This window comes from Pseudomonas sp. CFBP 13711, from assembly GCF_014842265.1.
In the GTDB taxonomy this organism is placed as follows: Bacteria; Pseudomonadota; Gammaproteobacteria; order Pseudomonadales; family Pseudomonadaceae; genus Aquipseudomonas.
The window spans coordinates 1-57,671 of the sequence record NZ_JACYVI010000016.1; the positions used below are offsets into that span (position 1 = coordinate 1).

General features: G+C 55.3%; 46 protein-coding genes and 7 pseudogenes (1 of these 53 running past the window's edge). 19 read left to right on the top strand and 34 right to left on the bottom strand.

Annotated features, from left to right (window positions below; all coding sequences use genetic code 11):
• The 3 genes and pseudogenes from IFT47_RS23515 to IFT47_RS23520 all read left to right on the top strand — a co-directional run.
• Window positions 1-1,362 (top strand): annotated as a pseudogene (locus IFT47_RS23515) (TonB-dependent receptor); the annotation flags it as partial.
• Between the two features lies 1 nt (window position 1,363).
• Window positions 1,364-1,803: pseudogene (locus tag IFT47_RS27730) on the top strand (TonB-dependent receptor domain-containing protein); the annotation flags it as partial.
• A 206-nt stretch (window positions 1,804-2,009) separates the two neighbouring features.
• Window positions 2,010-3,578, top strand: a complete 1,569-nt coding sequence (locus tag IFT47_RS23520) for a sensor domain-containing diguanylate cyclase (protein WP_100073631.1) — start codon at window positions 2,010-2,012, stop codon at window positions 3,576-3,578.
• Window positions 3,579-3,807: 229 nt separating this feature from the next.
• Here the strand turns inward: IFT47_RS23520 and IFT47_RS23525 are convergent, their stop codons facing one another.
• The 5 genes and pseudogenes from IFT47_RS23525 to IFT47_RS23540 all read right to left on the bottom strand — a co-directional run bounded on the left by IFT47_RS23525 (window position 3,808) and on the right by IFT47_RS23540 (window position 7,914).
• Window positions 3,808-4,032, bottom strand: a complete 225-nt coding sequence (locus IFT47_RS23525; protein ID WP_122396755.1) for a hypothetical protein — start codon at window positions 4,030-4,032, stop codon at window positions 3,808-3,810.
• Window positions 4,033-4,101: 69 nt separating this feature from the next.
• Window positions 4,102-4,611 (bottom strand): methyl-accepting chemotaxis protein, encoded by a 510-nt coding sequence (locus IFT47_RS28310; protein WP_407073259.1) that lies wholly within the window; start codon window positions 4,609-4,611, stop codon window positions 4,102-4,104.
• Between the two features lie 30 nt (window positions 4,612-4,641).
• A pseudogene (locus tag IFT47_RS28315) lies at window positions 4,642-5,439 on the bottom strand (PAS domain-containing protein); the annotation flags it as partial.
• Between the two features lie 326 nt (window positions 5,440-5,765).
• Window positions 5,766-6,077, bottom strand: a complete 312-nt coding sequence (locus IFT47_RS23535) for a hypothetical protein (protein WP_141695077.1) — start codon at window positions 6,075-6,077, stop codon at window positions 5,766-5,768.
• Between the two features lie 217 nt (window positions 6,078-6,294).
• The gene (locus IFT47_RS23540) at window positions 6,295-7,914 is read right to left on the bottom strand and encodes a methyl-accepting chemotaxis protein (protein WP_192174363.1); all 1,620 of its coding nucleotides are present in this window, start codon (window positions 7,912-7,914) and stop codon (window positions 6,295-6,297) included.
• A 345-nt stretch (window positions 7,915-8,259) separates the two neighbouring features.
• On the opposite strand from IFT47_RS23540, the gene IFT47_RS23545 reads away from it, so the two are divergent.
• Window positions 8,260-9,498, top strand: coding sequence for a cation:proton antiporter (locus IFT47_RS23545; protein ID WP_192174364.1), 1,239 nt, complete (start codon window positions 8,260-8,262; stop codon window positions 9,496-9,498).
• 28 nt (window positions 9,499-9,526) lie between these two features.
• On the opposite strand, the gene IFT47_RS23550 is transcribed toward IFT47_RS23545, so the two are convergent.
• Together IFT47_RS23550 and nhaA are read right to left on the bottom strand one after the other, a co-directional pair.
• Window positions 9,527-10,795, bottom strand: a complete 1,269-nt coding sequence (locus tag IFT47_RS23550; RefSeq protein WP_192174365.1) for a DUF2254 domain-containing protein — start codon at window positions 10,793-10,795, stop codon at window positions 9,527-9,529.
• 50 nt (window positions 10,796-10,845) lie between these two features.
• Window positions 10,846-12,195, bottom strand: coding sequence for a Na+/H+ antiporter NhaA (gene nhaA / locus IFT47_RS23555; protein WP_342345390.1), 1,350 nt, complete (start codon window positions 12,193-12,195; stop codon window positions 10,846-10,848).
• Window positions 12,196-12,397: 202 nt separating this feature from the next.
• Between nhaA and IFT47_RS23560 the strand changes: the two genes are divergently transcribed.
• The 6 genes and pseudogenes from IFT47_RS23560 to IFT47_RS28325 all read left to right on the top strand — a co-directional run.
• Window positions 12,398-13,603: an ATP-binding protein gene (locus tag IFT47_RS23560; RefSeq protein ID WP_244656039.1), complete on the top strand. Its 1,206-nt coding sequence runs from the start codon at window positions 12,398-12,400 to the stop codon at window positions 13,601-13,603.
• A gap of 188 nt (window positions 13,604-13,791) precedes the next feature.
• Window positions 13,792-14,754: pseudogene (locus IFT47_RS23565) on the top strand (tyrosine-type recombinase/integrase).
• A 256-nt stretch (window positions 14,755-15,010) separates the two neighbouring features.
• A complete protein-coding gene (locus IFT47_RS27995; RefSeq protein WP_192174368.1) occupies window positions 15,011-15,964 on the top strand; it encodes a helix-turn-helix domain-containing protein in 954 nt (317 codons plus the stop codon).
• 314 nt (window positions 15,965-16,278) lie between these two features.
• The gene (locus tag IFT47_RS23575; protein WP_192174369.1) at window positions 16,279-16,800 is read left to right on the top strand and encodes a hypothetical protein; all 522 of its coding nucleotides are present in this window, start codon (window positions 16,279-16,281) and stop codon (window positions 16,798-16,800) included.
• A gap of 526 nt (window positions 16,801-17,326) precedes the next feature.
• Window positions 17,327-18,199 (top strand): annotated as a pseudogene (locus IFT47_RS28320) (cache domain-containing protein); the annotation flags it as partial.
• Window positions 18,200-18,514: 315 nt separating this feature from the next.
• A pseudogene (locus IFT47_RS28325) lies at window positions 18,515-19,057 on the top strand (methyl-accepting chemotaxis protein); the annotation flags it as partial.
• A 511-nt stretch (window positions 19,058-19,568) separates the two neighbouring features.
• Here the strand turns inward: IFT47_RS28325 and IFT47_RS23585 are convergent.
• Both IFT47_RS23585 and IFT47_RS23590 read right to left on the bottom strand, forming a co-directional pair.
• Window positions 19,569-20,915: a dicarboxylate/amino acid:cation symporter gene (locus tag IFT47_RS23585; protein WP_192174473.1), complete on the bottom strand. Its 1,347-nt coding sequence runs from the start codon at window positions 20,913-20,915 to the stop codon at window positions 19,569-19,571.
• Window positions 20,916-21,029: 114 nt separating this feature from the next.
• Window positions 21,030-22,085 (bottom strand): tartrate dehydrogenase, encoded by a 1,056-nt coding sequence (locus IFT47_RS23590; protein WP_192174371.1) that lies wholly within the window; start codon window positions 22,083-22,085, stop codon window positions 21,030-21,032.
• 136 nt (window positions 22,086-22,221) lie between these two features.
• Here IFT47_RS23590 and IFT47_RS23595 point away from each other — a divergent pair, with 136 nt between their 5' ends.
• The 7 genes and pseudogenes from IFT47_RS23595 to IFT47_RS23625 all read left to right on the top strand — a co-directional run bounded on the left by IFT47_RS23595 (window position 22,222) and on the right by IFT47_RS23625 (window position 28,751).
• The gene (locus IFT47_RS23595) at window positions 22,222-23,145 is read left to right on the top strand and encodes a LysR family transcriptional regulator (protein WP_192174372.1); all 924 of its coding nucleotides are present in this window, start codon (window positions 22,222-22,224) and stop codon (window positions 23,143-23,145) included.
• A gap of 784 nt (window positions 23,146-23,929) precedes the next feature.
• A complete protein-coding gene (locus IFT47_RS23600) occupies window positions 23,930-25,120 on the top strand; it encodes a sensor histidine kinase (RefSeq protein WP_192174373.1) in 1,191 nt (396 codons plus the stop codon).
• A gap of 102 nt (window positions 25,121-25,222) precedes the next feature.
• Window positions 25,223-25,600, top strand: a complete 378-nt coding sequence (locus IFT47_RS23605; protein ID WP_192174374.1) for a response regulator — start codon at window positions 25,223-25,225, stop codon at window positions 25,598-25,600.
• Between the two features lie 45 nt (window positions 25,601-25,645).
• Window positions 25,646-27,244, top strand: a complete 1,599-nt coding sequence (locus IFT47_RS23610; protein WP_192176545.1) for a histidine kinase famiy protein — start codon at window positions 25,646-25,648, stop codon at window positions 27,242-27,244.
• Window positions 27,245-27,503: 259 nt separating this feature from the next.
• The gene (locus IFT47_RS23615) at window positions 27,504-27,779 is read left to right on the top strand and encodes a hypothetical protein (protein ID WP_192174376.1); all 276 of its coding nucleotides are present in this window, start codon (window positions 27,504-27,506) and stop codon (window positions 27,777-27,779) included.
• Between the two features lie 40 nt (window positions 27,780-27,819).
• Window positions 27,820-28,338: pseudogene (locus IFT47_RS23620) on the top strand (tyrosine-type recombinase/integrase); the annotation flags it as partial.
• Between the two features lie 143 nt (window positions 28,339-28,481).
• Entirely contained in the window at window positions 28,482-28,751 is a 270-nt protein-coding gene (locus IFT47_RS23625) for a hypothetical protein (RefSeq protein WP_192174377.1), read from the top strand.
• 4 nt (window positions 28,752-28,755) lie between these two features.
• On the opposite strand, the gene IFT47_RS23630 is transcribed toward IFT47_RS23625, so the two are convergent.
• The gene (locus IFT47_RS23630; protein ID WP_244656040.1) at window positions 28,756-29,043 is read right to left on the bottom strand and encodes a hypothetical protein; all 288 of its coding nucleotides are present in this window, start codon (window positions 29,041-29,043) and stop codon (window positions 28,756-28,758) included.
• Window positions 29,044-29,593: 550 nt separating this feature from the next.
• Window positions 29,594-31,864, bottom strand: a complete 2,271-nt coding sequence (gene tynA, locus IFT47_RS23635; protein WP_192174378.1) for a primary-amine oxidase — start codon at window positions 31,862-31,864, stop codon at window positions 29,594-29,596.
• A 367-nt stretch (window positions 31,865-32,231) separates the two neighbouring features.
• Here tynA and IFT47_RS23640 point away from each other — a divergent pair, with 367 nt between their 5' ends.
• Window positions 32,232-33,185, top strand: a complete 954-nt coding sequence (locus IFT47_RS23640; protein ID WP_192174379.1) for a helix-turn-helix domain-containing protein — start codon at window positions 32,232-32,234, stop codon at window positions 33,183-33,185.
• Between the two features lie 1,049 nt (window positions 33,186-34,234).
• Here IFT47_RS23640 and IFT47_RS23645 read toward each other — a convergent pair.
• The 23 genes from IFT47_RS23645 to rpmH all read right to left on the bottom strand — a co-directional run bounded on the left by IFT47_RS23645 (window position 34,235) and on the right by rpmH (window position 56,198).
• Entirely contained in the window at window positions 34,235-34,549 is a 315-nt protein-coding gene (locus IFT47_RS23645; protein ID WP_192174380.1) for a hypothetical protein, read from the bottom strand.
• A 746-nt stretch (window positions 34,550-35,295) separates the two neighbouring features.
• Window positions 35,296-35,607, bottom strand: coding sequence for a hypothetical protein (locus IFT47_RS23650; protein ID WP_192174381.1), 312 nt, complete (start codon window positions 35,605-35,607; stop codon window positions 35,296-35,298).
• Between the two features lie 363 nt (window positions 35,608-35,970).
• The gene (gene glmS / locus IFT47_RS23655; protein ID WP_192174382.1) at window positions 35,971-37,806 is read right to left on the bottom strand and encodes a glutamine--fructose-6-phosphate transaminase (isomerizing); all 1,836 of its coding nucleotides are present in this window, start codon (window positions 37,804-37,806) and stop codon (window positions 35,971-35,973) included.
• Window positions 37,807-37,816: 10 nt separating this feature from the next.
• Window positions 37,817-38,587 carry a DeoR/GlpR family DNA-binding transcription regulator gene (locus IFT47_RS23660; RefSeq protein WP_192174475.1) on the bottom strand — a complete coding sequence of 257 codons (771 nt, stop codon included), beginning with the start codon at window positions 38,585-38,587 and terminating at the stop codon, window positions 37,817-37,819.
• Between the two features lie 178 nt (window positions 38,588-38,765).
• Entirely contained in the window at window positions 38,766-40,133 is a 1,368-nt protein-coding gene (glmU, locus tag IFT47_RS23665) for a bifunctional UDP-N-acetylglucosamine diphosphorylase/glucosamine-1-phosphate N-acetyltransferase GlmU (RefSeq protein WP_192174383.1), read from the bottom strand.
• Window positions 40,134-40,253: 120 nt separating this feature from the next.
• Window positions 40,254-40,679 carry a F0F1 ATP synthase subunit epsilon gene (locus IFT47_RS23670; protein ID WP_133774003.1) on the bottom strand — a complete coding sequence of 142 codons (426 nt, stop codon included), beginning with the start codon at window positions 40,677-40,679 and terminating at the stop codon, window positions 40,254-40,256.
• A gap of 44 nt (window positions 40,680-40,723) precedes the next feature.
• A complete protein-coding gene (atpD, locus tag IFT47_RS23675) occupies window positions 40,724-42,100 on the bottom strand; it encodes a F0F1 ATP synthase subunit beta (RefSeq protein ID WP_037016914.1) in 1,377 nt (458 codons plus the stop codon).
• 28 nt (window positions 42,101-42,128) lie between these two features.
• Window positions 42,129-42,989 (bottom strand): F0F1 ATP synthase subunit gamma, encoded by an 861-nt coding sequence (gene atpG / locus IFT47_RS23680; protein ID WP_037016916.1) that lies wholly within the window; start codon window positions 42,987-42,989, stop codon window positions 42,129-42,131.
• A gap of 50 nt (window positions 42,990-43,039) precedes the next feature.
• Complete coding sequence (gene atpA, locus IFT47_RS23685; RefSeq protein ID WP_065988057.1) at window positions 43,040-44,584, bottom strand: F0F1 ATP synthase subunit alpha; 1,545 nt, start codon at window positions 44,582-44,584, stop codon at window positions 43,040-43,042.
• A 21-nt stretch (window positions 44,585-44,605) separates the two neighbouring features.
• Window positions 44,606-45,142, bottom strand: a complete 537-nt coding sequence (locus IFT47_RS23690) for a F0F1 ATP synthase subunit delta (protein ID WP_037016920.1) — start codon at window positions 45,140-45,142, stop codon at window positions 44,606-44,608.
• 12 nt (window positions 45,143-45,154) lie between these two features.
• The gene (locus IFT47_RS23695; protein WP_065988056.1) at window positions 45,155-45,625 is read right to left on the bottom strand and encodes a F0F1 ATP synthase subunit B; all 471 of its coding nucleotides are present in this window, start codon (window positions 45,623-45,625) and stop codon (window positions 45,155-45,157) included.
• A 57-nt stretch (window positions 45,626-45,682) separates the two neighbouring features.
• Window positions 45,683-45,940 carry a F0F1 ATP synthase subunit C gene (gene atpE, locus IFT47_RS23700; RefSeq protein ID WP_002555987.1) on the bottom strand — a complete coding sequence of 86 codons (258 nt, stop codon included), beginning with the start codon at window positions 45,938-45,940 and terminating at the stop codon, window positions 45,683-45,685.
• 137 nt (window positions 45,941-46,077) lie between these two features.
• Complete coding sequence (atpB, locus tag IFT47_RS23705; RefSeq protein ID WP_074886103.1) at window positions 46,078-46,947, bottom strand: F0F1 ATP synthase subunit A; 870 nt, start codon at window positions 46,945-46,947, stop codon at window positions 46,078-46,080.
• Between the two features lie 16 nt (window positions 46,948-46,963).
• Entirely contained in the window at window positions 46,964-47,371 is a 408-nt protein-coding gene (locus IFT47_RS23710; protein WP_192174384.1) for a F0F1 ATP synthase subunit I, read from the bottom strand.
• Window positions 47,372-47,517: 146 nt separating this feature from the next.
• Window positions 47,518-48,390: a ParB/RepB/Spo0J family partition protein gene (locus IFT47_RS23715; RefSeq protein WP_192174385.1), complete on the bottom strand. Its 873-nt coding sequence runs from the start codon at window positions 48,388-48,390 to the stop codon at window positions 47,518-47,520.
• A 9-nt stretch (window positions 48,391-48,399) separates the two neighbouring features.
• Window positions 48,400-49,194, bottom strand: coding sequence for a ParA family protein (locus IFT47_RS23720; protein WP_192174386.1), 795 nt, complete (start codon window positions 49,192-49,194; stop codon window positions 48,400-48,402).
• 18 nt (window positions 49,195-49,212) lie between these two features.
• Window positions 49,213-49,848, bottom strand: a complete 636-nt coding sequence (gene rsmG / locus IFT47_RS23725; protein ID WP_192174476.1) for a 16S rRNA (guanine(527)-N(7))-methyltransferase RsmG — start codon at window positions 49,846-49,848, stop codon at window positions 49,213-49,215.
• 5 nt (window positions 49,849-49,853) lie between these two features.
• Window positions 49,854-51,752 carry a tRNA uridine-5-carboxymethylaminomethyl(34) synthesis enzyme MnmG gene (gene mnmG, locus IFT47_RS23730; protein WP_192174387.1) on the bottom strand — a complete coding sequence of 633 codons (1,899 nt, stop codon included), beginning with the start codon at window positions 51,750-51,752 and terminating at the stop codon, window positions 49,854-49,856.
• Between the two features lie 524 nt (window positions 51,753-52,276).
• Window positions 52,277-53,647, bottom strand: coding sequence for a tRNA uridine-5-carboxymethylaminomethyl(34) synthesis GTPase MnmE (mnmE, locus tag IFT47_RS23735; RefSeq protein ID WP_192174388.1), 1,371 nt, complete (start codon window positions 53,645-53,647; stop codon window positions 52,277-52,279).
• Between the two features lie 78 nt (window positions 53,648-53,725).
• Window positions 53,726-55,405 (bottom strand): membrane protein insertase YidC, encoded by a 1,680-nt coding sequence (gene yidC, locus IFT47_RS23740; RefSeq protein WP_192174389.1) that lies wholly within the window; start codon window positions 55,403-55,405, stop codon window positions 53,726-53,728.
• 2 nt (window positions 55,406-55,407) lie between these two features.
• Window positions 55,408-55,653 (bottom strand): membrane protein insertion efficiency factor YidD, encoded by a 246-nt coding sequence (gene yidD, locus IFT47_RS23745; RefSeq protein WP_074886126.1) that lies wholly within the window; start codon window positions 55,651-55,653, stop codon window positions 55,408-55,410.
• Window positions 55,646-56,047: a ribonuclease P protein component gene (gene rnpA / locus IFT47_RS23750; RefSeq protein WP_192174390.1), complete on the bottom strand. Its 402-nt coding sequence runs from the start codon at window positions 56,045-56,047 to the stop codon at window positions 55,646-55,648. Before rnpA ends, yidD begins: the two co-directional genes overlap by 8 nt.
• Window positions 56,048-56,063: 16 nt before the next feature.
• A complete protein-coding gene (rpmH, locus tag IFT47_RS23755; protein WP_002551315.1) occupies window positions 56,064-56,198 on the bottom strand; it encodes a 50S ribosomal protein L34 in 135 nt (44 codons plus the stop codon).
• Between the two features lie 584 nt (window positions 56,199-56,782).
• Between rpmH and dnaA the strand changes: the two genes are divergently transcribed.
• A protein-coding gene (gene dnaA, locus IFT47_RS23760; protein WP_192174391.1) for a chromosomal replication initiator protein DnaA crosses the window boundary here: on the top strand, window positions 56,783-57,671 show its 5' portion. Its footprint extends 647 nt past the window's final position; 889 of the gene's 1,536 nt are visible here — the first part of the coding sequence; its start codon is at window positions 56,783-56,785; the stop codon falls past the right edge of the window.

Below are 57,671 nucleotides of genomic sequence, written 5' to 3' on the forward strand. Positions count from 1 at the left end.
TCAACGACCCGTCGGTGCGCCAGTCTTACGGCTTCGGTAATCAGTCGCAGATATTCGTGATCCGCGGTTTGCCGCTGGCAGGCGACGATATCTCCTACGGCGGTCTGTACGGCGTCCTTCCTCGGCAAATTCTCTCCACGGACGCGATTGAGCGGGTGGAAGTATTCAAAGGCCCCAACGCTTTTATCAACGGCGTGAGCCCCACCGGCACGGGCTTGGGTGGCAGCGTGAATTTGCAGCCCAAGCGTGCGGAAGACGTGCCGACTCGACGTTACACCCAAGACATCAGTTCTGACGGCCGCGTTGGTGAGCACCTGGACCTTGGCCAACGCTTCGGCGAGGGCAATCGATTCGGAGCGCGAGTCAACCTCAGCCAACGCGAAGGCGACACTGCGATTGATGACGAAAACCAGCGCACCAAGTTGTTCGTCGCTGGACTCGATTATCGGGGTGACAACTTTCGCGTCTCTACCGACTTTGGCTACCAAAAACAGCGCATCAACGGTTTACGCAACACCGTGCAATTGGGTAATGCGACCAAAATCCCGACCGCCCCGGACGCCAGCCACAACTACGGCCAGGACTGGACTAATGCCGAAACCGAAGACACGTTCGGCATGATGCGTGGCGACTGGGACCTGAATGAAAGCTGGACTGCCTACCTTGCCGGGGGCGCCAAGCATACGCGTGAAACTGGCGTATACGGCACGCCAACCCTCGTAGGTAATAACGGAGTTGCAACTGTCGGCGGCTCCGAGATCCCGCACAATGAGGACAACACCAGCTTTGCAGCGGGGCTTAACGGTCATGTTCAAACCGGGCCGGTGAGTCATCAGATCGCGATTGGCGCCTCCACCCTCTGGACCCAGCAAGAGAACGCCTACACCTTCTACCGCTCGGTCACCGGGAATACCAATATCTACACCACACCTGACCTGCCCAAGCCAACGGCGGTCTCCCTCACCGGCGGCGATATGGGCGATCCGGGTGTCACCGGCAAAACCCGCAACCGAAGCCTGGCCGTTTCCGACACTGTTGGCTTGTTCGACGATAGTTTGCTCCTTACCTATGGCGTACGCCGTCAGCAACTACGCGTAGAGAACTACTCCTACGACGGCACCACCTCCAACGGCGTGGCTAATCCGGCCAATGACGGCAGCCGTACTTCGCTTTACGACGAATCCATCACCACTCCGGTGTACGGCATCGTCTATAAACCGACTGACACCGTTTCCCTGTACGCAAACCGCATTGAAGGCCTGGCCAAAGGGCCGGTCGCGTCCGGTACCAACGTCACCAACCTTGGGGAGGCCTTCCCGCCTGGCCGCACCAAGCAACTGGAAGCGGGTATCAAGCTGGACANACAAAGGTGTTGAGCTGAGCGTGTTTGGTGAGCCCATCGAAGGCCTTCGCCTGATGGCAGGCGGCACGCGCATGACCTCGGAGCTGAAGAACACCGCGGGCGGGCTCACTGATGGAAACCATGCCATCGGGGTGCCCACCTTCCAGCTCAATGCGAGCGTCGACTGGGACGTTCCTGGCCTGGAGGGAGCTGCCCTCAGCGCCCGTATGCTGCGTACCGGAGGCCAGTATGCGGATCAGGCCAACAACCTGAGCCTTCCGACCTGGAACCGGTTCGATGCCGGGGCGCGCTACAAACTTAAGGTCGATCAAAGGGACCTGACGTTGCGCGTCAATGTGGAGAACATCACCGACAAGAACTACTGGGCTTCAGCCAACGGTGGCTATCTCAGCCAGGGCGACCCGCGTCTGGTCAAAGTCTCGGGCACCATCGATTTCTAAGTCGAATGGTTTGCGCCAAGCCCCCTTTTAATCGATCTGGTGCAATGTGCCCTGCAGGCCGGCGCGCCTTGCGGTAATGACGCAATGGCCGTCCTACGTCTCTCGCGTGGCCAGATCAGCGGTAGACGTTCTGCGCAAAACCGACAGCATTTAGGGTACGGAAACTGCATGCGTCGTTGTCTTACAGCCAATCTGATGACGAATCTATGAAGTCTTTCTACCTTGTATCAACAAGGCTCTCTCCCTCAGCGCTTACCAGAGCGCTGATCGGCTTCATTGCATTAGTGTGTATATCGCTGATCCTGGCTACAGCGTGGCAGATAAATCAGTCTAGGCACGAACGCATTGCTAACGCTAAAGTTGCAGTTTCGAATATCGTTCGAGCCGCTGAACAACAAGCTCAGGACACCATTCGCCAAGCTGATAATACACTGCGACATCTTGTCGAACGCGTGGAGCACGATGGTGTAGCGAAGGATCAGCTATCACGGTTGGCGAAACTGATGGCTCAAGACGTGGTAAACGTAGAGGGGATCCAAGGGCTATTTATTTACGATGCTCAAGGTAATTGGGTTGCAAACTCCTTTTCAAGTGGCGCGCAGACGCTGAACAACGTCGACCGCGCATACTTCGTTTATCACCGCGACCACACCGATGAATCCATTCACGTTGACTCCATTGTAAAGAGCCGCACTACGGGCGACATGGTCATACCGGTCAGCAGGCGTATCAATGCTGCTGACGGATCGTTCGCAGGTGTTGCTCTGGCAACCGTGCCTGTCGCATATTTCCAAACGTTCTTCCAGCGCATGGATGTAGACGACCAGGGCGTTATTTTCCTTGCGCTCAACAACGGTGATCTACTAGCTCGGCGGCCTACGTTGACAGCGTTGATGACCACCAATGTGGCAAAGGGCGATATATTTACCCTCTATCTGCCAAAGAGCGATCATGGCAACGCGGTGATTAAGTCAGTGGTGGATGGCGTAGAAAGGATTTATGCCTACAGGCGGGTATCTGGATTGCCCATCGTTGCCGCTGCTGGTGTATCCAGCCAACATATCTTCGCACCTTGGTGGGCATACGCGTATAGGTCCATGGCGCTCATCGGTATAATCACTTTGGCCTTGGTCTTGTTGGGCGCCCTGCTGTACCGGCAGATCCAGCAGTTAATCACTGCGGAAACTGAGCTGAACATCGCTAGAACCGAACTTGAGATCATCGCCCGGACCGATAGTTTGACACATATGGCTAACAGGCGATGTTTCGATGCTACCTTGCAGCAAGAATGGGGACGGGCAAGCCGGAACAGATCAACCATAGCCGTTATCTTGCTAGATATCGACTGGTTCAAGCAATACAACGATCTTTACGGCCATCTGGGGGGTGACGACTGCCTGAGGCAAGTTGCGGAAATCATCGGCACCTGCGTCAATCGGCCGGGCGATCTTGCGGCCCGCTATGGTGGCGAGGAGTTTGTGATCCTGCTGCCTGAAACTAATCTCGCTGGGGCTTTAAACGTCGCAGCCAATGTCAGGTTGTCCATCGCCAATGCACTCATAGATCACTCAGGTAGCCCGTTGGGAATTGTAACGATCAGCTCAGGCGTGGTGGCGATCAGTTCACCCTTGAAGGAAGGCTATCGAGCGGCCCTGGAAGAGGCAGATCGACTTCTCTATTGCGCTAAAAATAAAGGCCGTAACAGCGTTGAAGGTCGATTGATAACCTGTGTAAGCAATCCACACCCAACGGCCGTTGTTAATTTTCCTCGGTAAGCCAGCATCATGACACGCTTAAGAAAGTGCCCGTTCAATCGCTGAGTAATGCTGACTGTACGCCAGTGCAGTGACAAGATTGGACTGTCACCGGATTCGTAGATGCTCTTTTCATGCCCTAAGCCAGTGGGCATACCACACGCTGTTAAGCCATTTCTTAGCGGTACCCAAAAAATATTTATCCCATTATCAGTTACCATGACAGCGATGCTTGTTCTGTAGCAGTTGTTCACTCGGCAGCGGAGCGCCGCACAAAACAGCGGTTCACGCTGCGAAAGCATCGTGAACGCTCGTTGCGAACATCATAGATCAGCTGCATGGCCTGCTCTCCAGTCACAAGCCCCTCTCTTCGTGCCTGCTCGATCCGAATGAATAACCCATTACAGTCATCTTCCAGCTTGGCCCAATGGGCTGTATGCAGATTACGAATGGATTGCTTGAGAGCATCGAGCATGGGATCCCCTGAATATCACGCATTACCTTGTAGCAGCAAAGCTGCTGAACACGGAAGACTACAAATCCATCAATACCCGGCTTGACCTGAGAACTGCTCTACAGCAGTCACAACACTGTTGGCACCTTGCTGAATGTCCTTGATCACCTCGTCTGCCTCACTGGCCAAATCAAGCGCTTCCCCGGCCTGCTGCCTGCTTTTTCCAATAATGCTCACCGCAGTCGAGGCCAGTACCTGGTTCTTTTTTACCACCTCGACGATCTCTGCAGTTGCTTTAGTGGTTCGCATGGCCAGATTTCTGACCTCGTCAGCGACCACAGCAAAACCCCGGCCCTGCTCCCCGGCACGTGCCGCTTCGATTGCTGCGTTCAAAGCCAACAAATTAGTCTGGTCTGCGATGCTGCCGATGGTTTTCACGATGGTACCGATTTCCTGGCTCTGGGCATCCAGCGCTTCAATGCCATGGGCAGCATCTTCCATCAAGGCCGAAAGCGTATTGAGAGTGGTGACGGTGTTCTGAATGACCTCGCGACCTTGCTGTGCACTGGCGTTGGTTCGAACTGAGGTGCCGTGCGCCATGCCAGCTGCTTCGGAAACAGCGCGCTCTCGAGTGACCTGGTCGGTGATAACGGTGGCCAACTTGGCAATCTTGTACAGCTTGCCATTGGCATCCACTATTGGATTGTATGAAGCTTCCAGCCACACTTCCTTGCCGTGTTTATCCGAGCGGCAAAACCTTCCAGCAACGTACGATCCCTTTCGCAGGGTGTGCCAGAACTGTTCATAGTCTTGTGACTGAGCGTCAGACGGCAGGCAAAAGATCCGGTGATGCTGGCCCTGGATTTGGGGAAGCGTATAGCCCATAGCATTCAGAAAATTATGATTGGCTGTCAGGACTATTCCGTCCAGCGAAAATTCGATAACGGCAGTGGACCGCATCAGTGCCCCCACCAGCGCTTCGTTCTCTCTGGAGGCCTCGATTGTCCTTGTCAGCACGCTGGAATACACAACGATTCGTTCTACACGTCCGCTCTCACCCGCGAAAGGTATAACCATTGCCCGTAGCCAGACGTGCCGACCTTCACGGCTGCACAGACGCAATGTGCCGCTGTAATGCTTGCCCTGGGCCACTGCATCAAGAGCCCGACGCTGATGTACGTCACCGCTTAGTTCAGAGGGACTGAACTCACGCAGGGCGCGGCCTGACAATTCCGCCCGGGTGAATCCCAGCTCTGTTTCAAACAGAGCATTCACCTCCAGGATGACACCTGCCGCATCCAGGGTGACCGCCACGGTTTCGAGATCCAGAGTCGCCTTGACCTGCTCAAGAGCCCCCAGCCGTGTTTCCAATTGCTGGATTCTGTTTTTTAACCGGTTGTTGAACATGACAGTGACCCGCATTGACATAAAATACTATCGACGGGTCGAGGGAAACCTTGAGGATTACCCACCGAAGCAGTGCGCATAGCCACATCAGTAACAAGTCTGAAAAGCTGAGGTTGTTGCGACCAGACATTGCAACGGGATGGGTGTACGGATGGGTGTGCGCTTCGAGTGCATGTCTTACAGATAGCTGCCCGGGCTTTATTACATCTTAGGCTGTGGTCCAGTCCGCCTAGGGGTAGCACGCTTGATTTGGAGGTTAGGCGGCGCAGCAAAGAAAACCTAAAAAAGTCCGACGGCATTCTGCTCAGCGAAATTGCGCCTGGCGGATGACTCGCAAGCATCAGACGTTATGGATCTAACAGGTTTGAGTTTCTCACCGGCGGCAGCTGCTCCTTTAAAGATACAAGACGGTCTTCAAAAGCCCTTTCAAAGGCTACACCCAGCGCATTGAACTGCGCACCGGAGATTGCTTCAGCCACGCCCAGACCCGTGCTGAACCCTAAAGCGCGGCCATGGGCATGGCACAGCTCCATAATGCTCTCCGCGCTGCTAATTCGCTCAATACATGTACGTAGGCACTGCTGCAGATCGCGTGGTACCCCCGACATGCTAATCATACGATGCGGATCAAGACTTGAGTTGAGCAGGCGATAGCTCACGAGGCCTTCTCCTGATTTGAAACTCTATTTTTAGGCGTAATAGTTCATCACTGCTCGCATTTTGCCAACTGGAACTGCTGGACGATCAGCCTCCAGTTCAGCGCAGTTTGACGCCTAAAAACTCGATCCGCCATGTATCTTCGCGCTTAGACTGCACTCCGTTTGAGCGTCCGACATCCAGAGATATCGGACGAACTCGCCATCAGGTATGAATGCCTTAGACCTTGAAACGATTGACCAGCTGATTCAGGTTAACCGCAAGCTTCGACATTTCGTTACACGCACTTGCGGTCTGGCTGGCGCCTGCCGAGCTTTGGGAGGCCAGTTCTCGAATGCTGACCAGGTTGCGATCAACTTCCCGGGCGACATGCGCCTGTTCTTCCGAAGCGGTGGCGATCAGGATGTTGCGCTCGTTGATGCTCGTAATGGCGGTGGCGATCTGGTCAAAAGAACTGCTGGCATCGCCAGCGACACTCAGGGATTCGGCAGCCAATTCTCTGCTGGTGGCCATTGCTTTTACGGCCTGGTCGGAATCGTTTTGAATAGCCTGGATCATCTGTTCGATTTCTTGCGTCGACACTTGCGTGCGGTGAGCGAGGGCTCGAACTTCGTCGGCGACGACTGCGAAGCCTCGGCCCTGTTCACCCGCCCTAGCGGCCTCAATCGCGGCGTTGAGCGCAAGAAGATTGGTCTGCTCAGCAATGGCTCTGATCACTTCAACCACTGTTGAAATGTTCTGTGCACGAGTGGACAAGCCAATGATTTGCTCACTGGTGTCCTGCACGTTGCTCGACAACTTCTCTATGGCCTTCAGCGTCTGCGATACGCGTTCGAGGCCAACCTCCGTGTAGCCCTGGCCTCGTCTGGACTCTTCAGAAGCCGATTCGGCATTGCGTGCCACTTCGTCTACCGCAGCGCTCATCTCGGTGACGGCAGTTGCAGCCTGATTTACTTCATCGTTCTGTGACACCAGGCCAAGACTGGATTGCTCAGTCACCGCAGTCATTTGTTCCGATGCGGCAGCCAACTGGGATGAGGAGTCCCCGATCTGCATGATCGTGCTTCGAAGGTTCTGCTGCATTTTGGCCAATGCACTCAAAAGCCTACCTGCTTCATCCGTTCCGCTGACTTCAACCTCTTTTGTCAGGTCGCTAGAGGCAATGCGTTCAGCGACACCGAGAGCGTTTCCTAGGGGCGACGTGATCGTTTTAGTCAGTAGAGTTGCCAAACAAAGGGTCAGGAGCGCGACGAAGATAATCAAGCCGACGACGAGGTAAAAGCCGGAGTCATAAACTTGCGTCGCTTGAGCGCCGGCAAGGGTGGCGCCTTCGTTGTTAAATTGAGTCAGCTCCTCGATCTGGCCCTCCATCTGATTTATCAGAGGACGGATACTGGTAGCGTCGAGCTTAACAATGGCGCTTGTATCGCCTGATTTCAGCAAAGACTCCAGCAGGTCTAGCTGACCGGCGTAGTCGTCATAAGACTTTTTTACAGCCAAGAACAATTGCCGCTCCCGATCACTCGCAATGAGCGGCTCATAGTTGTAGACCGCATCTTTCGAGGCTTTGCGGTAGCCGGGAAATTTGTCGACTGTTTGTTGAATGGTTTGGGGATCCGCGAGTGCCCGCTGCGTCTCGAGGCGTATGCGAAGAATGGTCGAGTTCATCAGCGCGGTTTGCCGGATACTGGGCATCCAGTTGAGTTCGACATCCTTTTCCGTATCGCGAAGCTTGTCCATCTGCAGTATGGCGATGACGCCCAATACCACGACCAGCATAATGATGGCCGAAAAAAACAGGGTGGCGCGTGGAGCAAGGTTTATATTTCTGAGGCGCATTGGACTTCTCACTGCAAGATGGCCAGAGGCCTGGTCTTGAAGCTATCGGCTAGAAATCCTGAAGAATGAGGGCTGCCCGTCAGCTCGCTGAAACCACGTCCCCAGCGACAGCTCCCTTGTGATATCCACCCCCACTAGCGTCCTGATGCTGTCATCGTGAACGTGTTCAGGAGGTAGGGTTCAACCGATAAATGACTTGCAGCACCGCTTCGCAATTGTCAGCAAATCATCGACTGAAATCTCGCGTTTTTAACAGATACGATGTGAAATCCGGGCCCACACAGCAGGTGGGTTGCACTTCAACGCAACGCCCTCATCCCCTTAACCCATGGAGCTTGTAAACCGATGTTGGACACCGTCGCAGTATTTCTCAGCATCACCGCGGTGCTAGCGTTTCTCAACAGACGGTATGTGGGTTTGCCGCCCGCCATCGGCGTAATGAGCATTGCGCTAGCGCTTTCGCTCGTCAACATGGCGCTCAGTGCACTGGGTTTTGAGGCGCTGCATACATTCGAAACCTCACTGGTGGAGTCCATCGACTTTTCAGAGCTGTTGATGCAAGGCATGTTATCGCTGCTGCTGTTCGCTGGCGCACTACACGTAGACTTGTCGCAGCTACGTGCCTACCGATGGCAAGTTGCATCACTGGCGGTCATTGGAACGACGGTTTCGACGCTGTTCATTGGTTTTGCGCTTTGGGCGCTGCTCTCGCTTACTGACCTGGCTCTGCCCCTTTCGTACTGCCTGGTATTCGGTGCGCTCATCTCTCCAACGGACCCCATCGCGGTAATGGGCATTTTGAAGTCAGCAGGTGCACCCGCAAGCGTCGAGCTGGTGATATCGGGCGAATCGCTGTTCAACGATGGAGTCAGCGTCGTGCTGTTTTCGCTCATTCTGGCGATGATTGTCAGAGGTGATGCACCCTCAGTGCTTGGTGCTTCACAACTGTTGGTCGAGGAGGCAGGCGGCGGCGCATTGGTTGGCGCGGTGTTGGGCTACATCACCTATCGAATGCTCAAAAGCATCGACAGCTATCAGGAAGAAGTACTTATCACCCTGGCCGCAGTACTTGGCGGCTACGCTTTAGCAAGTCATCTGCACGTCTCGGGCCCGCTGGCGATGGTGGTAATGGGCCTCATCATTGGCAATCAAGGCCGCTCCCATGCCATGTCGGAAGAAACCGAGAAGAACCTTGATATGTTCTGGGAGTTGATTGACGAGATCCTCAACGCGGTTCTTTTTGTGCTCATTGGCCTGGAAGTGGTGCTGATTCACTTCTCAGGTACGCTTGCTGTCACAGGACTGGCCGTTATCGTGCTGACATTGCTGGCCAGGTTGCTGACAGTTGGCGCTCCCGTCGCAGTGCTGGGCAAACGCTTTCGGCTGCCTGCCGGCGCCTGGAGCGTTATGACGTGGGGCGGATTACGGGGAGGGATATCAGTAGCACTGGCACTGTCACTTCCGGCGGGGCATGCCCGGGACGTGGTGGTATCGCTGACCTACATGGTCGTCGTGTTCTCGATTTTGGTTCAGGGCATGAGCATCGGAACGCTGGTGAAGCGAGTTATCCCTTGTAGGAAATGAGCACGGATCGCCAAGGCTGACGGCGGGTTCACGGGAGCAAGGCGGCAATGCACGCTCTCAACCGCGCCTTGTCACCGTCAAGCGTCATCGCCGCCTCCGCCCGTTCGAGGACGACGCCGATGTGACGGGCGCCCAAGTCGGCGTACAAAGCCGGGCAGCAATGCGCAAGGCTTGCAAGCGCTTTGACCAGACGGATGTTGACCTCGATAAGTGCTGCGCCGTCACGCGCAATCGGCGAAAAGAAGTCGTCAAACATGTCTTCCACGGAGAGCCCGCGCACATGCACGCAACTGCACTGTACTTCAGGCTTTTCCAGCGTCCCAGACCTAGCCTGTGCATTGAACGCGCGAATTCCTCTGCCTATGACATCGATTGCCGTGCCCGGGTCGTTTACGGCGGGCGAAAGCGCCCTTGATGCGATCTCCGACAACACGGACAAACCAAAGCGGGGGTCGTGCTCGTACGTTCTGCTAACACCAAGGGTGATAGCGGACAGGATTTGCCTTACGTGAGGTTCATCCAGCGGTTCTGTGTTCGTTCTCATTACCTGTGCCAGCAGCTCGCCCTCATTTATGAAGCTGCCCGGCAGTATCTCAAGATAAATAAGCGCAGCATGTTTCTGTGCGAAGGCGTCCAGCGCAGGCACGTCGATGTGCTGCACGTAGCCCACCTCCCGACTGCGGATCGGGAGCAGTGGCAGCACCTGACCCGGAGGCTCCGGGTAGGCGCATCCGCCTAGGTAAGGCAGTTGGCGGCGTTCCGTGAGCGCACTGATGGTGGCGGCCTCGACTCGGTCGATCGTCTCACCTACCCGGCCAAGCCTGGACAGATGGTCGATCCATCGCAGCAAGGTGTAGACGATCAGTACCACCACGGCGAGTGTGACCGCGAACAAGATAACCCGGCCCTGAGCGCCATACGCACCCGTGCTTAGAGCGATGATGCCGACCAGGCTAAACAGAAAGGAGCCAATGAAGGTCGACAGCGCGTTCTGAGTGGTCGAGTCCTCCATGACCAGTGTTGTGGCGCGCGGGGTGGTACCCGTGCTGGCTGCTCCATAGGCCGTGACCATGGTACTTAGAGAAAACGTTGTGACGGCCAGCATGCTGGACGCGATGATGCCCAGAATCTTGTCGACGGCGTCAGCGCCTATCTTGCCAGGCAGGTCTATAGGAATGTGGTCTCTGAGAACGACAGCCAGCAACGCCGTCACAACGCCCAGTAGGGAAAACAGTCCCGCTCTGAACCACAGACGTCTGGTCGTGCGAATCAACAGCCATTGCCACCGAGCAACCATTGCGAAACTCCGCTGTTACGTGAGGGTGAGTTGGATGATATCTGTACCAACTAACGACTGGCCGGCTTTCTGAAGTTGAACAAGCCCCACAGCAAACCCACCACTGCAGACGCAGAGGAAGCGCACAGCACGCTCAGCTTCGCTGCTGCCAATAAACGGTCGTCGTCATAGGCCAGGCCCGCGATGAAAATCGACATCGTGAAGCCAATGCCGGCGAGCAGGCCTACAAGCATCACCCCGCGCCAAGTCACCTGTTCCGGCAGTTTGCAAAGCCCCGTGCGAACCAAGACGAAAGTAGCGAGCACCACGCCGATGGGCTTACCAAACACCAACGCCATTACGACGCCATAGACGACCGGAACTACAGCGGCATCGCTTAGCTGAGCGCCATGGAAGTTGACCCCTGCGTTCGCCAGTGCGAACAGCGGCATGATCACGAAAGCGACCCACGGATGGAGAGCCTCCTGAACTCGTTGCACAGGGGGCATCACTTCACGCTCGGCAAGCCGGATTTGCTTGAGTGGTGCTGAGACCTTCTTCTCGCCCTGGTCTACCCGGTGCGTGAGATCTCGGAATGCCTGAGACATGATTTCGAGTGGCCGCTCCCGAGACGGTGCCGACCATACAGGTGTTACAAGCCCAAGGATCACGCCGGCCAGTGTTGGATGTACACCGAGCTTGAGAAGGCCTCCCCAGACAATCGAGCCCGGCAGCAAGTAGAGCCAGGCCGAGCCGATTCCCATCCTTTGCATCACAAAGACAAGCGCGAGACCTGTGCCTGCGATCGCCAGCCCTACAAGATGCAGGCTTGCGGTGTAGAACAGCGCGATGATGAGGATTGCAGCAATGTCGTCGATGATTGCAAGAGCCAGCAGAAAGACTCGCAAATTGGCTGGAATTGATTTGCCCAGCAGAGCAAGAACTCCCACGGCGAACGCGATATCGGTTGCGGTCGGGACTGCCCAGCCGTGTGCAGACGCCGTACCCATGTTGTAAGCAAGGTAGATTCCCGCAGGGACTAGCACACCACCCAGTGCCGCACCTAACGGGAGCGTTGCCAGCTTTGCGTTCGACAGAGCGCCGTCTTGGATCTCTTGACGAATCTCCATTCCGACCACGAGAAAGAAGATGGTCATCAAGCCGTCATTGACCAAGAAGTGCAGCGACTGACCTACGCTAAAAGATCCGATGGTGATGGCGACTGGGGTGTGCCAGAAGATTTCATAGGAAAGGCTGGGCGAGCTGTTGGCCCAGAGCAGTGCAGCGATAGCGGCGAGTACAAGAACGACGCCACTGAGGGCTTCGATATGACTGAATCGCTCGACCGCAGCCAATGCTCGGCTGGTGAGGATTTGCGGCCGGGGGATAACAGTCGATGCGGGCGTATTTGGCGCAGGCACGGGCATTCCTCACCGGCGGCCCGACCGATATTGGAATTTAACCTGCGGATCAGCACATCGCTTTACGCACCCAGGTGGATTGTACGCACGGGCTAATGGCTATCGCAAAGTTTAGAGAATTCCTGCTTCCTGATTCCTGCAGGAAATTGAGACAATGCAGGTCGGCCATCCGGCTGCATGCTTCTCAACGCACAGGTACACCATGGCGCTTAATTCTGATCGCCGGATTACACAAGGTCCTTGGAACGCCCGTTACAGCCAGGATCTGATTGAACACCTTCCCGTCGGGCTCTATATCTGCGATCGAAATGCCGTCGTTGTTGCTTACAACCTCAAAGCAGCAGAGATCTGGGGAGAGACCCCAGTCAAGGGTGATCCCGAGGTGAAGTTCTGCGGCGCTCACAGACTTTATGCAGGTGACGGCACCTACCTGCCCCATGACCAGACGCCAATGGTGCAGGTTCTGGCCACAGGTGAGCCCGCACTGAATGTCGATGTGATCGTTGAGCGGCGTGACGGTAGCCGTCGCAACGTTATTGCAAACGTCACGCCTCTTTTTGACGAAGGTGGACACCAGATCGGCTTCGTTAATTGCGTGCAGGACGTCACTTTCCTTAGGCAGCGTGAGGAAGAGAGGGTCCAGATGATCAGCGATCGGTTTCAGGCTCAGAAGATGGAAATCGTAGGCCAGCTCACCACGGGCATCGCGCATGACTTCAACAACATGCTGACGGCCGTAACGGGCTCGGCAAGTCTCGCTGAGCATTACCTTAAAAACGATAAGCCCGACCATGCAAAGAAGCATCTGGCCAATGCACTGCGCGCGTCCCAGACCGCGAGTACGATGACAGCCCGGCTTATGGCTTTTTCCAGACGGCACAAGCTTGGTTCAGAAGTGATCAATGTGAATCCGTTAATCACTTCGCTAATTGAGCTTGGTCGTGGAAGCTTGGGATCAAAGGTCTTATATGAGACTGATTTGGCGTCCAACCTTTGGCTGACGAAGGTCGATCCACACCAACTGGAAAGCGCCGTGTTCAATCTGATGGTCAACGCCCGGGATGCGATGCCAGCAGGAGGCACCATTTCGATTCGCACCTCCAATGTAGATGTCAGTGAACAGATGGCTGCCAAGGGCTCCCTACTGGTAACCGGTCAATCGTGTGTGCGAATTCAGGTGTCTGACACGGGCACCGGAATGCCTGTGGCGCTTATCGAGCGGATCTTCGAACCCTTCTTTACAACCAAAGAAGAGGGAAAAGGCACAGGTCTCGGCCTGACGATGGTCTACGGGTATGTCATCCAGGCGGGAGGATGCCTTACGGTTGAGAGCCAGGAAGGCCACGGCACAACTTTTTCGCTGTTCATGCCGAGAGACGTTCTTCCAGAGGTCGACGCGGTCATCTGAGACAGAGCAGGTTTGCCCGCAATCAATCAGGCTAGCTGGCTAGGCTGGCCTTTACTTGCCGGTGTAAGAAATACGTTATCGCCAAATAATGCCGTTTATCGGTTGCGCAGGCATAGACAGCGCTAGACGTTGCTTTCGTGACTGAATAATTAAGCAATGGTCAATAACGAACCAATAATGAGATAACTATGCAGGAACTGACGAACGCCAGACATAACGATCAGCGTCGACCCACGTCGGTCGAATTTCAGACGCTGGCCAAGGTTCCGGCCGCGGTCGAGTGGTTTGCCAACCTGGACAACCCCCGAACACGACGTGCCTACCAGAATGACCTGGAGGACTTCTGCGGTTTTGTTGGATTGACGTGGGCCGATGAATTTCGCGTGGTCACCCGATCACATGTTTTAGCCTGGCGCGCCCAGCTCGAGCATCGCGGTTTAGCCGGCGCCACGATCCGCCGCAATTGGCCGCGCTGGGCAGCCTCTTTGATCACCTTCTGGAGAGCAATGCGATCGGCGGCGGCAATCCCGTGCACGGCGTAAAAGAGCCCGAAGATTGAAAGCAACGAAGGCAAGACGCCGTCGCTAGGTGATCACCAGGCGAAAGCGCTGCTCGAGGCGCCGGATGAAGCAACACTTAAAGGACAGCGCGACCGGGCGCTGTTGGCTGTTCTTCTCTATCACAGGCTGCGCCGTGAGGAAGCGGCGCTGCTGCAGGTCAGCGATATCCAGGAACGCCGCGGTATCCAGCACCTGAAGGTGCACGGCAAAGGGGGCAAGGTTCGCTATCTGCCGTTGCACCCGATCGCGGCCGGGCGTGTTCATCATTACCTGGAAAGCTCGGGGCATCATTTGGCGGACAGGAAGGTGTCGCTATTCATCCCGTTGCGGGGCAAATTGACCGGTGCCGGCATCACGGCCAACGGCATCTATACCGTGGTGACGACCTGGGCGAAGAAGGCCGGGATCGAGGTCGACGGTATGGGCGTGCACGGACTCAGGGCCACCGCAGCCACCAACGCCCTGGAGCACGAAGCCGACATCGCCAAGGTCCAGTCATGGCTGGGTCATGCCAATATCAGTACGACCAAGATCTATGATCGCCGGGAGAACCGGCCGGAGGATTCACCGACCTACAAGGTGAAGTATTGATAGAGGGGCTGAGTCCTGAGCTACAGCTCCGTGCAGCGCAAAACGTGAGGCCAGCTTCACCCACAGATCGATTTCGTACTTGATGAACCGGCTAGCATGATTCAATTACGGATATGAACCATGTAGTTAATTAACTAATACTAATTGTTACAAGCTCACATGACCATTTTCAAATATGACAGAACGGCTAAAGGCGGTAACATACAGTGAAGGAGCGGAAATTAAAGGATCCAAAAAATATCGGAGCAGACCAATTGTGAAAAAGAATATCTCTTCAGTGCATTTGAAAACAGAAGATGAACTGATCGAATACTACAATAATTGTGGACTATCCCCAGCACTCAGTTTTGAATCAGCAAAAGAATTCGATTACAAGAAAATTACATATTCAATTGGAGACATTGACCTATGTACAACCCAGAGCAAGTCCGGCTGGGGATTTGAGAAACAGATAAGCACAGATGTCTATTTTGTTTCTTTCACCTACGCAGGCCTCTCAGCCTGGGAAATGAACAAGCTCGGGAGAGTTGATGCACTAAATCAAATGTGCGTCATAGATAGTTCACGGTTGGTGCAGGGACAGTTTTTGCGCGGAACGCTAACGGATACGCTAATGATAAAGGCAGAAACTATTCATAACGAGTTTCATGCTCTTCATGGGTATCCGGTTAACCACAGGATAGATTTCCAGCCTTTACTACCTGCAGAATCACCGGCATGGAAGCGGATCAATCATATTGCGGGATGTCTAAAAAGCAGTTTTGACGATACCTTTTCTATGATGTCACCTATTACGAACTCTTATATTAAACAAGCTCTGCTAACTTCTATATTAGAGTTCACCCCACATAATCAATCTATCAGATCAAACGAATGTAGTAATTTGCCAAGATACATTTCACGCTCTATAGAATACATGTATACCCATGCGGACCAACCTATACTGCTTGCGGATATTGCGAGCAACTCTTATACGAGTATTAGGAACCTTCAAATAGGTTTCAGAAAATACAAAGGGACGACGCCAATGAGATACTTAAGGCAAATTCGACTCAACAGGGTTCACAATGAGTTGTCAAACATGTCATCGCTAGCATCCTGGCAGTGTGTTGCGGCAAAGTGGGGGTTCAATGACACCGCAGCGCTCTCTAAATACTATAAAGAATTATATGGGGAAACTCCGTTCCAGACCTTGTATCGCAATAGTTGACCGTAAGCATTTAAAATGCACAAGCTGCTTAAGTATTCTCGAGACTAAAGCACTAAGAAAACGGGCTCAGGTGACAGGTTAAATCAATAGCTCACTGAAAATCTTGCATGTGGGCTAAAATGTCTCTCGCCCAGGACTTTCAAACAGTAAAGGAAGGAGGCAGTTTTCACGTAACGCTACCTAAAAGAAATTTGCTTCTGACGAAAAGCGAAGAAAATAGTGGTAAAAACGAATTGTTTCATCCGTGGTGATGTTTTACCTTGCCAGACTGCTATTCGGCAATATGATGAGGATATCAAAAGTCGGAGCACGAAATGAGTACAACTTCATCGCAGTTAGGACAGGTCCAGCGCGCCACGAATCACTGCTTACAGCTGGCTCGGCAGGTAGTAGACTTATATGTTGAAATAAATGAACAAATGACAAGATATGAGTTTAACATAGCAGTCGTTAAAAATAAGCTTATCACCGCAAGGTTTAGTGAAGTCAACTGTCCAACCCCTACATCTAATGGTACTAAAGAGCTACCGGAAACAACCTTGCTCGATCAGGAAGCAAAAGCCTTGAAGGACAAGGTTAATCGCGCGTGCTCCCACCTTATGGGTAAGCTGGGCGAACACCTTGATGCTATACGCACAGAGATAGAGAATATCCTCTGCGTTGCAGAAAGCGAAGAGCTTCCTCAAGCTGATCTGCTGATGCTCCATGAAACTAGCCATCTATTAGATGAAGCTTTCCGGTATCTTGGAGTGGCGCAGTTTGGTGATTCTCAATGTATGTTCAATGTCTTCAAGGCAGTAGATAACCTTCAATCCCTGTGCAGCAAAAAAAAGTAGCCTGTGATAGAGCAGTTTTTTCCCATTTGATTCTGACTTAAAAAAATATACCTTCAACTCTTAATATAGTTCGAAAAAGCTACGAGCATAGTTGTGCATTGCTGCCCAGATAAACAGATCGAATTAAAATTCTGGAAGAATTTTCAAATTATTGAACATGCCCTGCCGCATTTACCAAAATTCGACACAGTCCAAAAGATCACCCAGGGCATTCAAAGATGGTTCATCAGTGAGCCACCAACGCCCCTCAACTCGAGCGCTTGAGATGCTTAAGACCATCAAATCCCGTTACGCAGCTTCATTCATAGGCTTTGTACTATTGATCGGCGTCTGCACGGCCCTAGGGGTAAATACCTTTATTACACCGGACCTAACCCAGTCTGATGAGCGCCAATTAGTGGCTGAAGCAGATCAGCTTGGCGAATTGATCAAAGCTGAACTTGCCAAGGTGCAAGCTCAGCAGCGTGTAATCACCGAGACAGTTCCCCTTCTTGAGAGCAATAATATTGATATGCTGCTTCCCAGCATGATAAATCAGGATGGTGAGATTAAGGTGTTCGGCGGTGGGATCTGGCCTTTGCCCGAAAAACGCGTCACTGGGAGAATGAAGGCCAGTACCTTTTATCATCGCGATAGCTCCGGCAAGCTTGTTCTTAATAGCCACTGGAATCTGCCAGAATCTCCCAACTATTTCGATCAACCTTGGTACACAGGCGGCATGAATAGCCCAGTCGGCCAATGCGCCTGGGCAGCTGCCTACAAGGATGACGCCAGCCCGCAGCCTCGAACCAACTGCGCAATGGTCATAAAGAAAGATAACGCGACGTATGGAGTGTCCACGATTGATGTGACACTGGGCTTTTTCGACGAACTAGTGGCCAATAAAGAACGTGAGATAAATGCAGAGCTGATGATCGTTGAGAGAGACGGCAAAATTTTGAGTAATCAGCCGGAAATTCCAGGGAACAACGTTCTCAAGAATGTTAGTGACCTTGCGGGTCAGTATCCCTTCGCCGAAGCGTTGCGTAAATTGCTTCATAGACAGACGATTGATAGCCAATATGAGGACGTTTATACCGGAAAAAATGGCATTGAGTACAAGCTGTTCCTATCACCTATCGAAGGCACACCCTGGGTTATGGCAGTGGCGCAGTCCACTGATGTCCTAAACGCCCAAAGTCACAAAATATTGAAAGCTTTGGCTTGGCTACAAATTCCCGTCTTATTATTGATGCTAATCATCATCGTTATCGCGTTAGGGCAATTGATGAAGCGCTTAAACACCTTAACATCGAATATCGATGTGCTCTCAAGCGGCGAGGCGGATTTGACTAAACGCATACACGTCGATGGCCATGATGAGGTCGATAAGATTGGCTCTTCAGTGAATAATTTTGTCAGCTACCTGCAGACGCTTATATCTGATGTGTCTCTTTCGTCTTCCGCTATAGCCAATGGTGTGAGCGAGTTGCAGGGTCGAACGCTGGAAACCCGGATGATACTAGACCGCCATGTCAACGAGACTAACCAGGCCGTTACAGCGATAACTGAGATGAGCTCCACAGCAGAAGATGTTGCAAGAAATGCTGCCGATACTGCCAGCCTGACCCGCGTAGCCAATGACCAGGCACTGAGCTCTAAGAAAATTGTCGAAGATGCTTCTCTGAGCGTGCATGAGTTGATATCAGAAGTAGATCAAGCAACCCACAAGGTGAGAACCATGGAGCAAGATGCACGACGCATTAACTCAGTGCTTATGGTCATTGGAGAAATTGCAGGACAAACAAATCTTCTGGCCCTAAACGCTGCAATTGAAGCAGCAAGAGCAGGAGAACAAGGTCGCGGGTTCGCAGTAGTAGCTGATGAAGTCAGAGCGCTAGCAGGACGAACACAGGCCAGTACTTCCGAAATAAATGAAATGCTTTCCCGCCTTCAGGAAGGTGTGAGTGCTGCTGTTTTGGCGATGGAGGCAACAAAAGAAAAATGCCAGTCGACGGTCGAGAAGACAGCACTTGTTACTGATGGCCTTGATGTTATGGCGGACTCAGTAAGTAGGATCAATGACTTCAGCACGCAAATCGCTACAGCAGCGGAGGAACAGAGTGCGGTGAGCGATGAAATAAATCGTAATATGGTCACTGTGCGTCAAATTGTTAATGATCTGGTATCTGGCGCCAGTGCGAGTGAGCAAAATTCTCAGTCCCTCACAAATTCCAATAAGTCATTAATTGGGTTGGTCAAACGATTCAAGGTCTGAGTGCTAACGGCTGATGTATAGCTTGCGATTATCAAACCCACGACTGAATCCCATAGCTTCTGATTTATCTACCACTCATGTTGCTACGTGTTGGCATCACGATTTACCTCAGGAAAGGTCTTGATTGGAAGGTCCATATGACAGCTAACCATGCCCTATGTGAATGGAACAAGAATTGGCGCTTGATAGCAAATGAGGTTGTGTGCCGAGCATGTGGGGCATCGCAGATTGAATTAGGCGGAAATCGTATATTCACTCACCATCCAGGCTGTGCCAATAAATTTCTGCTTCTTCCATGGTCTGAACTGGATGATATAGTCGAAAAAGTCAGCAATTCATGCGATGATCCATAGAAATATTCATCCATCGCACTTTTCATCCTGATATTACGCACGACCTTACAGCCTAGGTTTCGAACAATTGTTTGTGGATTGTCTGCTTGAAAGCGCGATGGGCCGCCTGATCAGCAATCTGGCGGCCTGAGGGGTAGTTGGTCAGCGCTGATCATTCGTTACTTGAGTGCTGCAACGCGCCCCCCCTTTTCTGCAAACGGAGGACAGCTCGGTTCGGCAGTTGCACGAGGAAAGGTTTCACTCTCAAAAGGTTCCGCCTCATTATTAAGTGCGCGATTCATTTTAGCGTTATCCAAGGCACCTACCCACTTGGCAATCGCCATTGTACCAACGCCATTTCCTATCGTATTGGTGATGGCCCGGGCTTCTGACATGAACCTATCCACCCCTAACAACAGCACCATACCCGCCACGGGAATTGTACCCAAAGAGGCTAGCGTCGCTGCGAGAATGATGAAACCCGAACCTGTTACCCCGGCCGAACCCTTAGACGTAAACATCAGCACTGCAAGAACGATCAGTTGATCTGTGAGGGTCAAAGGTGTGTTGGTTGCTTGAGCGATAAAAATTGCCGCGATAGTGTAATAAATTGCCTGGCCGTCAGGATTAAATGTCAAACCTGAAGGTATTATCATACCGGCAACCGGCTTGGAGACACCGGCTCTCTCCATTTTTGAGATCATCTGTGGCAAGACGGATTCGGACGAACTTGTGCCCAACACAGTGAACAATTCTTCCTTGATAAAGCGCAAGAATTTCCAGAGGCTGAAACCACTGTAGCGGCAGATGGGCCCCAGCACACAGATAACGAACACCCCGCACGTCAGGTACACACAGGCCATCAATTTTCCGAGGGAGAACAGCGAACCAAAACCATACTTGCCAATGGTGAACGCTATAGCACCGAATGCGCCGATGGGTGCCAGGCGCATGACCATGTTGACGATCCGGAACATGCCCTGCATGAGGCTGTCCAGAGTGTCCACGAAGGTCTTTGCGCGCGGGCCTACCTGCGCCAGGGCCACGCCAAGCAAAATCGAGAACAGCAAGATTTGCAGCACGTTCCCCTTGGCGAAGGCGTCCACAATGGTGTCAGGAATGATGTTCATGACGAAATCCATGAACGAGGCGTGTTTGGCAGCCGTGGTGTAAGTCGCAAGGCTCGAAGTGTCAAGACTGGCGATGTCGACGTTCATGCCAACACCCGGTTTGAACACGTTGACCACCACCAGCCCGACCACCAGCGCCAGGGTCGAGACCACCTCAAAATAGATCAGGGCACGGAAGCCGACGCGCCCCAGTTCTTTCATACTCTCCATTTTGGCGATCCCGGTTACCACGGTGAGGAATATCACCGGCGCCAGAAGCATTTTGATCAGTTTGATGAAGGCGTCGCCCAAGGGCTTGAGCGCTGTGCCGGTCTCAGGCACCAGTACCCCGATAATGGCGCCGAGGATAACGGCCAGCAGAACCTGTACGTAGAGCTTTCCAAAAATTCTTTTCATGACGGGGCCCTGATTTTTTATTGTTGTCAGGAAATGCCCAAGGGTCGGATCCATGATCCCCCCGGGCGTTGTGCCGCAGCAGTGTTTGAATCGGCAGAACGTGGCGCCGTTGACTCAGCGATTGATCAGTGCAATGACCGCATCGGTGATCTCGCGCGTGGTTGCCGTGCCGCCCAGATCAGGTGTATGCAGGCCGCTTTCAGTCACCGCTTCGATCGCCGACATCAGTTGCTTGCCGGCGGCAGGCTCGCCGAGGTACTCAAGCATCATTGCTGCGGTCCAGAACGTCGCGATGGGATTAGCGACGCCCTTGCCAGTGATGTCGAAGGCCGAGCCGTGAATCGGTTCGAACATCGACGGGAATTGACGTGACGGGTTGAGGTTGGCGGTCGGCGCAATGCCCAGGCTGCCTGACAATGCGGCCGCAAGGTCCGACAGGATATCGGCGTGCAGGTTGGTGGCGACTATGACATCAAGTGTCGAGGGCTTGAGCACCATGCGCGTGGTCACGGCGTCGACCAGTTCCTTGTCGATTTTGACGTCCGGGAAGTCTTTCGCCACTTCGTAGAAAATCTCGTCCCACAGCACCATACCATGGCGCTGAGCGTTGGACTTGGTGACCATTGTCAGGTGTTTGCGCGGACGGCTGCGTGCCAGTTCGAAGGCAAAGCGGTGAATACGTTCAACCCCTGTACGGGTGAAAATTGACACCTCGGTCGCCACCTCTTCCGGCAGGCCACGGTGGACACGGCCGCCATTTCCCGAGTATTCGCCTTCGGAGTTTTCCCGCACCACCACCCAGTCAATCTGATCGCCGTTGTGCAGCGGGCTCTTTACACCGGGCAGTACGCGAGCCGGCCGTACGTTGGCGTACTGGTCGAAACCCTGGCAAATCGGCAGGCGCAGGCCCCACAGGGAAATATGATCGGGGACGTTCAAGGCACCCACAGCGCCGAAGAAGATGGCATCGAAGGTCTTGAGCTCTTCCAGGCCATCTTCGGGAATGTAGTAGCCGTTTCTCAGGTAGTTATCGGAGTTCCAGTCGAAGTCCTTGAAGGCCAGGTCAAAGCCGGATTTCTTCGACAGGGCCTTGAGAACTTCTACCCCGGCGGCGATCACTTCTACGCCAATGCCGTCACCCGGAACCGCTGCAATTTTGTATGTACTCATCGTCAGTAACTTCCCGCTCGGTTTTTATTTTGTCCGTTGAACAGGGCTGTCCAATCGGGGTGTGAGCGGAGTATATGTATGACTGAGAACAGTGTGAGTGTCTCGAAATCACTACATCCATAACCCTGAGTTACTAATGAGTCAGACTCTGGACCTCTCGTTTTTCCACCTGCTGGCCAATCAGGGCAGCCTTGCCGCGACCGCGCGTGAGCTAGGTGTGACGCCGCCTGCAGTCAGCAAACGCTTAACAGCACTGGAGGCGCGCCTAGGTGTTCGTCTTATCAACCGCACCACTCGGTCGATGAGTCTGACGGCGGAAGGCGAGCTGTATTTTTCCCATGCCGCGCGGATTCTCACTCAGATCGACGAGGTTGAGCAGCTGGTCAGCAGTAGTCGAGCAACCCCTAAAGGCTTGATACGTGTCAATGCTTCACTAGGCTTTGGGCGTCGCTACATCGGTCCAGCGCTAGCCGCGTTTTTCTCGCGCTACCCCGAGGTGCAGATCCAACTGGAAATCAGTGATCACCCGCTGGATCTCGCGACTCACGGCTTTGACTTGGGCATTCGTTTCGGCACGCTGCCGGATGCTGCTTTTCATGCGCGCAAGATCGCCTCCAATCGCCGTCTGCTATGCGCCTCTCCGCTTTATCTAGAAAAACATGGTGTGCCCCAGCGGCTTGCGGACTTGCAGAACCACAACTGCATCTTTCTGAGGCAGAACGAAACGCCCTACGGTGTATGGAGCTTCGCTAATGGTAGTCGCACTCAGAACATCAAAGTTCGAGGAGCACTGGGCTGTAACGATGGGGAAGTCGCCCTGAATTGGGCGCTGGAAGGCTACGGCATCTTGCTGCGGGCCGAATGGGACATAGCACGCTATGTACGCAGTGGTCGTCTGCGGCTCCTGCTGGAAGATCAAACACCAGCGCGAGCGGATGTTTATGCGGTTTATCCACAGCAGTTATACCTCTCCGCACGAGTGCGCAGTTTAATCGACTTCTTGGTCGAGCGCTTCGACCATATCGATAACCTGAGTGGACACGATGTGCCCCTCCCGTGAAAGCATTGCAGCGATTTATGAGCTTGTCTCAGCGCCGTCGATCCTAACGCTGGTAGCTCCCAGCCGCGAGGCCAGTATCGAGCTGCTGCTTGAGCAAACGAGGATTTTGAACGACAGCGGATTTGCCGCTGGAGAGCATCTGTTGTTGCGAATCCATATCGGCTTGCTAAAAGACGCGCTCGCCGGGGTTACAACTATGGGACCATGCCCTGTGATGCTTACGTCAATGTCGAGTACATCCCTTAAGTGAACAATGTGTCTGCCACCCGAACGAGGAGCTAGTCATGCCATTATCCAAATCTATGCAGTTTTTTTCCCGATGTCCCCATATAGCGCGCCTCACTGCGCCCGCTAGCCGCGTGCAATTTGTGATCCTGCGCAGCGAAGCACTGCGGGTGAATCACTTTTGCCCCGGGCTGGATATTCGATGAGGAACCTTGGGATCCCCGTCCTTCTGCAGCTTCTTTCGCGTGAGTCAGTTGTGGCCTTCCACAGAAAGCCCCCAGACTTCACGCAAAGTCCTGGGGACTATTTAACGGATATACCGTTACTGGCAAAACGCATCCCTGTTCGCCGGCACCCGTCCCGGTTTACTTTCGGCCAAGAATGAATTCGATTGAAAATGCGAGTTGACACTCATTTGGTCGGGTATCTTCCTCGGCTAGCCCAAATTGCGGTTTTATTCACCTACGTGCCTAGCAAGGCTATCCACTTGAGTGAGTAAGGCACTGTATACTCATACAGATCTACTACTCGCCTCACTCAGACCAGGACCTCTGTTCGAATGCCAAACTCAAGCTTTGCGATCGACGTTGCTTCAATCAAACAGATGGAGAGCATTCCGCTGATTCTGAGGATGGTCAAAGCCACTACTGGCTTGCGATTCGCGGCGGTGGCAAGGGTTACGGAATCGCGCTGGATCGCTTGCGCAGTGGATGATGATGCAGGACTGGAACTGGACGTCGGCAGTGAGCGTGTGAGCGCGCAGACCTTGTGTGATCAGGTTCGCCGAATGCGTCGATCATTGGTTTATGGCGAGGGTTTTTACGAACTAACGCGATCTGACTACCCAGTCTGTGCGCCGAGTGATATTCCATCCGCTCAAAGCCACATATCAATCCCCATCATCACAGCTGACGGGCAGTTCTTCGGTACGTTATGCGCACTGGACACAGCCTCGGTCGTACTGAACGAGCAAAATGTCGTCACTACGCTTGAGCTGTTTGCTCAGCTGATTGCTTCAAATTTGGACCTTCACGATCGCCTTCGGCGCAGTGAATCGCAGTTGGGCGAATCAATCGAAATTGGGCGGCTGCGCGAGCAGTTCGTCGCGGTACTCAGCCATGACCTTCGTACTCCGCTAAGTGCCGTCAGACTGAGCGCAGACGCCTTGCACGGTGATGTCTCCGAGAACCGTCGCCGAGTATTGGCTGACGCCATCCGAACGAGCGCTGCACGCATGTCGGCATTGATCGAAGACGTTTTGGACTTTACGCGCTGTCAGTTGGGAGGGGATGTCAGCATTAAACCTCGCCGGGTTGCAGACATTTTTGGAGCGCTTGAACCTGTGGTACAGGAAGTGCGCTTGGCTAATCCGCAAGCAAACATTGTTTTTCAACACACAGGTGCGGCAACCCTGCTATGTGATCCAGGCCGGATCAAGCAACTGCTGTCCAATCTGGCTGCCAATGCTGTGGCCCACGGCCTTAAGGGTGGACCTATCCTGATCAAGGGACAGGTCAACCAGAGCACGCTGCAGTTGACGTGCACAAATGTCGGACAGCCTATTCCCGAATCGCTGCTTGGCTCACTTTTCGAACCCTTCACTCGGACAAAACACGACAGCCCCTCGGAAGGACTGGGACTGGGACTGTACATCTGCTCGCAGATCGCTAAGGCGCATGGTGGCACGTTAAGCGTATGCTCCTCAGAACAGGCCACTACATTTTCAGTGACACTGCCAATTCGATCGTGAGGCACTTCTAGGGCCTTGGGATATCGACAAATGGCAGCAGAATGTCTGAATCGCAACCCCCATCGCTGGTCACAACAGGATCCTCGCTGAAATTATACGGTTATGAACTCAATCATCGTTGTCGAAGACGAAGAACTGATCCTTGAGCTGATGGTGGATGTGCTCGAACTGTACGGCTACACCGTGCGGCCGTTCATCAGAGCTGATCTGGCCTGGCAGTTCATACAGGCGTGTGATCATCCACTGCGCTTGCTGATTACTGATCTGAAAATGCCCGGCACGATCGACGGTGTAGAGCTAGTCAAGCTTGTTCACCAGCTCCAGCCTGACATACCTGTTGTCGTCGCCTCTGGTTTCCACTCTGCCTCTGAAACCCTGGCTGACGAGGGGGTAGTCTGGTTGCCTAAACCATTCAACATCGATCAGCTTTATACCATTTGCCAGCGGCTCGCGCCTCTTCCCCTGATTCCTCTTGGCTAAGCCCTCAGGTCGATAACACACGCTTGCTTTCATTACGGAACTTAGATGCCGAACCAATCAACGCGCGTTAACAACAGTTCCACTGGTGACATCAGCGGTTCGGACCACAATATTTTTTTTGCGGCGGTCGAGACCACCCGCATGCCCATGATCGTCACTGACCCGAAGCGTCCCGATAACCCCATTATCTTTGCGAACAACGCTTTCATTGATATGACTGGTTACCGCCGCGATGAGATTGTGGGGTCCAACTGTAGGTTTTTGCAGGGCCCAGAAACCGATCGCGAAGTGGTGCGGCAAGTACGCCAGGCGATCGACTCACAGAGTGAGATCGCCGTCGAGCTGGTCAACTACAAAAAGGATGGCTCAAGCTTTTGGAACGCGTTGTTTATCTCCCCTGTGTACAACGATGCTGGCGATTTGATTTATTTTTTTGCCTCCCAGCTGGACGTAAGTCGCCGCCGCGATGCTGAAGATGGACTCCGGCAGGCACAAAAAATGGAAGCCCTGGGACAGCTTACAGGCGGCATCGCGCATGACTTCAACAACCTGCTGCAGGTGATGATCGGCTACCTGGACATGATCCAGCGCACGGCCGACAAACCTCAATACGACCAGCAACGAATACTACGCAGCGCTGGAAATGCCCGAGACGCGGCGGAGCGTGCGAAAACGTTGACTCAACAACTCCTCGCGTTCTCTCGCAAGCAAAAGCTTCAGGGAAGGGTGATCAATCTAAACGCCACCGTCACCTCTGCCCAGGAAATGGCTGTGCGCACATTGGTGGACACCGACATCAGATTGGTACTCGAGCACGACTTGTGGAACTGCAGGGTCGACCCGACGCAGACTGAAGTCGCTCTCCTTAACATTTTCATCAATGCCAGGGATGCGCTGGAAGCTGCCGAAAATCGGCAACTTACTATTGAAACCAAAAATGTGGCGGTCCAGGATCTGGCTTCAACCTCATATGACGGTTTGATGCCCGGGCGGTACGTGAGCGTCGCGATTACCGACAATGGTTCCGGAATGCCAGCGGCCATCGTCAACCGTGTCATGGACCCTTTTTTTACCACCAAGGAGGAAGGCAAGGGTTCTGGCCTAGGCTTGTCCATGGTGTACGGATTCATGAAGCAATCCGGTGGCACTGCGAGGATCTATTCCGAAGAGGGAATCGGCACCACGATCCGCATGTACTTTCCGGCGGATGATAGTCAACTGCACATGCTTACGGCTGCGGAGCAAATTCTGGAACAATCAGGCCATGAACGCATTTTGGTCGTGGAAGATCGCCCAGATGTCGCGGAGCTGGCCAGAATGGTATTGGAAGAATATGGCTATTCCTGCGCGCTCGCACTCAGCGGCAAGGAGGCGTTGACCGTTCTCAAAGACGACGGTCCATTTGACCTGCTGTTTACCGACTTGATCATGCCAGGCGGCATGAATGGAATCATGCTGGCCCGGGAAGCCAAGCGTCTTTACCCTGCCCTGAAAATTTTGCTTACAACCGGATATTCAGAGAACTCGCTTGAGCGGACCGATACAGGTGGCACTGACTACGACGTCATATCCAAGCCTTATATTCCGACCGACCTTGCAAAGAAAATCAGACAAGTCATGGAGGGTCCCAACGGAGTGAGCTAATGGATAGAAAGCCAAGCAGTGCCGATACTCGCGATGATGGGTTTTGCCCGCTCCCCCAAAACGTGGCGAGCAAGAAGCGCGGTTGAATAGCCCCGGTATGCACTGCGACATCAGTACTCAAAATTATAAGAAACTCGTTATCAACAATTATTGGGAGGATCTCACCGTGGTGTCATACGTCAACAATGTGCACGACGAAAGATACAAGTGTGTCAACAGAGAGTGTCAACGCACTGATTTGGAGCCGGACGCCGTGAACATGGAAAAGTGGACCTGTAAAACTTGCAAAAAACCCGTGCATGTCAAGATCAAAGATGCAGGTCGTCCGCTCTGGGTGAAGCGTATTCGCGCTAAAGCCGTAAAAGCAGGAACCGACATGGTGTATTTGCCCCATAAATTCGATCGGGCGTTCCAGGTGAAAACTTCGGCAAAAGGAACAGGAAAAGACCACAGCCATCAATGGATGCTGGTTTTGGCAGATAATGGATCAACCCTATATCGAATGCCTGACGATTACGTAGATGTCGACGCATGAATCACCCTGCCGATTCTAATGCCGGCGCAGCAAGACACAGCTGCAGATCGCCGGCAAACGCCGTCTGACCGCTGCCGAGTTTCAGATACTGGCTGAGGTGCCGGCAGCGGTCGAATGGTTCGCCAATATCGACAACCCGCGCACACGGCGGGCTTATCAGGCCGACCTCGAAGACTTCTGTGGATTTGTTGGCCTTACTGCAGCAGGGGAATTTCGCTCGGTCAATCGCGCACACGTTTTAGCCTGGCGCGCCGAGCTGGAACAGCGCGGCCTCGCCGGTGCCACGATCCGCCGCAAACTCGCGGCGCTGGCCAGCCTGTTCGATCACCTGCTGGAGAGCAACGCAGTCGCGGGCGGCAACCCGGTGCACGGGGTCAAAAGACCTAAAATCGAAACCAATGAAGGCAAGACTCCAGCGCTTGGTGATCACCAGGCCAAGGCCCTGCTTGATGCGCTAGATCCGGACACGCCCAAAGGCAAGCGCGATCGGGCGATTCTGGGGGTGCTGCTGTACCACGGGCTACGCCGCGAAGAGGCTGCGCAGTTGATGCTCGCCGACCAGTCATTTGCCTTCGCGCATTCAGCTGCTCCCCTCGCAGTTCGTGAGCGCACGTACATGGTGCGAATGACCTTCCGCTTTTTGCCATTGCCCTGGACAAGATCCACGGCAAAGACCTTGAACTCCTTGTCCTTCCAGAAGGCGTGAGCGTCAGCCTCGTCACCGAACAGCATGCGCTCTTGCTTGGGCGCTGGAGCGATGGCCCGTTCCTCGGCTTGCTCCTGGGCGACTTCAATGACCTTGGCAGCGGTCAGCTGCGCATCCATGCCCTTGCCCCAGGATTGCTGCATGTAGAACGGCTGCGCCTCAACGACGCCCGCTGCGTCGGAATGACTGATGGCCATCGACTCGGCCACCGCCTCGATCACTGCGCCTTCCCACTCGAAATACTTCATTGCGGCCTTCCCACATAAATGCTTATGTGGGAATTTTAGGTGCGTTAAAAGCACCTGTCAAAACCATTTTTGCACCGGCTCGCTTAATTATTGGCCCCCAGCTTTCGAGGGTATAAACCGGCCCCGATTTGATGATTTTGACCCCCGCCTGTTCACCCGCTTGGGTTATTAGATTGGTGACGGTCTTCTTGTCGAGTCCGGTCTTTGCCGCAATTTTTACCAGCGTGGCGTCGGGTATTGAGTCGATTGCAGCAAGCACACAGAGCATGCGCCGCAGGTCGCCTTTTGGATAACTCACAACATCGCTCATAAGGCTGCTCATGGGTGCTATTAACGCACCCATTCTAGACGTGGCCATGTGGCTTTGTCACGCTCATAGGGGCAATCTCAAACGCTGGACGGATAGCGCCTTGGTCACCCCTTAAATGGGGCTTACTGTGGTCCAGGCACGCATGGGGGCAGGTTTGCACCCGAAACCGACTTAGCCTAAATCGGTTGCCCGTTTACCCCAAGTCGGTAACCGAAAGGCATGAAAAAGGCCCCCGGACGGTGGGAAAGTCCGGGGGCCTATTTAACGGATATCCCGTTATTTCCAGTGACCGATCGCCGATGACCTAGGACGGGTTTTGAGTGTTGGAGGGGCATTCACGAGGTTGGAATTCACCCGGAGAGTACCGCACGCTGCTGCCCACTGACTGGAAGGACTGCACCCTCCGGCACATAGGCCGCAATATCTACAGGTTGATCTAAGCCTAAGCCGAGGAGTGGCTGGGCATGGCCATAGAAACCGCTGGCGGGCCGCTGCCAGACGCCGGTGAGAGTTTATACCGGCTCTTTGACGGCCTGCGAGGCGACTGAACTCAGAGTTTCGTGTTGAGGTTGAGGGTCGGCGTCTCGTCGAAGAAGTTCCATGGCTTGAGCAGTAAGTGCACCCACTCGGTCGGCATGATCGGCCATTCCTCGGCCCGAGCCACGTGTGTGGTACCGGTGGTCAGCCACACCACGTCATCGGTGTTTTCGATCGACTGGTTGTTCGCCGTGAACTGCCCCAGACCGCTGTCGGTTGCCGAGCGGTTCGGGTACTTGCCTTCCGGGAACCGCTCCTGCGGGTCGTAGCGGGTCACCCAGATCTGCTTGTCCATGAAGCTGAGGCGATTGTATAGCCACTCGTCGCTGTCGAAATTGGCGCCCTTGGCCACCGGATGCGTGCCGCCGGCATAAGGAATCAGTTGGTAGGAGACCGGGTAGCCCATTTTGTTTTCCTTGCCCGGGTTGCTGATCAAGCGGATGGTCGCAGGGTCAAATTTCTGCGAGGCCTGCTGCTCGGTGCTTACCACCTGCTGGTCGATCTGCATGGTGCTGGTACGCGGGCCGCCACGGTTGTTTTTGGCCACAATTGGGTTCAGCTCAACCAGCGAGTTGTTCTCGCCGTCGACGTCCATGTCCAAGCGGAAGTTGTAGATGTGTTGGTGGGTAGTGCCGACGATATTGTGGTCGATCAGCGTGCCGTAGCGGGTGTCTTCCTTAGCGGTGGCATCATGGAGGGTGGTGGACTTCACGCCCTTGACCGCTTCGATGCCGGTAGCGCCGGCGTCGATGCCGATCACGCCGTTTTCCTGGAAGACCCAGTCGAAGATGTAGTCGTAGTTGCCCACGGTGCTGATCCAGCGCACTACCAGTTCGCGGCGCTCGGTACTAAGGTTCGGCTGGCCCATTTCCGCGTGCTTGTACTCAGGGCCGGCGTAGCGCTCGAATATGGCCATGGCGCGTGGGATCTTGGTCGGTGCGCCTGTGTAGTCAGCGATGGTAGCATCCAGCAGCACAGCGTTCTGCGGTGCGTCCTTGCCGGGCTGGATCGGCGAGGTAAGGGTGCCCATGCCGTAGTCGCCTGAGTCCAAGTAGGCCTTGAAGTACCAGCCCACGTCCGGGTCACCGTAGGGCACGATCATGCCGCCAAGGTTGCCTTCGTACATGATTTTGCGTTTCCTACCTTGGTCGTTGTAGGTCACGGTTGAAATTACCGGGCCAACGCGGGAGTCGAGGTGCAAGTGCAGGTCCCAGTTCTGCCAGTGGATGCTGTCACCGGTAATGGTGTAGTTCTTGCCCTCGGGCTCGGTGATGTCCAGCGGCTTGACCGTGGCGCCCTTGCGGCCGCGGCCATCGTAGGGGGTAGGCTTCATCGGTACAGGAATCACGCCGGAATCTTCGATCTTGAGGATCGATTTGGTCTCCAGGTCGACCACCGCCACCAGGTTTTCGATAGGGTGAGCCCAGTAGTTGCCGTCGCCGACATCGAGATAGCTGACTATCTTGAGCAGGCGCTTGTCCTGGGTGAGGCCGTCCTTGCCGTCGAAGTAGCCGACAGTCAGCGGCGTGGCTACCACCTTCTTAACGTTGGTAATACCGCGCTTGGCCAAGGCCTGGGCGTATTCGGGGCTGGCTTCGATAACATTCTGCACCGTGGCGAAGTCGTCCAGCAGGACCATGCCGTGGGCATCCTTGATCGGCTCCCAGCTCAGCAGTTGCTTGCTCTTGAGGTCGACCACGGCCTCGATCACGTACTTTCCGTCGAGCACCACCACATCGGCTTGGCGGGGCTGGCTTACCGCTTTGCCAGTGAGGACGAAGTCCCACACTTCGCTCTTTTTTGGCTCACGCAGGGAGATCGCGGTATAGCGCAGGTTGCTCTTCGCATGCGCCGACGCCTGGACGGCGGCCACGGCGGTTTTTATTTCATTGACGCTCAGCGTATTGAGCGGGTGCGGGCGGGTTTCAACCACAAAGGTTTTATCCAAGCCCGATTGGAAGACTTCGTTGATGAAGTCGTGGGACATGTAGGCAGTATTGTTCTTGAACACCACCGGCACGCTCATTTCCAGACGTTTGCCATTGAGCATAGCCACTTTGCTATTAGGCTTGACCTTGACATAGGCACCGTCCTTGGAAATCACGAAGACGTTAGCGTAGTCATCATATTTAACCGTAGCGCCGAAAGTTTCGAGGGTGCTTTGCAGCGGTACCATTTCTGCCGCGCCGCCGTGGGCCTGGGCCTGGGGCGTGAGGCTGACGAGGGCCAGCGCCAGGGCCAACGGGGCCATGGCGAAGCGCTGATGTTTGAACATATTACCCATGAGTGTGTCCTTGAGTTCCCGGCCAAGTGAGGTTGTTTTTTATTCCGGTGACGGCTGGATACCGTTCTTTTGCGCACGTGCCAGACAACTTTTTATACATGCCAAGGTTCGGCGGTTGAACTGGCCTGCGGATTCACTCTACGGCTGAGAGCGGGCGGGGAATTAACACAAAGTGGCAACCGGTGATTTCACGGCTTGAATTGTATGCTTGTACTATAGCGGTGCACAAAGTTGAGGCGGCGATGCTGCAAATAAGGGCAAATTGACATTTATTTCGGACAGGAAAGACACGTCACGGGGCGGCATGACAGTTGCAAACATTTTGTAACATCTGCTCATTCGCGAGCGCGCCCTTTCGAGACTTCGTATGCACCAGTCCCTGCACACCACTGATATTTTCGAGCACGCCAATGCCTTGCCGGGCTGGCAACAGCAGTACGATCAACTCAGCAGCGGGGGGCTGGACGGCTGGCTGGACGTAGCCCAGGTGGACGATGTGCAGCTATTTCGCGAGCGCCTCAACCAGCAAGTGGTGCAGTGCATCAACTTTCCGTGCGATGCGGTCAATATCCTGCTGCCGCTGTCGTGGCCGCAAGAGGATGAACAGGGAATGATCGCCCAAGGCCGCGCCACGGTGCTTCCGGCAATCGACGAGTATCGGGTGGTGACGCCGCGGGGCATGGATGTGCTGTGCCTGTCGGTACCGTTCAATTCGCTGCAGGGATTGCTGGACGAGGCCGCGCTCGAGGTGTTGATGGTATCAACCGCGTCCCGCCGGGTATGCCTGCCGCCTGCGCGACTGGCCAAGGATATTCGCGCGCTGCAGGAGCTGATGGTGCAGTGCATCGGTTGGCAGACGCTGCAGATCAAGCGCAGCTTGACGATGCTGATGGTCGAGTGGCTCGAGACCGTGGTTGACACAGGCAAGGCGTTGCCGCGGCCGAGCACCCGGGGCTATATCGTCGAGCGTTGCCACCAATGGCTGATGGAAGCCCCTGACGCCGCACCCAGCGTTCTGGAGTTATGCAAGCGGCTGAAGGTCTCGCGGCGCACCTTGCAGTACAGCTTTCAGTCAGTAGCGGCAGTGACGCCGGTGCAATACCTGCGCTCAGTACGCCTGAACGGCGCGCGTCGTGCCTTGAAGCAGAACCCCCATGCCAATATCGCCGAGGTGGCGGAACGCTGGGGGTTCGGCCATTCGAGCTATTTCACTCTGGAGTATCAGAAGCTGTTTAATGAGTTGCCTTCGGCGTTGTTGCGGCGCAGAGCATCAGAAGGGTTTGAGCAGCAGTTTTGGCGAGCGCCTGGCATGCTTGACTGACCTCACATGCCCATCGGCTTAAGCCGTGAGGCCGAACAGCCCGCTAACCGTGTGAAAAAGGATAGGAAGGCGAAAATGGGGTTTTGCTGGCTTTCAGTAGAATTGCATGAACAGTGTATTGTTATCAGCAGAATCCATAGGCAGTAGCTGCCTGCGGCAGGTTCAAACTGCTGTCAGTCAAACCTTGAGCTGGCCTGGTTTACCAAAAATCCGTTATGCGCAGTCAAGACGCAGCAAGATGCCGAAGGGCTGAGCGACGCTTTGGATCGATAGCGGTCGGCCGTGGATCACCGCTTTCGACCCGCAGCCATGTGTGACGAGACAGAACATGGTTTCGCTGCGCTTGGTCATTTAGTCACGATGCTTGAGGCCGATTGAGGCGTGGCAATTTCGCGATTCGATACTTCCCTGTCTGTAAGGCCAGCACGCACGTTCTTTCATGCTCGGCGACTGCCGGACGATCGTCAACTTCGGTTTCTTCGGAGCCTCTGGCCTTGGCGAAAGATCGGAGCTAACTCGAAAAGCGACCACATTGTCAGCGCCTCTAGGAACGAAGTTCTGATCATTGAAAACCGTTTGCCTAGGCGCATTGTCTGGTGAACGGATTTCCGATGATGCTCGAAGCCATGATGAATTGAGGTCCTGCCTCGGCGGCATCGGATTTATGACAGTCAGTTGTTCTTCCCGTCCAGTCGAGCTCTCCGTCCGCTTGTATGCTGAGTCGAGGCTTGGAGCTCGGCCAATCAACTGAAGTGTAGCTACCGTCGCCAAGCTCGCGATTAGCACACAGATCGCCATATAGAGGACGTTATGTTTGTGATGCCCTCGGAAGATTCGCTCAGGGGCATCGCTAATGTCGGCTTTCATATCCATTCTCCGGCACATCCTTGAAGACCTGGAATGGTCCATTTCTTAGGCGCTTTGCTAGCAAGGGCACGGGGGTGCGGATGCAACGGATTCTCGGCCCGATTGCATCAAATCAGGCGCGATACGCACCGAAGGTTTCTAGCCAACAGCGAGCAGTCATGACGGCGTGTCGTGCATTTCAGTTACATCGACTTGACCGATACGACTTCCACATAGCGGTATTTCCTCCTGGCTGCCTTTGTGGCTTCCTGCTCCGCCAGTAGAGTACTCAGGGTATCGGCCTCATGTAGGATTTCATACGTCTTGCCTTCAAACTCGTTGCTTACCCGGAGTGTGACCAGCAGCCTCGGGGTGAAGGTCTTGGCAGGCTTCTTTTTTGCCGCCCTTGAGATGGGCGCCTCGACCTCTGTCAAGGACGGCGGGCTTACTCGCGCGGATATTTGAGCGTTCCCGAACAACGCTTGACGCATCTCTTCTTCGGTCAATTCTTTGCTCATTTGACGTCTCAGAGTTTCATCGTAAAACCGACGGGATTCTACCAGCTAGTCCTGGCCAAAAAGTGGCTGCCATGGCAATGCAAACAGATACGAGGTCCGTATGCAGCCAAGGCTAGCTAATTCAATTAGGTACTCCGCATCTTTTACGATTGGACTCAGCAATCCTTGAACCTCCTACCGATAGGAGGTCTTTCCATGAACACTGTAAAACGAACGAATGGCTCACCGTGGAACAAGGGGAAGCTTGTCGGACAAAAGTCCGGCGCATCATTCCAGATGAAGCTCCTTTCAGATATCCCGCCTTGGCTTCGGCTTCCTCTTCGGCGGTGGACCACAAATTTCGCAGACGTCGCCAAAGCTGTCGTCATATTCCCTTTTGCTGACGATGATGTGATTTAGCACCCGCTTTATCGTCGGGTTCTACACAGTCATCGCACAGTGGCACGGTGGGGCATTGCTCAGCAGCGCTGTCGGATGCTCGTTTCTAGCCGCCCAGGTACGCGCGGCGAGCTCCTTTTTCTACGTTCATGCGCCTGCGGTCATTCACTGACATTTTTTGCATCGTAGGAAGTCAGAGACCGCGACCAACTTGGCATCTTTGACGCTGTCGATCTCTACTATGCATCAAGCATCGGGGTTGCTTACCAGTGCAATAAATACATTACCAACACTTTTGGAGGCAGAGGGGTGCATGGCCCTTTTTGATCCCATCCGCGACTATTTCCGATGCGCGGGAGCAACAACCCTTAGCCCTGGTGGGTGTCGCCGAAGAAATCATCCTCGGCCACTAACCCGAAATCATCGCTCAACATGCCATCATCATCGCAAAACAAGTTCTGCACACGGCGTTGCTGTTTGAGATTAGCAACTGCCTGAAAAAAGCACCCCTCACAGAGGTGAAGCTCGTAGCGCTCGCCGTCGTGCTCGGCGCCATACCCCCAAAGTGCTTGCAGCGTGGCAAATTGCAAATTACCGCTCTCTGATCTGGTGGTGAGTCGGCAGACGTCGCATAAAACATCTGTGATGGCTTCGATCTCAACTTTACCGGTGATCTTCATGACTCCCTCCACTCAAGCACTCGACCGATGTACTCAGATTACATCTTATGCGCTTCATCGGTCAGTTCAGTGCGAGATTCGAATCATTGATTCCCATCTCATGGTCCTCATTGCGGTGTCCGAGATACCGCAAGCGGCCGCTATGGAGCGGGAGCCCGCATTCTCAGCGCGCCCGGCTTAGGGACACTGAGTATTACGATCAACGCGCGTACTCCCAGCACTCCGTTGAGAACAGGGAGCTCAGCAACGAATTCGGCACTGCGCACAAAAGCGGGGGCCACACCGGTTTTACGAACGCGACAGGTTTATTTCGCATGCGACGGACTTAATTCACAAAGATCAGCGCAGTACGCTGTGGATAACTTATTCCACCGTCACGGACTTCGCCAAATTACGCGGCTGATCCACATCCGTACCCTTGAGCACTGCCACGTAATACGAAAGCAGTTGCAGCGGAATCGTGTAAAGGATCGGCGTCAATGCGTCGAGGATGTGGGGCATGGAAACCACGTGGGTCCCCTCTCCGTTGACCAGCCCGGCCTGTTCGTCAGCGAAGACGATCAGCTCGCCGCCCCGTGCACGCACTTCCTGCAGGTTGGATTTCAGTTTCTCCAGCAGCTCGTTGTTAGGTGCCACGGTGACGACAGGCATGTCGCTGTCCACCAGTGCCAACGGGCCGTGTTTCAGTTCGCCCGCCGGGTAGGCTTCGGCGTGGATGTAGGAGATCTCCTTGAGCTTCAACGCCCCTTCCATCGCCACCGGGAATTGCGCGCCACGACCCAGGAACAGGGTGTGATTCTTCTCGGCGAACAGTTCGGCGATTTTCTCCACCGTCGTGTCCATCGCCAGTGCTTCACCCAGGCGGGTCGGCAGGCGGCGCAGCTCTTCAACCAGTTCTGCTTCCACGCCAGCGCCCAGCGTGCCTTTGACCTGACCCAGTGACAGCGTCAACAGCATCAGCGCGACCAGCTGCGTGGTGAACGCTTTGGTCGACGCGACGCCGATTTCCGGGCCGGCCTGAGTGAGCAGGGTCAGATCGGATTCACGCACCAGCGAACTGATGCCTACGTTGCAGATCGCCAGGCTGGCAAGGAAACCCAGTTCTTTGGCATTGCGCAGCGCGGCCAGGGTGTCGGCGGTCTCGCCGGACTGCGAGATCGAAACGAACAGCGTGTCCGGCTGGACCACGACTTTGCGATAGCGGAATTCGCTGGCGACTTCGACCTGGCAGGGAATGCCGGCCAAGCCTTCGAGCCAGTAACGCGCGACCATGCCGGCGTGATAGCTGGTGCCGCACGCGACGATTTGCACGTTGCGTACTTTGGCGAACAGCTCCGCCGCTTGCGGTCCGAATGCCTGCACCAGAACCTGCTGCTGACCGAGGCGGCCTTCCAGGGTGCGCTGCACGACTTTTGGCTGCTCGTGGATTTCCTTGAGCATGAAGTGGCGGTACTCGCCTTTGTCCGCCGCTTCTGCGCCCTCGTGGTACTGAACGATCTCACGCTCGACGGGCAGGCCGGATGCGTCCCAGATCTGCACGCTGTCGCGACGGATCTCGGCGATGTCACCCTCTTCCAGATACATGAAGCGGTCCGTCACCTGACGCAACGCCAGTTGATCGGAGGCGAGGAAGTTTTCCCCAAGGCCCAGACCCACAACCAGCGGGCTGCCACTGCGGGCAGCAATCAGGCGATCCGGTTGATGTGCGCTGATGACCGCAAGGCCATACGCGCCGTGCAGTTCCTTGACCGTGGCCTTCAGAGCCGCAGCCAGATCGGGCGTGTCCTGCAGTTTATGGTGCAGCAGATGGACGATGACCTCGGTGTCCGTGTCAGACGTAAACACATAACCCAAGCCCTTCAAGCGCTCGCGAAGCGGCTCATGGTTTTCGATGATGCCGTTGTGCACCACCGCCAGTTGCTCGTTGGAAAAATGCGGGTGAGCGTTGCGCTCCAACGGTGCGCCATGGGTCGCCCAACGGGTGTGGGCGATGCCGAGGCGGCCTGTGACAGGTTCGCCAGCGAGCGCCCGCTCCAGTTCGCTGACCTTGCCGACCCGACGACAACGCTCAAGCACGCCGGCGTTGTTGAATAACGCCACGCCAGCGCTGTCGTAGCCCCGGTATTCCAGGCGCTTGAGGCCCTCCAGCAGGATGGCAGTAACATTCCGTTCAGCAACAGCGCCGACAATTCCACACATGGTTCTTCTCCTAGGAAACAGCAGCGCAAATCAAGGTTACGCCGCGAGCCTGAATTTGTTCGCGTGCCTCTTGAGGCAGGCGGTCATCGGTAATGAGGGTATGGACGCTGCCCCAGGGCAGCTCCAGATTGGGAATCTTGCGACCGACCTTATCGGCCTCGACCATCACGATCACTTCCCTGGCAACTTCGGCCATCACCCGGCTGAGCCCAAGAAGCTCGTTGAATGTGGTTGTACCGCGGGTAAGATCAATGCCGTCGGCGCCGATGAACAGCTGATCAAAGTCGTAGGAACGCAGCACCTGCTCCGCCACCTGACCCTGAAACGACTCTGAATGCGGGTCCCATGTGCCGCCGGTCATCAGCAGGACCGGTTCGTGCTCCAGTTCACCCAGCGCGTTGGCGACATGCAGGGAATTGGTCATCACCACGAGGCCCGGCTGCAATCCTAGCTCCGGGATCATCGCAGCCGTTGTACTGCCGCTGTCGATGATGATCCGTGCGTGTTCCCGAATGCGGGCAACAGCCGCGCGTGCGATGGCTTGTTTGAACCTAGAAACGGGCTGGCCGGGTTCGCCGATCAATTCCTGGGGCATCGGGATGGCGCCGCCGTAACGACGAAGCAGCAACCCGTTGCTTTCGAGCGCAGCCAGATCCTTACGGACCGTCACCTCGGACGTTTCGAAGCGTTTGGCCAACTCGTCCACGCTTACCTCCCCCTGCTCATTGAGCAGAGCAAGAATGTTGTGGCGGCGTTGAGGCGTGTTACGTTTCGACATGATTGCCTTAAGTTTCGTTTCGAAAGTTAACGAACGCAATGAAAGCTCATCGAAAGATATACGTCAAGGGGGAGTTGGATTTTTGGGGAGGATGGTTAAACGATTTTGTAGAGGGATGGTTGTTTAGCGACTCGGGATCAGCTGCCTGCCTGGCAAGCAGCCGATGTGACCTGTGGATAACTTAGTCTTTCTTGATTTTCACGGGTCGTTTCCAGCCTTCGATGTTGCGTTGGCGAGCACGGGCAACCGCAAGCTGTTCGGCCGGCACATCCTGATTGATGGTAGAGCCAGCGGCAGTGCTAGCGCCTGCCGCGATATGCACAGGGGCGACCAGCGAGTTGTTCGAGCCGATGAACACGTCTTCGCCCATCACCGTCTTATGCTTGTTCGCGCCATCGTAGTTACAGGTGATGGAGCCAGCGCCAATGTTGGTGCGCGCGCCGATCACTGCGTCACCCAAATAGGTCAGATGGCCTGCCTTGGCGCCCTCGCCCAGATGAGCATTCTTCAATTCGACGAAGTTACCCACATGGGCACGGGCGTCGAGCACGCTGCCCGGGCGCAAACGAGCAAAAGGTCCTGCATCCGCGCCTTCGCCAACGATCGCCCCTTCAAGGTGACTGTTCGCCTTGATGATTGCGCCCTTGCGCAAGGTGCTGTCCTTGATCACGCAGTTCGGCCCGATGGAGACGTCGTCTTCGATGACGACTCGCCCCTCAAGGATGACGTTCACGTCGATCATCACGTCGCGGCCAACAGTGACGTCGCCACGAACGTCGAAACGCGCCGGGTCGCGCAACGTGACACCCAACGCCATGAGTCGGCGGGCTTCGCGCTGCTGGTAATGACGCTCGAGCTCGGCAAGCTGTTTACGGTCATTGGCGCCCTGCACTTCCATGGCGTCGTCGGGCTGAGCAGTCGCGACCACGAGGCCATCATTGACGGCCATGGCAATAACGTCAGTCAGGTAATACTCACCCTGGGCGTTTTTATTGGAGAGGCGGCCCAGCCAGTCGGCAAGGCACTTGCCCGGTACCGCAAGGATTCCGGTGTTACCTTCCTTGATAGCCTTCTGCTCTTCAGTTGCATCCTTGTGCTCGACGATAGCGCTGACGCGATGCTGCACGTCACGGACGATGCGGCCATAACCGGTCGGGTCTTCCAGCGTGACCGTCAGCAGACCCAACTGCTGATCATTTACCAGCGCGAGGAGGCGGTGCAGGGTCTCTACTTGTATGAGCGGGACGTCGCCATAAAGAATGAGTACCGTCTCGGCCGTCAGCGCTGGCAACGCCTGAGCAACGGCGTGGCCAGTGCCCAATTGTTTGTCTTGGAGCACGAAATTCAGATCATCGCTCGCCAATTGCTCTCGGACCCGCTCTGCTCCATGGCCTATGACCACGTGAATGCCCTGGGGCGAAAGCTGGCGTGCGCTGTGAATAACATGGCCGAGCATCGATTTACCGGCTACAGGATGCAAGACCTTGGGCAGAGCGGAACGCATGCGAGTGCCCTGACCCGCGGCGAGAATGACGATATCGAGAGACATGAAGGGATTCCAGACGAGCAGGCCACATTAGCCGGGCTGATGATTCAGGCGAGAAGCCGAAAAAAGAAAAAGGGTAGCCGAGGCTACCCTTTTACTCAATCGCGCAACGGGTCGCCGGGGTTAGCCGCCGAACTTCTTGCGAATTTGCTGGACGGTGCGCAGCTGAGCTGCGGCCTCCGCCAGACGTGCAGCAGCAGCTCCGTAATCGAAATCTGCGCCTTTTTCATTCAGAGCACGCTCGGCAGCCTTGACGGCTTCCTGAGCTGAGGCTTCGTCCAGATCTGCAGCGCGTTGCACGGTATCGGCAAGCACTTTGACCATGTTCGGTTGAACCTCAAGGAAACCACCGGAGATGTAAAACACCTCGGCTTCGCCACCCTGCTTGATCAGGCGGATCGGACCTGGCTTCAGATCGGTGATCAACGGTGCGTGGCCTGGAGCAATACCGATATCACCCAGGTTACCGTGTGCAATCACCATCTCGACCAGACCGGAGAAAATCTCTCCTTCCGCGCTGACGATATCGCAATGGACTGTCATAGCCATTTGCATGCCTCAACCTGATTAGCGCCCGTTGCCGGGCGCCTGGATTACAGTTTCTTGGCTTTCTCGATCGCTTCTTCGATGCCGCCGACCATGTAAAACGCCTGTTCAGGCAGATGGTCGTAGTCACCGGCGAGGATGCCTTTGAAGCCAGCAATGGTGTCTTTCAGGGAAACGTATTTACCCGAGGCACCGGTGAAGACTTCAGCCACGAAGAACGGCTGCGACAGGAAGCGCTGAATCTTACGAGCGCGGGATACCAACTGCTTGTCGGTTTCCGACAGCTCGTCCATACCCAGGATCGCGATGATGTCTTTCAGCTCTTTGTAACGCTGCAGAACATACTGAACACCGCGAGCGGTGTCGTAGTGGTCCTGACCGATCACGTTCGGGTCCAGCTGGCGCGAAGTCGAGTCCAGTGGATCGACCGCTGGGTAGATACCCAGGGAAGCGATGTCACGGGACAGAACGACGGTGGCGTCCAGGTGAGCAAACGTTGTGGCTGGCGATGGGTCGGTCAAGTCGTCCGCCGGTACGTATACCGCCTGGATCGAAGTGATCGAGCCTTCCTTGGTCGAAGTGATGCGCTCTTGCAGCACGCCCATCTCTTCAGCCAGCGTCGGCTGGTAACCTACTGCAGAAGGCATACGGCCCAGCAGTGCGGATACTTCAGTACCGGCCAGTGTGTAACGGTAAATGTTGTCGACGAACAACAGAACGTCGTTACCTTCGTCACGGAACTTCTCAGCCATGGTCAGGCCAGTCAGGGCGACGCGCAGACGGTTACCCGGCGGCTCGTTCATCTGACCGTAGACCAGCGCTACTTTGTCCAGAACGTTGGAGTCCTTCATCTCGTGGTAGAAGTCGTTACCCTCACGGGTACGCTCGCCCACACCGGCGAACACGGAATAACCGCTGTGCTCGATGGCGATGTTACGGATCAGTTCCATCATGTTTACGGTCTTGCCGACACCGGCACCACCGAACAGACCGACTTTACCGCCCTTGGCAAACGGGCAAACCAGGTCGATGACCTTGATGCCGGTTTCCAGGAGGTCGTTGCCGCCAGCCTGATCAGCGAACGAAGGTGCAGGACGGTGAATGCCCCAGCGCTCTTCGGTTTCGATCGGGCCCGCTTCGTCAATCGGGTTGCCCAGTACGTCCATGATCCGGCCCAGCGTCGCTTTACCGACTGGTACGGAGATGGCTGCGCCGCTGTCGATAACGTCCAGACCGCGCTTCAAGCCTTCGGTGGAACCCATCGCAATGGTACGAACTACGCCGTCGCCCAGCTGTTGCTGAACTTCCAGAGTAGTTTCCGCGCCTTGTACTTTCAGCGCGTTGTAGATGCTCGGTACGCTGTCGCGTGGAAATTCCACGTCGATCACGGCGCCGATGATTTGAACGATACGTCCGCTACTCATTAGCTGGATCCTCTGAATATTTGAACCGTTAAACCGCGGCAGCGCCGCCGACGATTTCCGAGATCTCTTGGGTGATCGCTGCCTGACGCGCCTTGTTGTAGATCAGCTGCAAATCGCTGATCAGGTCACCGGCGTTGTCAGTGGCGTTCTTCATCGCGATCATCCGCGCAGCCTGTTCAGCCGCGTTGTTCTCGACCACCGCCTGATAGACCTGCGACTCCACATAACGGACCATCAAGCCGTCCAGCAGCTCTTTGGCGTCGGGTTCGTACAGGTAATCCCAGTGGTGCTTGAGTTCTTGATCCTGGGTCGCGACCAACGGAATCAACTGCTCGACCGTTGGTTGCTGAGTCATGGTGTTGATGAATTTGTTGGACACCACGGACAGGCGATCAATACGGCCCTCCAGGTAGGCATCCAGCATCACCTTGACGCTGCCGATCAAATCGTTGATCGACGGCTCTTCGCCCAAGTGGCTGATCGCAGCGACAACGTTACCGCCGAAGTTGCGGAAAAACGCCGCACCTTTGCTGCCGACCACGCACAGATCGATCTCTACGCCGTTTTCACGGTTCTTCGCCATGTCCTTGACCAAAGCCTTGAACAGGTTGGTATTCAAGCCACCACACAGACCACGGTCACTGCTCACCACGACGTAACCGACGCGCTTTACTTCGCGTTCGATCATGAAGGGATGACGGTATTCCGGGTTAGCGTTGGCGAGATGACCAATCACCTGGCGGATGCGCTCCGCGTAAGGACGGCTAGCAGCCATGCGCATTTGAGCCTTGCGCATTTTACTGACCGCCACTTTTTCCATGGCGCTGGTGATCTTTTGCGTGCTTTTGATGCTCGCAATCTTGCTGCGAATCTCTTTTGCGCCTGCCATGTAACACCTATCAGGTTAGCAAGCGGGAGCCTCGCGACTCCCGCTGCGGCTTACCAGGTTTGGGTGGCCTTGAACTTCTCGATGCCGGCTTTCAGGCCAGAATCGATTTCGTCATTGAAGTCACCCTTCACGTTGATCTTCGCCATCAAATCGGCGTGATCTCGGTTGAAGTAAGCAATCAGCGCTTGTTCAAAGCTGCCAACCTTGGCGATTTCGACGTCAGTCAGGAACCCACGCTCAGCGGCATACAGCGACAGCGACATGTCAGCGATCGACATTGGCGCATATTGCTTCTGCTTCATCAGCTCGGTAACGCGCTGACCATGCTCAAGTTGCTTACGGGTCGCTTCGTCCAGGTCAGAGGCGAACTGGGCAAACGCTGCCAGTTCACGGTACTGAGCCAGAGCGGTACGGATACCACCGGAGAGCTTCTTGATGATCTTGGTCTGAGCGGCACCACCCACACGGGATACCGAAACACCGGCGTTCACTGCCGGGCGAATGCCGGAGTTGAACATGGCCGATTCCAGGAAGATCTGACCGTCAGTGATGGAAATCACGTTGGTCGGAACGAACGCGGAAACGTCGCCAGCCTGGGTTTCGATGATCGGCAATGCGGTCAGGGAGCCGGTTTTGCCGGTCACTGCGCCATTGGTGAACTTCTCTACGTACTCTTCCGAAACGCGGGATGCACGCTCCAGCAGACGGGAGTGGAGATAGAACACGTCGCCTGGGTAAGCTTCACGGCCTGGTGGACGACGCAGCAGCAGGGAAATCTGGCGATAAGCCACAGCCTGCTTGGACAGATCGTCATAGACAATCAGTGCGTCTTCACCGCGGTCGCGGAAGTATTCGCCCATGGTGCAACCGGCATACGGAGCCAGGAATTGCAGCGCAGGCGATTCCGAAGCACTGGCCGCCACGATGATCGTGTTGGCCAGAGCGCCGTTTTCTTCCAGTTTGCGAACAACGTTGGCGATGGTCGATTGCTTCTGACCGATTGCAACGTAGACGCAGAAAATACCGCTGTTTTTCTGGTTGATGATCGCGTCGATCGCCAGAGCGGTTTTACCGATCTGACGGTCACCGATGATCAGCTCGCGCTGGCCACGGCCGACAGGGATCATCGCGTCGACAGCCTTGTAGCCAGTCTGTACAGGCTGGTCTACCGACTTACGCCAGATCACGCCTGGAGCAACTTTCTCGACCGCGTCGGTCTCGGTGTTGTTCAGCGGACCTTTGCCGTCGACAGGGTTACCCAGTGCGTCGACTACGCGACCCAGGAGTTCCTTACCAACCGGAACTTCGAGGATGCGGCCGGTGCACTTGGCACTCATGCCTTCAGCCAGAGAGGTGTAAGCGCCCAGTACGACAGCACCCACGGAGTCTTGCTCCAGGTTCAGTGCCATACCGTAAACGCCGCCCGGGAACTCGATCATTTCGCCGTACATAGCGTCGGCGAGACCGTGAATCCGCACGATACCGTCAGACACGCTGACGACTGTGCCTTCGTTTCGGGCTTGGGAGGCAACATCGAGGTTCTCGATGCGGCCCTTGATGATTTCACTTATTTCGGAAGGATTGAGTTGCTGCATTGCTCTGCTGCCCCTTCAAACTCAAGATTTCAATGCTTCGGCTAGTTGCGCGAGTTTGCCGCGAACTGAGCCATCGATAACCAGGTCGCCGGCGCGGATGATGACACCACCTATCAGGGCGGCATCCTCCGCAGCGTGCAGGCGCACTTCCCGGCCGAGCCGTGCACTGAGAACCTTGGCGAGTTTGTCTTGCTGTTCTTGGTTCAATGCAAAAGCACTGGTCACATCCACATCTACCGATTTTTCCTGCTCGGCCTTGTAAAGCTCGAACAGTTCGGAGATCTCCGGCAGAAGCTGGAGACGGTCGTTTTCAGCAACGACGTGAATGAAATTCTGTGCCTTGGCATCGAACTTGTCGCCGCACACTTCAATAAAAGTGGCGGCCTTGTCTGCGCTCGTCAGTCGCGGGGCCTTGAGCATGCGCTGCATCGTGTCGTCTTGCGACACTGCAGCAGCCAGGCCGAGCATGGCTGACCAATTGGCCAGTTGCTGGTGCGCCTGTGCATGCTCGAAGGCTGCCTTAGCGTAAGGTCGGGCCAACGTGGTCAGTTCTGCCATGATCGCCCTCGCTTAAATTTCAGCAGCCAGTTTGTTTACCAGCTCCGCGTGCGCGTTTTGATCGATTGTGGCACCCAGGATCTTCTCTGCGCCGTTGACTGCCAGGCTACCCAATTGGGCGCGCAGCGCGTCTTTGACGCCGTTCAGTTCCTGTTCGATCTCGGCCTGAGCCTGAGCCTTGATGCGGTCAGCTTCAACGCGAGCCTGTTCACGGGCTTCGTCGACAATCTGGGTACCGCGTTTCTTGGCTTGCTCAATGATCTCAGCTGCCTGAGCCTTAGCTTCGCGCAGTTGCTGACCCACTTTGTCTTGGGCCAGCTCCAGGTCGCGAGCTGCTCGTGTAGCAGCGTCCAGTCCATCCGCAATCTTCTTCTGACGTTCGTGCAAAGCCGCGATGACCGGAGGCCACACGAACTTCATGCAGAACAGCACAAAAATGAAGAACGCAACGGACTGGCCAATCAGGGTTGCATTAATGTTCACGCCAACACCTCGCTCGTTCGTTGTCCATCACACCAATCAACTCGAAAATTCGAGTGATCAGCCAGCGAGTTGACCAACGAAGGGGTTCGCAAAAGTGAAGAACAGAGCGATACCAACACCGATCATGGTCACGGCGTCGAGCAGACCAGCCACGATGAACATTTTAACTTGCAGCATTGGAACCATTTCCGGTTGACGCGCAGCGCCTTCCAGGAACTTACCGCCCAGCAGGCCGAAACCGATTGCAGTACCCAGTGCGCCCAGGCCGATCAGCAGTGCAACAGCGATAGCAGTTAGACCAACTACAGTTTCCATCTTTCCTCCCGACTTTTACGTCGTATTGGTTAGGTTTTCTTAGATTAAAGCGGTAAAGCAAAATCGTTTCTTACATCAAGCCCTCGCGGGCACCCCCTCACCTAAGCGAGGGGATCATCAGACTCGCCAGGCGGGTCTCAATGGTTATCTTCGTGAGCCATCGACAGGTAGACGATGGTCAGCATCATGAAGATGAACGCTTGCAGGGTGATGATCAGGATGTGGAACACAGCCCACGCCCATTGCAGGACCACGCCCAGACCGCTGAGCCACAGCAGGCCGCTGCCGAACATGACCGCGATCAGAATGAACACCAGTTCACCCGCGTACATGTTGCCGAACAGCCGCAGTGCCAGAGAGATCGGCTTGGCCACCAGCGTCACGAATTCAAGCAGGAAGTTCACCGGAATCAACAGCGCCTGAACGAAAATGTTCTTGCTGCCGAACGGGTGCAGGGTCAATTCGCCGATGAAGCCGCCGATACCCTTGATTTTGATGCTGTAGAAAATGATCAGGGCAAACACGGACAGTGCCATACCCAGCGTCGCGTTCGGATCGGTGGTCGATACGGCGCGGAAAGGAATGTGGTGATCACCGGTGATCATGATCGCCAGTTGCGGGATCCAGTCGACGGGAATCAAGTCGACGGCGTTCATGAGGAACACCCAGGCGAAGATGGTCAATGCCAGAGGAGCGATCACGGCGCTACGGCCATGGAAGCTATCCCGGACGCTGCCGTCGACGAACTCTACGAGCACTTCAACGAAGTTCTGCAACGCGCCCGGCTGACCGGAAGTCGCCTTTTTTGCGGCCATGCGGAAGATGAGGACGAAGATCAGACCCAGTGCGACCGACCAGCCGAGGGTATCGACGTGGAAAGCCCAAAAGCCCATTTCTTTTGCTTCCGCTGCGGAATGCGCGAAGCCCCAACTGCCGTCAGGCAAATGACCAAAGGTCAAGTTCTGCAAGTGGTGCTGGATATAGCCCGAAGCTGTTTGCTCTGCCATGGTTGCCTCAAACGCCCTAAGGTCTCGAAAGTCTTGTTCTCATTAGCAGGGGCGCAAACCAACTGACCAGTTGGGTCAGTATGAAAACGCCAAAAACCGCCAGCGGAGCCAGCGGCTTTACTCCTGCAAACGTCAGTGCAAAGAGCACTGCCGTAAAAATCAACTTGCCTGCCTCGCCGGCGTAGAACGACCGAACGATAGCCTGCGCTGCCCTGGCCCCGGAGTACCGGAATGCCTTATGAGCAAAATACACATTCGGCAGCCAGGCTATCAGGCCACCGCAAAGCCCCGAATACCCGGCTACGACGCCGTGCCACTGCCAAAGCGCCAGCGCTGCCCCCAAGAGGACAATCAACTGAGCCAGCAAGATCGGGAAAACAGCCAGGCGATGGAATGGCAGGCGGTTTGGCGTGCGTGTCTCCATCACATGGGCTCCTCGTGAGCCGGCCGCCAAAATCAACAACTTGGCATAAATTGTGCCGACAAAATGCGCGCAGAGTATAGGGGCGGTTCAGCCCCTATTCAACTGTCAGGTAGTGATTTCCGACTACGCGCTACGCATGATTTGTTTCAGCGAATGTGAGCGAGCACACCCTGCAGCTCATCCAGCGAGTTATAACGGATGACCAACTGACCTTTGCCCTTCTGTCCATGGCGGATTTGCACCGCGGAGCCCAGCCGCTCGGCCAGGCGCTGCTCCAGGCGAGTGATATCAGGATCGGCCTTCACAGGTTCCGCAGCCTCCTGTTTGCCGCTCAGCCACTGGCGAACCAGTGCTTCAGTCTGGCGCACGGTCAAACCGCGTGCGACAACATGTCGCGCCCCTTCAACCTGCTGATCTTCGGGCAGTCCCAACAATGCACGGGCATGGCCCATTTCCAGATCTCCATGGGAGAGCATGGTCTTGATCACTTCCGGCAATGCGATCAGTCGCAGCAAATTGGCGACGCTGACTCGGGACTTGCCCACCGCCTCGGCAACTTGCTGCTGGGTCAGCTGAAATTCCTGCTGCAGACGCTGCAGGGCAATCGCCTCCTCGATCGGATTCAGGTCTTCGCGCTGGATGTTCTCAATCAACGCCATCGCGATGGCCGCTTCATCGGGCACATCACGCACCATGGCAGGAATCGACTCGATCCCGGCCTGCTGGCTGGCGCGCCACCGGCGTTCACCGGCGATGATCTCGAAGCGGTTGTCGGCAATCGGGCGGACCACGATCGGCTGCATAACCCCTTGCGCCTTGATCGAGTTAGCCAGTTCTTCCAGCGCCTGGGGATCCATATCACGACGCGGCTGGTATTTGCCTCGTTGAATCAGGTCCAGCGGAATGTGTTGAAGCTCGCGCTCACTCGCCTTCACCGCCTGTTCTTCCAGTGCGGTGACGGTGGGGTTGCTCAGCAGTGCGTCCAGCCCACGTCCGAGTCCACGTTTCTTGACGGCCATGGAATTTCCTTAAGTGGGCTGAGCCGCGGTGCGACTGCCGCGACGTTGGCGACGGACCATTTCGCCCGCAAGCGCCAGGTAAGCCAGCGCGCCGCGAGAAGTCTTGTCGTACGCCAATGCCGGCATACCGAAGCTAGGCGCCTCGGCCAGACGAATATTGCGCGGAATAACGGTGTCGTACAGCTGCTCGCCGAAATGTTCTTTGAGCTGCGCCGAAACATCGTTGATCAGGCTAAGCCGCGGGTCATACATGGTCCGCAGCAAGCCTTCGATCTTGAGTTGAGGATTGAGCAGTTCACCGATGCGCTTGATGTTATCCACAAGGTCGCTCAAACCTTCGAGCGCAAAGTATTCGCACTGCATGGGGATAATCACGCCGTCGGCCGCGACCAGCGCGTTGAGCGTCAGCATCGACAAAGATGGAGGGCAGTCGATGAGAATGTAATCGTAATTCTCGCGGATGGGTGCCAGTGCTGCTCGCAGACGCGATTCCTTCATCTGCATTTCCAGCAGGACCACCTCGGCAGCGGTCAGATCGCGGTTTGCCGGTAGCAGCTGATAACCGCCGTGCTCAGAAAAGTGCATGGCCTGATTCAGGTCGCACTCGCCGATCAGCAAGTCGTAAACCGAATGCTCAAGCCCGTGCTTATCCACACCACTGCCCATGGTGGCATTGCCTTGCGGATCGAGATCGATCAACAGCACCCGACGCTTGGTTGCCACCAGCGAAGCCGCGAGGTTGATGCAGGTTGTGGTTTTACCCACACCCCCTTTTTGGTTCGCTATCGCGAATACCTTAGCCATTCTTGCGTGTGTTCCCTGTCATGCCGTGCGGCGCAGTATCAGCAGATGCCGTTGACCTTGGCAACCGGGTACGGCCAAGGCTTGCGCGCTTTCCAGATGAAAATCTGCGGGCAATGCTACCAGTTCATCCACTGGATGCAGACCCTTCATTGCCAACCAGCGTGTTTCGCCGTCGCCCATGTGCCGAGTCCACTGGGTAAAGTCTTCCAGACTGCTGAAGGCGCGGGAGATGATGCCGTTGAACGGCAGCTCGGGCTGGAATGCTTCGGCACGGCTGTGGATAACTTCGAGGTTGGTGAGCGCAAGCTCGAGTTTGACCTGTGTCAGAAACCGGGTCTTCTTGCCGTTGCTGTCCAGTACCGTGACTTTCATCTCCGGAAACAGGATGGCCATCGGAATGCCGGGCATCCCGCCGCCGCTGCCGACATCCAGCTGACGCTCACCCTCGATAAAACGCACCACGCTCAAGCTGTCCAGCAGATGGCGAGACACCATCTCATCCGGATCACGAACGGCAGTCAGGTTGTAGGCCTTGTTCCACTTGATCAGCAAAGCCAGGTACGCCAGCAACTGACGGTGCTGGCTTTCGCTCAACTCGACACCAAGCTCTCGAGCGCCAAGGGTCAGTTCTTCTGCATGCTGCGGGGTAACCATCGAACTCAAGCGCTTTGCTCCAACTGACGGCCCGCGCCGCGTTTTTTCAAATGAATCATCAGCAGAGAAATCGCCGCTGGCGTGACGCCGGGAATCCTCGAGGCCTGTCCCAGCGTCTCCGGACGAGTTATCCCCAGCTTGCTCTGGATTTCCTTGGACAGACCGGAAATCCCGGTGTAATCGATATCCGCAGGGAGCCGGGTGTTTTCGCTGGCCCGCAGACGAGTGATCTCGTCTTGCTGACGGTCGATGTAACCGGCGTACTTGGTCTTGATTTCGACTTGTTCAGCGACCTGCGGGTCAGGCGAGCCGTTACCGGTCAGCGCAACCAGACTGGCGTAGTCCACTTCGGGACGGCTCAGCAGATTCAGCAGATTGTATTCGTGGGTCAACGGGGTACCAAAGTGAGCCGAGACTGCGTCGCCCTGCTCGGTACCCGGACGAATCCAGGTGGATTTCAGACGCTGTTCTTCCAACTCGATGCCTTCACGCTTGGCACAGAACGCCGCCCAGCGGGCATCGTCGACCAAGCCGAGCGCCCGACCTTGTTCGGTCAAACGCAAGTCCGCATTGTCTTCCCGCAAAATCAAGCGGTACTCGGCACGCGAGGTGAACATCCGGTACGGCTCCTGGGTGCCCAGCGTAATCAGGTCATCCACCAACACGCCGATGTATGCCTCATCGCGACGCGGACACCAGCTGTCCTTGCCTTGAGCCCGAAGCGCTGCGTTGGCGCCCGCGAGTAAACCTTGGGCACCGGCCTCTTCGTAACCGGTTGTGCCGTTGATCTGTCCTGCGAAAAACAACCCACCGATAACCTTGGTTTCCAGGCTGTACTTCAGGTCACGCGGATCGAAGTAGTCGTACTCGATGGCATAGCCAGGCCGCACGATGTGGGCGTTTTCCATTCCGCGGATAGACCGAACGATCTGCAGTTGGACGTCAAACGGCAGCGAGGTCGATATACCGTTTGGATAAAGCTCATGGGTCGTCAAACCTTCCGGTTCGATAAACACCTGATGGCTTTCCTTGTCGGCAAAACGATGAATCTTGTCTTCAATCGACGGGCAATAACGCGGCCCGACCCCTTCGATTTCCCCGGCAGCGGAGTACATCGGCGACCGATCAAGATTGGCCGCGATGATTTCGTGGGTCCGAGCGTTGGTGTGGGTAATCCAGCAGCTGACCTGACTAGGGTGCTGAGCCTTGGAACCCATGAACGACATCACGGGAATCGGCGTATCCCCCGGTTGTTCAGTCATCACCGAGAAATCCACAGATCGGCCATCGATGCGCGGAGGTGTGCCCGTTTTCAGGCGGCCCACTCTCAGCGGTAGTTCACGCAGCCTGCGTGCAAGCGCAATGGACGGCGGATCACCGGCGCGACCGCCCGAATAGTTCTGCAGACCGATGTGGATAAGTCCGCCCAGAAAGGTACCGGTGGTGAGAACCACAGAGTCGGCCAGAAAACGCAGGCCCATCTGGGTAACGACGCCGCGCACCTGGTCCTGCTCGACGATCAGGTCGTCGCATGCCTGCTGGAATATCCACAGGTTGGGCTGGTTTTCGATGATTTCTCTGACCGCTGCCTTGTACAGCACGCGGTCCGCCTGGGCACGGGTCGCCCGGACTGCTGGGCCTTTACGGCTGTTGAGCACACGAAACTGGATGCCGCTTTTGTCAGTGGCCGTTGCCATCGCACCGCCCAGTGCATCGATCTCTTTGACCAGATGACTTTTACCGATGCCACCAATGGCCGGGTTGCAACTCATTTGGCCGAGGGTTTCCACGTTGTGCGTAAGCAGCAGGGTGGTAGCACCCATACGTGCGGACGCCAGTGCTGCCTCGGTACCGGCATGACCGCCGCCGATGACGATCACTTGAAAACGGGAAGGGAAATCCACCACGCACCTCGTGCCTGTTATTTGGGGGGAATAGGAATGGCGGCAAGTATAGGGACTTACCCCCCCTTAAGAAACCCGTTGCGCAAAATCTAACCAGCTGTGGATGAATGGCGGTTATAGAAATTAAAAAGAAAGAACTTTATAAGAACTTTGTTTTTATGTTTATTTCTACTGAGCCACATTTCTGTGGATAAAGCTCTGAAAGCTTTATATTGCCTGATGTACAGGGAATCAAAAGCCTGTGTCCATGTGCCAAAGAGCCCCTTGGATAACCTGCCGGAGCCTGTGGATTAAACCGATGGTTGTCCACAGGGCGAATTATCCTCAGCTCAGATGCCTGCTTATCAACCGAGCTTAGCCGCGGTTATGCACAGGGCTTATCGGTGCAAACAGGTGCTGAAGAGTGGAACTTGAGGCGCAATTGCGCCCTCCCGCCATTTATTGGGAGCCTGGAAAAGTCAGAAGAATGAATCGAGATGGGGCAGATCCGGAGAGATTGACCTGCCTAGGGATAGAGCGAGGCGTTATTTGCCGATGCAGAAGCTGGAGAAAATTCGTCCCAGCAAATCGTCCGAACTGAATGCGCCGGTAATTTCGCCCAAGGACTGCTGCGCCTGGCGCAAATCTTCGGCTAGCAACTCACCGGCGCCCGCCAGGGTCAGCTGCGAGCGACCATGCTCAAGAGAGGCGCTTGCCTTGTGCAGCGCCTCGAGGTGGCGACGTCTTGCACTGAAGCTTCCTTCAGCGGTTTGCTGATACCCCATGCACGCCTTTAGATGCTCGCGCAGAAGCTCCACGCCATCACCACCAGCCTTGGCGCTGAGACTGATGGTCACGTGGCCATCGATGCTGGTCACCAGTTCCACCGGCTCATCACTCAGGTCGACCTTGTTACGAATCAAGGTGACATGGGCAGGATCAGGTCGTTGATCAAGAAACTCCGGCCACAACGCGAAGGGATCGACTGCCTCTGGCGCTGTCGCATCCACCACCAGCAAGATGCGGTCTGCCTGACCTATCGCCTGAAGTGCGCGTTGTACGCCTATCTTCTCCACCTGATCGTCGGTGTCGCGCAACCCGGCCGTGTCCACGACGTGGAGAGGCATGCCATCAATGTGGATATGTTCGCGCAGGACATCACGGGTTGTGCCCGCGATCTCAGTCACAATCGCCGCCTCTTTGCCTGCAAGTGCGTTCAGCAGACTGGATTTGCCAGCATTGGGTCTGCCCGCAATGACTACATTCATGCCATCTCTGAGCAAAGCGCCCTGGTTGGCTTCGTGCAGCACTGTGGATAACTGACTGCGAACGTTGTCCAGCATAGCCAGAACATGACCGTCGGCGAGAAAGTCGATCTCTTCCTCAGGGAAGTCGATTGCTGCTTCGACATAAATGCGCAGGCTAATCAGTTTCTCCGTGAGCTCATGCACTCGCTGGGAAAATGCTCCCTGCAGCGATTTCAACGCGTTACGTGCGGCCTGTGCAGAACTCGCTTCGATAAGATCAGCGATGGCCTCGGCTTGGGCAAGGTCGAGCTTGTCGTTGAGAAATGCGCGCTCACTGAATTCCCCTGGCCGTGCCAGACGGCACCCCAACTGCACGCAACATTGCAGCAACATGTCCAGAACCACGGGCCCGCCATGCCCTTGAAGCTCGAGCACGTCTTCTCCGGTGAATGAGTTAGGGCCGGAAAAGTAGAGACCAATGCCTTCGTCGATAACTGCGCCGTTTTCTCCCTTGAAGGCGCCGTAATGCGCGTACCGAGGTTGTGGCAGTTTGCCGAGAATCGCCTCTGCACACTTGCCGGCCTGGGGACCGGAAATGCGGACGATACCGACGCCTCCTCGTCCGGGAGCCGTTGCAATGGCCGCAATGGTTTCAAAACGTACGTTCATGGGCCGACTCCTGGACAACCGACGGATAGCAAAACGCCCCACGAGGGGGCGTTTTGAATGACTTGTTAACAGGGTAGATCAGGCTTCAGCTTTCTTGGCTTTCGCTTCGATGCTGCGGGTGATGTACCACTGTTGAGTGATGGACAAGGTGTTGTTCACCACCCAGTACAGCACCAGACCGGCCGGGAACCACAGGAAGAAGAACGTGAAGATGATTGGCATCAGCTTCATGACCTTGGCCTGCATAGGATCCGGAGGTGTCGGGTTCAAACGCTGCTGGATGAACATGGTAGCGCCCATGATGATCGGCAGGATAAAGAACGGGTCCTTGATCGACAGGTCGGTTATCCACAGCAGCCAGGGTGCCTGGCGCATTTCGACGCTTTCAAGCAGTACCCAGTACAGCGACAGAAACACCGGCATCTGTACAAGGATCGGCAAGCATCCACCCAACGGGTTGATCTTCTCTTTCTTGTACAGCTCCATCATCGACTGAGAAAGCTTCTGACGATCGTCGCCATGTTGTTCTTTCAGCGCGGCCAAGCGCGGAGCGACAGCACGCATGCGTGCCATGGATTTGTAACTGGCCGCCGACAGAGGGAAGAAAAGCCCCTTGATCAGCATGGTCAGGAAGATGATCGACCAGCCCCAGTTACCCACGATGCTGTGGATATGTTGCAGCAGCCAGAAAATAGGCTGGGCAATGAACCACAGAATCCCGTAATCCACTGTCAATTCCAGACCTGGGGACAACTCCTTCAGGACTGCCTGACTCTTCGGACCGGCGTAAAGCGTTGCAGTCGTCTCGGCTTTCGCGCCAGGTGCGACCGTCAATGCCGGGCCTGTGAAACCGATGATGTAATTGCCGGCACTGTCCTTACGGGTGGTGACGGTGTTGCTGTCAGTCTTGTTCGGAATCCAGGCGGTCACGAAGTAATGCTGCAACCAGGCAACCCAGCCACCCTGAACAGTATCCTTCACCGACCCTTTGTCGATGTCCTTCATGGAAACCTTTTTGTAGGGTTCCGAAGGTGTCCACATGGCAGCACCCAGATAGGTTGCGGTACCAGTGGCAGTCGTCGAAGAAGGATCAGCGCTCGCATCGCGTTTCAGCTGTGCGAACAGGTTACCGTTCCACGGCTGAGCGCTCTGGTTGTCAATCACGTAAGAAACGGTCAGGTCATACAGGCCGCGTTTGAACGTGAAACGCTTGATGTAGTTAACGCCGCCGTCGCTGAATTTCAGGTCGACGACCAAGTCGTTCTGACCGTCAGCCAGTTGAAAACTTTTCTGCGTAGCCGAATAAACAGGACGACCGGCGGCACGGGCATCAGGACCGTTCGCGCCAGTCAGACCGCTCTGAGCCAGGAAAATCCGCTCGCCGCCGTTATCGAACAGTTGGAAAGGAATCTCGGGGTGATCCTGACGGCGTGGATAAAGTGGCAAACGAAGCTGCACCACGTCGCCGCCTACCGGATCAATCTCCAGATTGAGGACGTCTGTCTTCACCTGGATCAAATCTTTGCTGGTAGCCACCGGCATTTCCGCCGGCGCAGCCACTTCGCCGGTCGCGCTAGGAACGTCCGCATTGGCAGTCGCTGAACCTTGCGGAGCATCAGGAATAGCGGATGTGTTGGTGTTGGCAGCAACATTCTGAGTCGGCAAGGCAGCCTGACCGTAGTCCTGGTTCCATTTCAGGACACCGACATAGGTCACGATTGCCAGGGCGACGATCAGGATCGTGCGTTTAATATCCATGATTACTCGGCCATCGAAGAGGAACGGGAGGTGGGAGCAGGTGGAACCGGGTCATAACCACCGGGATTCCACGGATGACACCGACCTAAGCGACGTAAGGTCAGCCAGCCACCGCGCACCAGACCATAATTTTCAATGGCCTCGTACGCGTAGCAGGAGCAACTGGGGTAGAAACGACAGTGACTGGCCATCAGAGGACTGATGGCATAGCGGTAAAACTGGATCGGAACGAGCGCCAGTTTACGCATCAGGACTGTCTACCCCCGCAGTTTCGGTTTTAAGTTCGGGATCGGGCCGGCTGCGCGCCAGACGTTTCCAGAGCTTGCCGAAATGCTGAATCAATTCGGGGTTTTCAATGTCACCCAAGCCTTTGCGTGCGACGACGACGATATCCCATCCGACCAGTTTGTCCTGGTGAAGGCGAAACGACTCACGCATCAGGCGTTTCAAACGGTTGCGCTCGACGGAGAGCTTCACGCTCTTCTTCCCGATCACCAGCCCGAGACGGGGATGATCAAGGTCGTTGTTGCGCACAAGGAGCAGGAGATTTTTCCCCGGAACCTTGCCGGTGGGGGAGTCAAAGACTGCCTTGAAATGCCGGGGTGTCAGCAAACGCTTTTCCCGACTGAAGTCCTGACTCACCACCTGTGCCGATTAATCAAACTGCCAGACGCTTACGGCCTTTGGCGCGACGACGCGACAGAACTGCGCGACCGTTTTTGGTGGCCATACGAGCACGGAAACCGTGGGTGCGAGCGCGCTTGATAGTGCTGGGTTGGAAAGTACGTTTCATGGCGTGTTACCTGGTTCGTCCACAACGGGCCGGAATGGCCCCCGTTTTAAGAGACCGGGGATTCTAGAGAAAGCGGGCACGCAGGTCAATTTCCAACCAACGTTTCTTGCATTTACTTGCTGAGTGCATTCCATCGACAGCGAGTGATCGGACGAGGCATTCTTGAAACGTAAATATAGAAATAAAGAAGGAAGGTATTTAAAGCTTCTTTGTAAAGCTTATAAAAGCTTAGGGCGAGAATTTCTGTGGATAAGGTTCTGCAGGCCACGTAGCGCTTGATGTACAGAGCGAATAAAGTCTGTCCACAAGCGGTGCTGCGGTTGTGCGGCAGCTGGCTACAACCTGTGTATAGAATGTGTAGTTATGCACAGGTGCTTTATCCACAGGTTTCAGGCGGGGGTTATGCAACGAGCTGAGGGTGGGTTATCCACAGACCTTAACTATCCACCGGCGATCGTTTTTTCCAGGGATTTTTGTCGGGTTTGATGCCTTAGCGCCCTACCTTCATGTGGATAAGTCCGCTACGGGTGGTTACAATGGCCGCTTGTTTTTGCCGCGCCGGCTTCAGAATCTAGGGGATATTTGTGTCAGTGGAACTTTGGCAGCAATGCGTTGAGCTTTTGCGCGATGAGCTGCCTGCCCAGCAATTCAACACCTGGATCCGTCCGCTACAGGTTGAAGCCGAAGGTGATGAACTGCGCGTGTATGCGCCCAACCGATTTGTGCTGGACTGGGTCAATGAGAAGTACCTGGGTCGATTGCTCGAGCTGTTGGGCGAGCACGGCCAGGGAGTCACACCGGCGCTTTCCTTATTAATAGGCAGCAAGCGTAGCTCGGCGCCACGTGCGGCCCCGAATGCACCGCTCGCTGCAGCCGCCGCCGCATCTCAGGCCGCTCAGCTGGCAACCACCAGCGAAGCGCCGGTGGCCTCACGGGCACCGCAGTCCGTCGTGACGCCTGCTCCGATGATTCAGACCTCTTTGAATGTCGAAGACGAGCCCTCCCGGGCGAGCTTCGATCCAATGGCTGGCGCCAGTTCCCAGCAAGCCCCTGCTAGCGCCGAGCAGCGTAATGTTCAGGTTGAAGGCGCGCTGAAGCACACCAGCTATCTGAACAGGACATTCACGTTCGAAAACTTTGTCGAAGGTAAATCCAACCAACTGGCCCGGGCGGCCGCCTGGCAGGTAGCGGACAATCCCAAGCATGGCTATAACCCTCTCTTCCTGTATGGCGGCGTGGGCTTGGGTAAAACTCACTTGATGCACGCTGTGGGTAACCACCTGCTCAAGAAAAATCCGAATGCCAAGGTTGTGTATTTGCACTCCGAGCGTTTTGTCGCGGATATGGTCAAGGCGTTGCAGCTCAATGCAATCAATGAGTTCAAGCGCTTCTATCGCTCAGTCGATGCACTGCTGATCGATGACATTCAATTCTTTGCCCGCAAAGAGCGTTCCCAGGAAGAATTTTTCCACA

Excerpts from the sequence above, each read along its gene's own strand:
- IFT47_RS23520 (WP_100073631.1), top strand. The coding sequence starts at position 2,010 with ATGAAGTCTTTCTACCTTGTATCAACAAGGCTCTCTCCCTCAGCGCTT.
- IFT47_RS23525 (WP_122396755.1), bottom strand. The coding sequence starts at position 4,032 with ATGCTCGATGCTCTCAAGCAATCCATTCGTAATCTGCATACAGCCCAT.
- IFT47_RS28310 (WP_407073259.1), bottom strand. The coding sequence starts at position 4,611 with ATGGCGCACGGCACCTCAGTTCGAACCAACGCCAGTGCACAGCAAGGT.
- IFT47_RS23540 (WP_192174363.1), bottom strand. The coding sequence starts at position 7,914 with ATGCGCCTCAGAAATATAAACCTTGCTCCACGCGCCACCCTGTTTTTT.
- IFT47_RS23545 (WP_192174364.1), top strand. The coding sequence starts at position 8,260 with ATGTTGGACACCGTCGCAGTATTTCTCAGCATCACCGCGGTGCTAGCG.
- IFT47_RS23550 (WP_192174365.1), bottom strand. The coding sequence starts at position 10,795 with ATGGTTGCTCGGTGGCAATGGCTGTTGATTCGCACGACCAGACGTCTG.
- IFT47_RS23560 (WP_244656039.1), top strand. The coding sequence starts at position 12,398 with ATGGCGCTTAATTCTGATCGCCGGATTACACAAGGTCCTTGGAACGCC.
- IFT47_RS23575 (WP_192174369.1), top strand. The coding sequence starts at position 16,279 with ATGAGTACAACTTCATCGCAGTTAGGACAGGTCCAGCGCGCCACGAAT.
- IFT47_RS23585 (WP_192174473.1), bottom strand. The coding sequence starts at position 20,915 with ATGAAAAGAATTTTTGGAAAGCTCTACGTACAGGTTCTGCTGGCCGTT.
- IFT47_RS23590 (WP_192174371.1), bottom strand. The coding sequence starts at position 22,085 with ATGAGTACATACAAAATTGCAGCGGTTCCGGGTGACGGCATTGGCGTA.
- IFT47_RS23595 (WP_192174372.1), top strand. The coding sequence starts at position 22,222 with ATGAGTCAGACTCTGGACCTCTCGTTTTTCCACCTGCTGGCCAATCAG.
- IFT47_RS23600 (WP_192174373.1), top strand. The coding sequence starts at position 23,930 with ATGCCAAACTCAAGCTTTGCGATCGACGTTGCTTCAATCAAACAGATG.
- IFT47_RS23605 (WP_192174374.1), top strand. The coding sequence starts at position 25,223 with ATGAACTCAATCATCGTTGTCGAAGACGAAGAACTGATCCTTGAGCTG.
- IFT47_RS23610 (WP_192176545.1), top strand. The coding sequence starts at position 25,646 with ATGCCGAACCAATCAACGCGCGTTAACAACAGTTCCACTGGTGACATC.
- IFT47_RS23615 (WP_192174376.1), top strand. The coding sequence starts at position 27,504 with ATGGAAAAGTGGACCTGTAAAACTTGCAAAAAACCCGTGCATGTCAAG.
- IFT47_RS23630 (WP_244656040.1), bottom strand. The coding sequence starts at position 29,043 with ATGAGCGATGTTGTGAGTTATCCAAAAGGCGACCTGCGGCGCATGCTC.
- tynA (WP_192174378.1), bottom strand. The coding sequence starts at position 31,864 with ATGGGTAATATGTTCAAACATCAGCGCTTCGCCATGGCCCCGTTGGCC.
- IFT47_RS23640 (WP_192174379.1), top strand. The coding sequence starts at position 32,232 with ATGCACCAGTCCCTGCACACCACTGATATTTTCGAGCACGCCAATGCC.
- IFT47_RS23645 (WP_192174380.1), bottom strand. The coding sequence starts at position 34,549 with ATGAGCAAAGAATTGACCGAAGAAGAGATGCGTCAAGCGTTGTTCGGG.
- IFT47_RS23650 (WP_192174381.1), bottom strand. The coding sequence starts at position 35,607 with ATGAAGATCACCGGTAAAGTTGAGATCGAAGCCATCACAGATGTTTTA.
- glmS (WP_192174382.1), bottom strand. The coding sequence starts at position 37,806 with ATGTGTGGAATTGTCGGCGCTGTTGCTGAACGGAATGTTACTGCCATC.
- glmU (WP_192174383.1), bottom strand. The coding sequence starts at position 40,133 with ATGTCTCTCGATATCGTCATTCTCGCCGCGGGTCAGGGCACTCGCATG.
- IFT47_RS23670 (WP_133774003.1), bottom strand. The coding sequence starts at position 40,679 with ATGGCTATGACAGTCCATTGCGATATCGTCAGCGCGGAAGGAGAGATT.
- atpD (WP_037016914.1), bottom strand. The coding sequence starts at position 42,100 with ATGAGTAGCGGACGTATCGTTCAAATCATCGGCGCCGTGATCGACGTG.
- atpG (WP_037016916.1), bottom strand. The coding sequence starts at position 42,989 with ATGGCAGGCGCAAAAGAGATTCGCAGCAAGATTGCGAGCATCAAAAGC.
- atpA (WP_065988057.1), bottom strand. The coding sequence starts at position 44,584 with ATGCAGCAACTCAATCCTTCCGAAATAAGTGAAATCATCAAGGGCCGC.
- IFT47_RS23690 (WP_037016920.1), bottom strand. The coding sequence starts at position 45,142 with ATGGCAGAACTGACCACGTTGGCCCGACCTTACGCTAAGGCAGCCTTC.
- atpE (WP_002555987.1), bottom strand. The coding sequence starts at position 45,940 with ATGGAAACTGTAGTTGGTCTAACTGCTATCGCTGTTGCACTGCTGATC.
- atpB (WP_074886103.1), bottom strand. The coding sequence starts at position 46,947 with ATGGCAGAGCAAACAGCTTCGGGCTATATCCAGCACCACTTGCAGAAC.
- IFT47_RS23710 (WP_192174384.1), bottom strand. The coding sequence starts at position 47,371 with ATGGAGACACGCACGCCAAACCGCCTGCCATTCCATCGCCTGGCTGTT.
- IFT47_RS23715 (WP_192174385.1), bottom strand. The coding sequence starts at position 48,390 with ATGGCCGTCAAGAAACGTGGACTCGGACGTGGGCTGGACGCACTGCTG.
- IFT47_RS23720 (WP_192174386.1), bottom strand. The coding sequence starts at position 49,194 with ATGGCTAAGGTATTCGCGATAGCGAACCAAAAAGGGGGTGTGGGTAAA.
- rsmG (WP_192174476.1), bottom strand. The coding sequence starts at position 49,848 with ATGGTTACCCCGCAGCATGCAGAAGAACTGACCCTTGGCGCTCGAGAG.
- mnmE (WP_192174388.1), bottom strand. The coding sequence starts at position 53,647 with ATGAACGTACGTTTTGAAACCATTGCGGCCATTGCAACGGCTCCCGGA.
- yidC (WP_192174389.1), bottom strand. The coding sequence starts at position 55,405 with ATGGATATTAAACGCACGATCCTGATCGTCGCCCTGGCAATCGTGACC.
- yidD (WP_074886126.1), bottom strand. The coding sequence starts at position 55,653 with ATGCGTAAACTGGCGCTCGTTCCGATCCAGTTTTACCGCTATGCCATC.
- rpmH (WP_002551315.1), bottom strand. The coding sequence starts at position 56,198 with ATGAAACGTACTTTCCAACCCAGCACTATCAAGCGCGCTCGCACCCAC.